55 protein-coding genes, 4 tRNA genes and 1 other RNA gene (2 of these 60 only partly in view) are annotated in these 54804 nt (G+C 62.8%); 29 read left to right on the top strand and 31 right to left on the bottom strand.

Features of this window, described 5'->3' with window-relative positions; translation table 11 throughout:
- The 3 genes from hisC to KSAC_RS10940 form a co-directional block, all read right to left on the bottom strand.
- A protein-coding gene (hisC, locus tag KSAC_RS10930; RefSeq protein WP_132305401.1) for a histidinol-phosphate transaminase crosses the window boundary here: on the bottom strand, positions 1 to 1063 show its 5' portion. 8 nt of this gene lie to the left of the window's left edge; only the first 1063 of its 1071 coding nucleotides appear in the window; its start codon is at positions 1061 to 1063; the stop codon falls past the left edge of the window.
- Between the two features lie 88 nt (positions 1064 to 1151).
- Positions 1152 to 1706, bottom strand: a complete 555-nt coding sequence (locus KSAC_RS10935) for an ankyrin repeat domain-containing protein (protein WP_132305403.1) — start codon at positions 1704 to 1706, stop codon at positions 1152 to 1154.
- A 97-nt stretch (positions 1707 to 1803) separates the two neighbouring features.
- A complete protein-coding gene (locus tag KSAC_RS10940) occupies positions 1804 to 2829 on the bottom strand; it encodes an MBL fold metallo-hydrolase (RefSeq protein WP_132305405.1) in 1026 nt (341 codons plus the stop codon).
- A 376-nt stretch (positions 2830 to 3205) separates the two neighbouring features.
- Here KSAC_RS10940 and tkt point away from each other — a divergent pair, with 376 nt between their 5' ends.
- The 11 genes from tkt (at position 3206) to KSAC_RS10995 (ending at position 16192) form a co-directional block, all read left to right on the top strand.
- Positions 3206 to 5317 carry a transketolase gene (gene tkt / locus KSAC_RS10945; protein ID WP_102325174.1) on the top strand — a complete coding sequence of 704 codons (2112 nt, stop codon included), beginning with the start codon at positions 3206 to 3208 and terminating at the stop codon, positions 5315 to 5317.
- Between the two features lie 111 nt (positions 5318 to 5428).
- Positions 5429 to 8287: a bifunctional transaldolase/phosoglucose isomerase gene (locus KSAC_RS10950; protein ID WP_132305407.1), complete on the top strand. Its 2859-nt coding sequence runs from the start codon at positions 5429 to 5431 to the stop codon at positions 8285 to 8287.
- Between the two features lie 119 nt (positions 8288 to 8406).
- Positions 8407 to 9408 (top strand): phosphogluconate dehydrogenase (NAD(+)-dependent, decarboxylating), encoded by a 1002-nt coding sequence (gene gnd, locus KSAC_RS10955; protein WP_102325176.1) that lies wholly within the window; start codon positions 8407 to 8409, stop codon positions 9406 to 9408.
- 155 nt (positions 9409 to 9563) lie between these two features.
- Positions 9564 to 11093 (top strand): glucose-6-phosphate dehydrogenase, encoded by a 1530-nt coding sequence (zwf, locus tag KSAC_RS10960; protein ID WP_132305409.1) that lies wholly within the window; start codon positions 9564 to 9566, stop codon positions 11091 to 11093.
- A 4-nt stretch (positions 11094 to 11097) separates the two neighbouring features.
- Positions 11098 to 11925, top strand: coding sequence for a Cof-type HAD-IIB family hydrolase (locus KSAC_RS10965; RefSeq protein ID WP_110547503.1), 828 nt, complete (start codon positions 11098 to 11100; stop codon positions 11923 to 11925).
- A gap of 27 nt (positions 11926 to 11952) precedes the next feature.
- Positions 11953 to 12783, top strand: coding sequence for a Cof-type HAD-IIB family hydrolase (locus KSAC_RS10970; protein ID WP_102325179.1), 831 nt, complete (start codon positions 11953 to 11955; stop codon positions 12781 to 12783).
- A complete protein-coding gene (pgl, locus tag KSAC_RS10975) occupies positions 12776 to 13525 on the top strand; it encodes a 6-phosphogluconolactonase (RefSeq protein ID WP_102325180.1) in 750 nt (249 codons plus the stop codon). The genes KSAC_RS10970 and pgl overlap by 8 nt, the downstream gene beginning before the upstream one ends.
- Before the next feature lie 98 nt (positions 13526 to 13623).
- Complete coding sequence (gene rpiA, locus KSAC_RS10980; RefSeq protein WP_102325181.1) at positions 13624 to 14328, top strand: ribose-5-phosphate isomerase RpiA; 705 nt, start codon at positions 13624 to 13626, stop codon at positions 14326 to 14328.
- Positions 14325 to 14894, top strand: coding sequence for a gluconokinase (locus KSAC_RS10985; RefSeq protein WP_165927316.1), 570 nt, complete (start codon positions 14325 to 14327; stop codon positions 14892 to 14894). Before rpiA ends, KSAC_RS10985 begins: the two co-directional genes overlap by 4 nt.
- Positions 14895 to 15368 carry a low molecular weight protein-tyrosine-phosphatase gene (locus tag KSAC_RS10990; protein WP_110547500.1) on the top strand — a complete coding sequence of 158 codons (474 nt, stop codon included), beginning with the start codon at positions 14895 to 14897 and terminating at the stop codon, positions 15366 to 15368.
- Positions 15365 to 16192: a fructosamine kinase family protein gene (locus KSAC_RS10995; RefSeq protein ID WP_132305411.1), complete on the top strand. Its 828-nt coding sequence runs from the start codon at positions 15365 to 15367 to the stop codon at positions 16190 to 16192. The genes KSAC_RS10990 and KSAC_RS10995 overlap by 4 nt, the downstream gene beginning before the upstream one ends.
- 24 nt (positions 16193 to 16216) lie before the next feature.
- On the opposite strand, the gene KSAC_RS11000 is transcribed toward KSAC_RS10995, so the two are convergent.
- Together KSAC_RS11000 and KSAC_RS11005 are read right to left on the bottom strand one after the other, a co-directional pair.
- On the bottom strand, positions 16217 to 17314 hold the full coding sequence (locus KSAC_RS11000) for an NADH:flavin oxidoreductase/NADH oxidase (RefSeq protein ID WP_132305413.1): 1098 nt from the start codon (positions 17312 to 17314) through the stop codon (positions 16217 to 16219).
- A gap of 144 nt (positions 17315 to 17458) precedes the next feature.
- Positions 17459 to 17535, bottom strand: a tRNA-Asp gene (locus KSAC_RS11005).
- Positions 17536 to 17799: 264 nt separating this feature from the next.
- Between KSAC_RS11005 and KSAC_RS11010 the strand changes: the two genes are divergently transcribed.
- The 3 genes from KSAC_RS11010 to KSAC_RS11020 all read left to right on the top strand — a co-directional run bounded on the left by KSAC_RS11010 (position 17800) and on the right by KSAC_RS11020 (position 19660).
- A complete protein-coding gene (locus KSAC_RS11010) occupies positions 17800 to 18735 on the top strand; it encodes a hydrogen peroxide-inducible genes activator (protein WP_102325186.1) in 936 nt (311 codons plus the stop codon).
- 98 nt (positions 18736 to 18833) lie between these two features.
- A complete protein-coding gene (gene ykgO, locus KSAC_RS11015) occupies positions 18834 to 18959 on the top strand; it encodes a type B 50S ribosomal protein L36 (RefSeq protein WP_003617324.1) in 126 nt (41 codons plus the stop codon).
- 56 nt (positions 18960 to 19015) lie between these two features.
- Entirely contained in the window at positions 19016 to 19660 is a 645-nt protein-coding gene (locus tag KSAC_RS11020) for a tetratricopeptide repeat protein (protein ID WP_243705206.1), read from the top strand.
- Between the two features lie 243 nt (positions 19661 to 19903).
- Here the strand turns inward: KSAC_RS11020 and KSAC_RS11025 are convergent, their stop codons facing one another.
- From KSAC_RS11025 to KSAC_RS11050, 6 genes are all read right to left on the bottom strand, one after another.
- Complete coding sequence (locus KSAC_RS11025) at positions 19904 to 20866, bottom strand: peptidoglycan -binding protein (RefSeq protein WP_132305415.1); 963 nt, start codon at positions 20864 to 20866, stop codon at positions 19904 to 19906.
- 21 nt (positions 20867 to 20887) lie between these two features.
- On the bottom strand, positions 20888 to 21934 hold the full coding sequence (locus KSAC_RS11030) for a flagellar motor protein MotA (RefSeq protein ID WP_102325188.1): 1047 nt from the start codon (positions 21932 to 21934) through the stop codon (positions 20888 to 20890).
- Positions 21935 to 21946: 12 nt separating this feature from the next.
- The gene (locus KSAC_RS11035; RefSeq protein ID WP_110547497.1) at positions 21947 to 22708 is read right to left on the bottom strand and encodes an OmpA family protein; all 762 of its coding nucleotides are present in this window, start codon (positions 22706 to 22708) and stop codon (positions 21947 to 21949) included.
- Between the two features lie 69 nt (positions 22709 to 22777).
- Complete coding sequence (locus tag KSAC_RS11040; RefSeq protein ID WP_162900519.1) at positions 22778 to 23599, bottom strand: inositol monophosphatase family protein; 822 nt, start codon at positions 23597 to 23599, stop codon at positions 22778 to 22780.
- Positions 23600 to 23698: 99 nt separating this feature from the next.
- The gene (efp, locus tag KSAC_RS11045; RefSeq protein WP_102325191.1) at positions 23699 to 24265 is read right to left on the bottom strand and encodes an elongation factor P; all 567 of its coding nucleotides are present in this window, start codon (positions 24263 to 24265) and stop codon (positions 23699 to 23701) included.
- An 86-nt stretch (positions 24266 to 24351) separates the two neighbouring features.
- The gene (locus KSAC_RS11050; protein WP_132305417.1) at positions 24352 to 25431 is read right to left on the bottom strand and encodes a lysine-2,3-aminomutase-like protein; all 1080 of its coding nucleotides are present in this window, start codon (positions 25429 to 25431) and stop codon (positions 24352 to 24354) included.
- Between the two features lie 51 nt (positions 25432 to 25482).
- Between KSAC_RS11050 and epmA the strand changes: the two genes are divergently transcribed.
- Complete coding sequence (epmA, locus tag KSAC_RS11055; protein ID WP_132305419.1) at positions 25483 to 26505, top strand: EF-P lysine aminoacylase EpmA; 1023 nt, start codon at positions 25483 to 25485, stop codon at positions 26503 to 26505.
- A gap of 50 nt (positions 26506 to 26555) precedes the next feature.
- On the opposite strand, the gene thiE is transcribed toward epmA, so the two are convergent.
- A complete protein-coding gene (gene thiE, locus KSAC_RS11060; RefSeq protein ID WP_110547494.1) occupies positions 26556 to 27182 on the bottom strand; it encodes a thiamine phosphate synthase in 627 nt (208 codons plus the stop codon).
- A 58-nt stretch (positions 27183 to 27240) separates the two neighbouring features.
- Positions 27241 to 27660 carry a hypothetical protein gene (locus tag KSAC_RS11065; protein ID WP_243705207.1) on the bottom strand — a complete coding sequence of 140 codons (420 nt, stop codon included), beginning with the start codon at positions 27658 to 27660 and terminating at the stop codon, positions 27241 to 27243.
- Positions 27661 to 27716: 56 nt separating this feature from the next.
- Here KSAC_RS11065 and KSAC_RS11070 point away from each other — a divergent pair, with 56 nt between their 5' ends.
- The 5 genes from KSAC_RS11070 to KSAC_RS11090 all read left to right on the top strand — a co-directional run bounded on the left by KSAC_RS11070 (position 27717) and on the right by KSAC_RS11090 (position 29990).
- Positions 27717 to 28031, top strand: a complete 315-nt coding sequence (locus KSAC_RS11070) for a hypothetical protein (protein WP_118962554.1) — start codon at positions 27717 to 27719, stop codon at positions 28029 to 28031.
- Between the two features lie 3 nt (positions 28032 to 28034).
- Positions 28035 to 28376, top strand: coding sequence for a cell division protein ZapA (locus KSAC_RS11075; RefSeq protein WP_102325196.1), 342 nt, complete (start codon positions 28035 to 28037; stop codon positions 28374 to 28376).
- A 9-nt stretch (positions 28377 to 28385) separates the two neighbouring features.
- A non-coding RNA gene (ssrS, locus tag KSAC_RS11080) (6S RNA) lies at positions 28386 to 28544 on the top strand.
- A 10-nt stretch (positions 28545 to 28554) separates the two neighbouring features.
- Entirely contained in the window at positions 28555 to 29160 is a 606-nt protein-coding gene (locus KSAC_RS11085; RefSeq protein WP_110547491.1) for a 5-formyltetrahydrofolate cyclo-ligase, read from the top strand.
- Positions 29161 to 29174: 14 nt separating this feature from the next.
- Positions 29175 to 29990 carry a TIGR00282 family metallophosphoesterase gene (locus KSAC_RS11090; RefSeq protein ID WP_110547490.1) on the top strand — a complete coding sequence of 272 codons (816 nt, stop codon included), beginning with the start codon at positions 29175 to 29177 and terminating at the stop codon, positions 29988 to 29990.
- Positions 29991 to 30062: 72 nt separating this feature from the next.
- Here the strand turns inward: KSAC_RS11090 and KSAC_RS11095 are convergent, their stop codons facing one another.
- The 6 genes from KSAC_RS11095 to KSAC_RS11120 all read right to left on the bottom strand — a co-directional run bounded on the left by KSAC_RS11095 (position 30063) and on the right by KSAC_RS11120 (position 36828).
- Complete coding sequence (locus KSAC_RS11095) at positions 30063 to 31517, bottom strand: AMP nucleosidase (protein WP_132305421.1); 1455 nt, start codon at positions 31515 to 31517, stop codon at positions 30063 to 30065.
- Between the two features lie 30 nt (positions 31518 to 31547).
- Positions 31548 to 32705 (bottom strand): energy transducer TonB, encoded by a 1158-nt coding sequence (locus KSAC_RS11100; protein WP_102325200.1) that lies wholly within the window; start codon positions 32703 to 32705, stop codon positions 31548 to 31550.
- 138 nt (positions 32706 to 32843) lie between these two features.
- On the bottom strand, positions 32844 to 33635 hold the full coding sequence (locus tag KSAC_RS11105) for an alpha/beta fold hydrolase (RefSeq protein ID WP_132305423.1): 792 nt from the start codon (positions 33633 to 33635) through the stop codon (positions 32844 to 32846).
- 14 nt (positions 33636 to 33649) lie between these two features.
- Positions 33650 to 34690 carry an NAD(P)H-quinone oxidoreductase gene (locus KSAC_RS11110; protein WP_207918684.1) on the bottom strand — a complete coding sequence of 347 codons (1041 nt, stop codon included), beginning with the start codon at positions 34688 to 34690 and terminating at the stop codon, positions 33650 to 33652.
- 217 nt (positions 34691 to 34907) lie between these two features.
- On the bottom strand, positions 34908 to 36368 hold the full coding sequence (glnA, locus tag KSAC_RS11115; RefSeq protein ID WP_102325201.1) for a type I glutamate--ammonia ligase: 1461 nt from the start codon (positions 36366 to 36368) through the stop codon (positions 34908 to 34910).
- 121 nt (positions 36369 to 36489) lie between these two features.
- Entirely contained in the window at positions 36490 to 36828 is a 339-nt protein-coding gene (locus KSAC_RS11120; RefSeq protein WP_102325202.1) for a P-II family nitrogen regulator, read from the bottom strand.
- Positions 36829 to 36979: 151 nt separating this feature from the next.
- Here KSAC_RS11120 and KSAC_RS11125 point away from each other — a divergent pair, with 151 nt between their 5' ends.
- Together KSAC_RS11125 and KSAC_RS11130 are read left to right on the top strand one after the other, a co-directional pair.
- Positions 36980 to 38185 (top strand): aminotransferase, encoded by a 1206-nt coding sequence (locus KSAC_RS11125; RefSeq protein ID WP_102325312.1) that lies wholly within the window; start codon positions 36980 to 36982, stop codon positions 38183 to 38185.
- A gap of 43 nt (positions 38186 to 38228) precedes the next feature.
- A tRNA-His gene (locus tag KSAC_RS11130) sits at positions 38229 to 38304 on the top strand.
- A 19-nt stretch (positions 38305 to 38323) separates the two neighbouring features.
- On the opposite strand, the gene KSAC_RS11135 is transcribed toward KSAC_RS11130, so the two are convergent.
- Entirely contained in the window at positions 38324 to 39193 is an 870-nt protein-coding gene (locus KSAC_RS11135; RefSeq protein WP_132305425.1) for an NAD(P)H-binding protein, read from the bottom strand.
- Positions 39193 to 40539 carry a hypothetical protein gene (locus KSAC_RS11140; protein WP_132306247.1) on the bottom strand — a complete coding sequence of 449 codons (1347 nt, stop codon included), beginning with the start codon at positions 40537 to 40539 and terminating at the stop codon, positions 39193 to 39195. Before KSAC_RS11140 ends, KSAC_RS11135 begins: the two co-directional genes overlap by 1 nt.
- 229 nt (positions 40540 to 40768) lie before the next feature.
- On the opposite strand from KSAC_RS11140, the gene rplM reads away from it, so the two are divergent.
- Both rplM and rpsI read left to right on the top strand, forming a co-directional pair.
- Positions 40769 to 41251 (top strand): 50S ribosomal protein L13, encoded by a 483-nt coding sequence (gene rplM, locus KSAC_RS11145; protein WP_110547487.1) that lies wholly within the window; start codon positions 40769 to 40771, stop codon positions 41249 to 41251.
- A 4-nt stretch (positions 41252 to 41255) separates the two neighbouring features.
- Positions 41256 to 41759, top strand: coding sequence for a 30S ribosomal protein S9 (gene rpsI / locus KSAC_RS11150; RefSeq protein ID WP_102325205.1), 504 nt, complete (start codon positions 41256 to 41258; stop codon positions 41757 to 41759).
- Positions 41760 to 41971: 212 nt separating this feature from the next.
- Here rpsI and KSAC_RS11155 read toward each other — a convergent pair whose 3' ends face one another.
- Both KSAC_RS11155 and KSAC_RS11160 read right to left on the bottom strand, forming a co-directional pair.
- Positions 41972 to 42253: a hypothetical protein gene (locus KSAC_RS11155; protein ID WP_110547486.1), complete on the bottom strand. Its 282-nt coding sequence runs from the start codon at positions 42251 to 42253 to the stop codon at positions 41972 to 41974.
- A gap of 17 nt (positions 42254 to 42270) precedes the next feature.
- The gene (locus tag KSAC_RS11160) at positions 42271 to 43080 is read right to left on the bottom strand and encodes a DNA/RNA non-specific endonuclease (protein WP_132306249.1); all 810 of its coding nucleotides are present in this window, start codon (positions 43078 to 43080) and stop codon (positions 42271 to 42273) included.
- Between the two features lie 95 nt (positions 43081 to 43175).
- Here KSAC_RS11160 and KSAC_RS11165 point away from each other — a divergent pair, with 95 nt between their 5' ends.
- Entirely contained in the window at positions 43176 to 43358 is a 183-nt protein-coding gene (locus tag KSAC_RS11165; RefSeq protein ID WP_132305427.1) for a hypothetical protein, read from the top strand.
- A 15-nt stretch (positions 43359 to 43373) separates the two neighbouring features.
- Here KSAC_RS11165 and KSAC_RS11170 read toward each other — a convergent pair whose 3' ends face one another.
- Complete coding sequence (locus KSAC_RS11170) at positions 43374 to 44012, bottom strand: hypothetical protein (protein ID WP_243705209.1); 639 nt, start codon at positions 44010 to 44012, stop codon at positions 43374 to 43376.
- 681 nt (positions 44013 to 44693) lie between these two features.
- Here KSAC_RS11170 and KSAC_RS11175 point away from each other — a divergent pair.
- Positions 44694 to 44939: a hypothetical protein gene (locus KSAC_RS11175; RefSeq protein WP_102325316.1), complete on the top strand. Its 246-nt coding sequence runs from the start codon at positions 44694 to 44696 to the stop codon at positions 44937 to 44939.
- An 80-nt stretch (positions 44940 to 45019) separates the two neighbouring features.
- On the opposite strand, the gene ilvD is transcribed toward KSAC_RS11175, so the two are convergent.
- The gene (ilvD, locus tag KSAC_RS11180; protein ID WP_132305429.1) at positions 45020 to 46882 is read right to left on the bottom strand and encodes a dihydroxy-acid dehydratase; all 1863 of its coding nucleotides are present in this window, start codon (positions 46880 to 46882) and stop codon (positions 45020 to 45022) included.
- A gap of 199 nt (positions 46883 to 47081) precedes the next feature.
- Here ilvD and KSAC_RS11185 point away from each other — a divergent pair, with 199 nt between their 5' ends.
- On the top strand, positions 47082 to 49223 hold the full coding sequence (locus KSAC_RS11185; RefSeq protein WP_132305431.1) for an AsmA family protein: 2142 nt from the start codon (positions 47082 to 47084) through the stop codon (positions 49221 to 49223).
- Positions 49224 to 49319: 96 nt separating this feature from the next.
- A tRNA-Thr gene (locus KSAC_RS11190) sits at positions 49320 to 49394 on the top strand.
- Between the two features lie 93 nt (positions 49395 to 49487).
- Here the strand turns inward: KSAC_RS11190 and KSAC_RS17310 are convergent.
- Together KSAC_RS17310 and KSAC_RS11195 are read right to left on the bottom strand one after the other, a co-directional pair.
- Positions 49488 to 49664, bottom strand: a complete 177-nt coding sequence (locus tag KSAC_RS17310) for a hypothetical protein (RefSeq protein WP_165927317.1) — start codon at positions 49662 to 49664, stop codon at positions 49488 to 49490.
- Between the two features lie 44 nt (positions 49665 to 49708).
- Entirely contained in the window at positions 49709 to 50272 is a 564-nt protein-coding gene (locus KSAC_RS11195; RefSeq protein WP_132305433.1) for a DsbA family protein, read from the bottom strand.
- Positions 50273 to 50450: 178 nt separating this feature from the next.
- Here KSAC_RS11195 and KSAC_RS11200 point away from each other — a divergent pair, with 178 nt between their 5' ends.
- Entirely contained in the window at positions 50451 to 51818 is a 1368-nt protein-coding gene (locus KSAC_RS11200) for an 8-oxoguanine deaminase (protein WP_132305435.1), read from the top strand.
- 46 nt (positions 51819 to 51864) lie between these two features.
- Here KSAC_RS11200 and KSAC_RS11205 read toward each other — a convergent pair whose 3' ends face one another.
- The 4 genes from KSAC_RS11205 to lepA form a co-directional block, all read right to left on the bottom strand.
- Positions 51865 to 52689 (bottom strand): SDR family NAD(P)-dependent oxidoreductase, encoded by an 825-nt coding sequence (locus tag KSAC_RS11205; RefSeq protein WP_102325212.1) that lies wholly within the window; start codon positions 52687 to 52689, stop codon positions 51865 to 51867.
- 282 nt (positions 52690 to 52971) lie between these two features.
- Positions 52972 to 53115, bottom strand: a complete 144-nt coding sequence (locus KSAC_RS17315) for a hypothetical protein (protein ID WP_165927318.1) — start codon at positions 53113 to 53115, stop codon at positions 52972 to 52974.
- A 297-nt stretch (positions 53116 to 53412) separates the two neighbouring features.
- Positions 53413 to 53503 (bottom strand) — tRNA-Ser (locus KSAC_RS11210).
- Positions 53504 to 53635: 132 nt separating this feature from the next.
- Positions 53636 to 54804: the 3' portion of a translation elongation factor 4 gene (gene lepA / locus KSAC_RS11215; RefSeq protein ID WP_102325214.1), read on the bottom strand. It continues 637 nt past the right edge of the window; only the last 1169 of its 1806 coding nucleotides appear in the window; its start codon lies beyond the right edge, outside the window; it ends in the stop codon at positions 53636 to 53638.

Below are 54804 nucleotides of genomic sequence, written 5' to 3' on the forward strand. Positions count from 1 at the left end.
CGTTCTGCGCAAACACGTCGGCCAGTCCTGTTACCAGGGCATCGCATTCGGCGTCGGTGCCGATGCTGATGCGCAGCCATTGTGCGATACGCGGGGTCCGGAAATGACGCACGATGATCGCCCGTTCCCTCAGGGCAGACGCCAGATATGCCGCATCACGGTCCGGGTGCCGGGCAAATATGAAATTTGCCTGCGACGGCAGAACCTCAAACCCCATCTTTCCCAGGCTGTCGGTCAGCCTGTTGCGTGAGCTTATGATCTTCCCGGTGGTCTTTGCAAGCCATTCCCTGTCCTCGATCGCGGCAATGGCGCCCACCTGCGCCAGACGGTCCAGCGGATAGGAATTGAAGCTGTCCTTTATGCGGGTCAGGGCGGCAACCAGATCAGGCTGGCCAATGGCATAACCCACGCGCAGCCCGGCGAGTGCGCTGGATTTGGACAGCGTGCGCACCACCAGCAGGTTGGGATACTGCGTAACCAGCGAAATCGCCGTCTGCGCGCCAAAATCGACATAGGCTTCATCAACCACCACCACCGCATCGGGGTGTTCATCTAGCAGGACGCGGATACGGGACAGGTCAAGCGCTATGCCGGTGGGGGCGTTGGGGTTGGGAATGATGATGCCGCCGCACGGCCTGCGGTAATCGGTGATGTCAATGCGCATCGCCTCATCCAGCGGCACCGTCTCGTGCCGGATGCCGTACAGGCCGCAATAGACGGGGTAGAAGCTGTACGTGATGTCGGGGAAAAGCAGCGGGTTTTCGTGGTTGAGCAGCCCCTGGAAGGCGTGGGCCAGCACTTCGTCCGAGCCATTGCCGACAAATACATGATCGGTTGGTACGCCATGGTCCTGCGCGATCGTGGCGCACAGCGCCTGCGCGGTCGGGTCGGGGTAAAGGCGCAGCGTGTCGTCCACCGCCGCCTTCAGCGCCGCGATGACCTTCGGCGACGGGCCGTACGGGCATTCATTGGTGTTCAGCTTGATCAGGTTGGCCAGTCTGGGCTGCTCCCCCGGTACATACGGGGTCAGGGTGTGGACGACAGGGCTCCAGAAACGGCTCATCAGGGAAAATTCCAGATCAACAGGGGCAAAAAAATATGCGCCACCATAACGCGATATGGCGGCGCATAAAGGGGGAAAGGCGTAGGGATCAGGCCTGCGTGGCGGCAGCATCCGGGGTGCGGTTCATCGCCGCCAGCAGGGCCGTCTTGCCCTGCCGTGTTGCGAAGATGCGCGCGCTGATTCCCTCCCCGTCCCGCAGGTCGGGATTGGCGCCGTGTTCAAGCAGGAAGGGGACCATGGAATCGCGGTTGAACATCACCGCGAAGATCAGCGGCGTACGCCCCACAAAATTGGGTATGTCGATGCCCGCGCCATATTCCACGAGTACCCGGGCGCAGGGCAGGTCGCCCTTGAAGGCGACACCAGCCAGCGCGGTCGCCCCCTTGTCATCCTGCAGGTCGGGGGCAGCGCCACCGGCCAGCAGGGCGCGCACGGTTTCGGCATGGCCGTTATAGGCGGCCAGGATCAGGGCCGTGTAGCCTTTGTCGTTGCGTGTATCGGGGTTTATGCCCGCGGAAAGGAATTCGTTTACAAGATCCGTCTGCCCGTCGCGCGCGGCGGACAGGAACAGGGCCTCGATTTCCGCGGTGCTGAAGGATTCGGGTGCGGCGGCAGGGGTGTCGCTGGCGGTTGTATTGCTCATATGCCTGTCTCGCTGGTCGGTTTGCGGAAAACGGGGGGCCGTTCCGCCTGGAGCCGGTGCATCATAGGATGGTTCGGCTGAAAAGAACATCGGGCAATCATGCCCGCTCGGGTGGGGACCATGTCATGTTGCGGCATTCCCCATGCTGTAGCACGCCCATGGTATCGGGCGGCAGGCCCCTGTCACGCAGGGCCTGCGCCAGACGGTGGACCGGCTCATCCATCGGTTCGTCGGTCAGGCGGAAAGTGCCGAAATGCATGCCGATTCCCCGTCCGGCTTCCAGTTCGCGCAGGCCGGATACGGCTTCCTCGGGCGTGGCATGCACGCTGGCCATGAGCGCGCGCGGGGCATAGGCCCCGATGGGCAGCAGCGCGATATCGGGCGCGCCCAGCCGTTCCCGGATCAGCGCCCAGTGGCGGCCATGCGCCGTATCCCCGGCGAAGAAGAGCTGGTGGCCAGTTTCGTCACGCAGCATGAACCCGCCCCACAGACTTTTGTTGTGATCAAAAGGCGTGCGGGCCGCGCCATGCACGGCAGGCGTGCAGGTGATCTGCGCGCCCGCACTGCTGACAGCCTGCCACCAGTCCAGTTCCATGATACGGCGCAGGCCGGTCTTACGCAGGAAACGGGCGTTCTGTAGCGGTGTGATGACCAGCGGGTCGTCGCCCCGGCGTGCCAGCGCGCGCAGGCTGGGCAGGTCCATGTGGTCGTAATGGGCGTGTGAGACCAGCACGATGTCCACCTTCGGCAGATCCGCAAGCTGGCGTCCCGGCGCGCGCACGCGTCGTGGCCCCAGAAAGGACAGCGGGGAACAACGTTGTGAGAAGATCGGGTCCGTCAGGATGGTCGTTATCGTCCCGTCGGGACGGGGCATCCGGATCAGGAAGGTGCTGTGCCCGATAAATGTTAGTTGTACGCCGCCGTGTGGCACACCGGCATGCGGGTTGCCCATGGGGTGGGGATTTTCGATCCATGAAGGCCAGTCCGATTTCGGCCGGTTCCACTGCCATTTCAGGATGGAAAGTGGCCGGATACGGCTGCTTCCGGCGGTTTCGCGGCGAAGGTAAGGCGGGTTGAAAAAGCGTGTTCCGTCCGTGTGATCGCTGTGGGGCAGCGGCTTCATGCGCGATCTCCATGGTGCCTGCGCGTTCTGGATGGACAGGAGAAAGGGGCCGCGCCGTCGTGTCAAATCCGGCCCCTCTGGCGGCTCCGTGCAACCCGATAACCGACCATACGCTGGTACTACCGGGAAGCAGGGCAGGGGATACCGGGACGAATGGCGCTGGTAACGGCTTGATGAGATGGCTTGTTCCGGCCCCAAGGTCGTGAGAAGGTGCGTGCCGTCAAGAGCCTTTTGGCCCCGTGTCCCCCATTCTGTGGCCTGCGGGCGACAGGCTGCGGGTGGTTGCGGAAAGAAGAGCAAGAAAGGTTGTCCGGCCCCCTGTGTCCTGCCCGGCCTGACCCGGATATCAACCATGGCTGTAAGGAGGCCGGTTTTTATGCGTTCCGTGTTTACATCTCCCCCGATGGCACCAGAAGGAGGCGGCAGCATGCCTGCCAATATCGATACGCTGTGCATCAATACGATTCGCACGCTGTCCATGGACGCGGTGCAGAAGGCGAATTCCGGCCATCCCGGCACAGCCATGGCGCTTGCCCCCGTTGGTTATACGCTGTGGCGCGACGTGCTGAACTATGATCCCGCCGAACCGCTATGGCCCAACCGCGACCGTTTCGTGCTGTCGATCGGGCACGCGTCGATGCTGCTGTATTCGCTGATCTACCTTGCCGGTATCCGCGATGTGCGTCCGGGGAAGGCGCCGGGCAACGGCCCGGCCCTGACGCTGGAAGACCTTGAGCAGTTCCGCCAGCTCGACTCGCTCACCCCCGGTCATCCGGAATATCACCATACCGCCGGTGTCGAAACCACGACCGGCCCGCTGGGTCAGGGCTGCGGCAACTCCGTCGGCATGGCGATTGCGGAAAAATGGCTGGCCGAACGCTATAACCGCCCCGGCTTTAAGCTGTTTGACCATCACATCTACACATTGTGCGGTGATGGCGACAATATGGAAGGCGTAGCCAGCGAGGCCGCATCCATTGCGGGCCATCTGAAGCTTGGCAACCTGACATGGATCTATGACAGCAACCGCATTTCCATCGAAGGCTCGACCGACCTCGCCTTCACCGAAAGCGTGCACAAGCGCTACGAAGCCTATGGCTGGCACGTCCTTGAACTGAAGGACGCCAACGATACGGGTGACTTCCGCCGGCTGCTGGCGGAAGCCAAGGCCGAAACGTCGCGCCCCACGCTGATCATCGTCCATTCCATCATCGGCTGGGGTGCGCCGCACCTTGCCGGCACGGCGGAAGCCCACGGCGCGCCGCTGGGCGTGGAAGAAATCCGCGAGACCAAGAAATTCTACGGCTGGCCGGAAGACAGGAACTTCTATGTGCCCGACGGGGTCGAAGCGCATTTCCAGCAGGGGATCGCAACGCGCGGCGCCGCCGCAAGCAAGGCATGGAACGAACTGTTCGCGGCCTATCGCGCCCGGTATCCCGATGAAGCCGCACAGCTTGACCACATCTTCGCGGGCACCCTGCCCGAAGGGTGGGACAGGGACATCCCGGTATTCGACACGGATGCGAAGGGTGTGGCTTCGCGCGCAAGCTCGGGCAAGGTGCTCAATGCGGTTGCGAAGAACTATCCGTGGCTGATCGGTGGTTCGGCGGATCTGTCGCCTTCCACCAAGACGCACCTGACCTTTGACGGCGCGGGCGATTTCCAGCCGCCGCAATGGGGCGGGTCCTATGGCGGGCGCAACCTGCATTTCGGCGTGCGTGAACATGCCATGGGGTCGATCAGCAATGGTATCGCCCTGTATGGCATCCATGCCTACTGCTCGGGCTTCCTGATCTTTTCCGATTACATGAAGCCGCCCATCCGCCTGTCGTCGCTGATGAAGCTGCCGGTCACCTATATCTTCACGCATGATTCGATCGGCGTGGGGGAAGATGGCCCGACCCACCAGCCCATCGAGCAGCTTGCCCAGCTTCGCGCCACACCGGGCGTGACCGTGCTGCGCCCCGGCGATGCGAACGAAGTGGCGGAGGCGTGGCGCACGCTGATCCAGATCCGCGACCGGCCCAGCGTGCTGGCGCTGAGCCGCCAGAACCTGCCAACCATCTGCCGCAAGACCTATGCGCCGGCAACAGGTCTGGCAAAAGGCGCCTATATCCTTGCGGATAGCGAGGGGCGTCCCGATGTGATCCTTATGGCCACGGGCAGCGAAGTCGGACTGATCATCAAGGCGGCGGAAAAACTGAAGGCGGACGGGATCAAGGTACGCCTTGTCTCCATGCCGTCATGGGACCTGTTCGAGGCCCAGCCCAAATCCTATCGCGACAGTGTGCTGCCGCCGGATGTCACCGCGCGCGTGGCGGTGGAAATGGCGGCACAGCTTGGATGGGACCGTTACACCGGCCTTGCGGGTGAGACGATCGTCATGCACGGCTTCGGGGCATCCGCCCCGGCGGAAAAGCTGGAAGTCAAGTTCGGCTTCACGGTGGAGGCCGTCGTGGCCGCCGCCCGCAGGCAGGCCGGAAAATAGAGGATACGACGAAAGCAGGCAGGACCCTTGGTCCTGCCTGCACTGTTTCTGAGGAACTGGTAAGGCGACAGGAAATCTTTCGCGTCGCTGGAAGATAAAGGAAGCACAGCCATGACTGCGCGTGAATCTGGTGGGGAAAATCCGCTAAAGGAACTGGCCCGGTATAATCAGTCCCCCTGGCTGGATTTCATCCAGCGTTCCTATACTGAGAATGGCAGCCTGAAAAAACTGGTGGAAGAAGACGGGCTGAAGGGCGTGACCTCCAACCCGGCCATTTTCCAGAAGGCGATGGGTCAGGGCACGGATTACGATGCGCAGATCCGCTCGGTGCTGGAACACCGGATTGTCGATGCGGGCACGCTGTATGAACTGCTGGCCATTGATGACATCCGCGCGGCGGCGAAGGTGCTCTATCCCGTCTATGAACAGACGAAGGGCGTGGACGGTTATGTCAGCCTTGAGGTCTCGCCCTATCTGGCGCGCGATACCGAAGGCACGCTGCATGAGGCCCTGCGTCTGTGGAAAGCGGTTGATGCCCGCAACCTCATGATCAAGATTCCCGGCACTGACGAAGGCGTTCCCGCCGTAAAGGCCGCCATCGCGCAGGGTCTGAGCATCAACGTCACCCTGCTGTTCTCGATCGATGCCTACAAAAAAGTGCTGGAAGCCTATATCGCCGGGCTGGAAGAACGCCTCGCCCGTGGCGAGAGCGTGAAGGGCATCGCCAGCGTCGCCTCGTTCTTCGTCAGCCGTATCGATGTGAAGATCGACAAGGAAATCGATACCCGCGTCGCCGCTGGCGACAGGGAAGCGGCCAGCCTGAAGGCGCTGCGCGGCAAGGTCGCCATCGCCAACGCCAAGATGGCCTATGAATACTGGAAGGAAGTGACGGCAAGCCCGCGCTGGAAGAAGCTGGCCGATGCCGGTGCCCATCCGCAGCGCCTGCTGTGGGCCAGCACCGGTACGAAGGACAAGTCCTTCAGCGACGTGCTGTATGTCGATGGCCTGATCGGGCCGGAGACGGTCAACACCATCCCGCCTGCCACGTTCGATGCCTTCCGTGACCACGGCAAGGTGGCTGAAACCCTGACGCAGGATGTGGCTGGCGCACGTAAGGTGCTGGCGGAAGCTGAACGTCTGGGCCTTGACCTCGATGGCGTGACCACGACGCTGGTTGATGAAGGTGTCGCCTCCTTCGCGGATGCGTTTGACGACCTGCTGGGGTCGGTCGCGGCCAAGCAGGCGGCATTCCTTGGCAAGAAGGTTACGTCCACGGCACTGAAGCTGCCTGCCGATCTGCACAAGGCCGTTGATGCGGAACTGGAGGAATGGCGCAAGGCGGGCAAGGTGCGTCGCCTGTGGAACCGGGACGCAACATTGTGGACCGGTCAGGATGAGGCAAGCTGGCTGAAATGGCTGGACATCACCGATGACCAGATTGCAGCCCTGTCGAAGTTCGAGGAATTCCAGGCGGAAGTGAAAGCACGCGGTTTCCGCGATGCGCTGCTGTTGGGCATGGGTGGTTCCAGCCTTGGCCCGGAAGTGCTGGCCCAGACATTCGGCAAGCATGAAGGCTTCCCGCACCTGTATGTCCTCGACAGCACGGACCCGCAGCAGATCCGTGATTTCGAAAAAAAGATCGATATTTCCAAGACCCTGTTCATCGTTTCGTCCAAGTCGGGCGGCACGCTGGAGCCGAACATCCTCAAGGCCTATTTCTTCGATGAAGCGAAGAAGGTTCTGGGGGACAGGGCCGGATCTCACTTCGTTGCCGTGACCGATCCCGGATCGCACATGGAAGACGTGGCGAAGAAGGACGGTTTCTGGAAAATCTTCTATGGCGAAAAGCAGATCGGGGGCCGGTATTCCGTGCTGTCCGATTTCGGGCTGGTGCCCGCCGCCATCGCTGGCCTGCCGCTCAGGCTGCTGCTGGAATCCGCCCTGTATGGCGAAAAGTCATGCGCCGCTTCCGTCCCGCCCGCGCGTAATGCCGGTGTGGTGCTGGGCAGCGTGCTGGGTGTGGCCGCGCGCGATTTCGGGCGCGACAAGGTGACCATCATCGCATCCCCCGGCATTTACGACATGGGGGCATGGCTGGAGCAGTTGCTGGCGGAATCGACGGGCAAGGAAGGCCGCGGCCTGATCCCCATCGATGACGAGACCATCGGCAGGCCCGACGTGTATGGCAAGGACCGGGTCTTCATTTACCTGCGTCTGGCTGAAGATCCCTGCCCGAAGCAGGATGCGGCCTTCGCGGCGCTGGCCGAAGCGGGTGAGCCGGTCGTGACCATCGAACTGCACGAACGCCGTCAGGTGCTGGAAGAGTTCTTCCGCTGGGAATTCGCGACCGCTGTTGCGGGTTCGATCATCGGGATCAACGCCTTCAACCAGCCCGATGTCGAGGCGTCGAAGATCGAAACCAAGAAGATCACCACCGCCTATAACGAAACCGGCAAGCTGCCGCCGTACGAGCCGTTTGCGAAGGATGGCCCGTTTGCCTTCTATGCCGATCCGAAAAACGCGGCGGCGCTGAAGGGCGGTACGTCGGCGGATGCGATCCTGAAGGCCCATTTCGCCCGTGCGAAGGCGGGTGATTACGTGGCCCTGCTGGCCTATATCGACCGTGATACCGCAACGCGGGAATGGATACAGACGGTCCGCCTTGGCCTGCGCGATGCGCTGAAGGTGGCGACGGCGGCGGAATTCGGCCCCCGTTTCCAGCATTCGACCGGACAGGCCTACAAGGGCGGCCCCGACACCGGCGTATTCCTGCAGATCACATGCGATGACGCCGTAAACCTGCCCGTGCCGGGTGAGAAATACACTTTCGGCATCGTGAAGGAGGCGCAGGCCCGTGGTGACATGGAAGTACTGGCCGAACGGGGGCGTCGCGTGCTGCGCGTCCATATCCATGGCGATCTGAAATCAGGGCTTGAGAAACTGGCCCAGGATATCGCCCGCGCGGTGTAATCCACATTTACGGACCCGTCCCTCCCCCGGAGGGGCGGGTTTTTGATAACGGTCATTGGGAAATGGTCACGAAGGCGGTAGGCATACAGCCTTAACCCCATCTTCAGGAGTGTTTGATTATGCAAATCGGTATTGTTGGTCTTGGCAAGATGGGCGGCAATATTTCCATCCGCCTGACACGCCACGGTCATGATGTGGTGGCCTATGATCGCGATTCCGCCGTTACCGCGAAAGTGTGCGAACAGGCCGAAGCCGGTCGCGCCACCCCGGCCACCGGCCTCAAGGACATGGTTGGCAAGCTGTCAGGCCGCAAGGTGATCTGGCTCATGCTGCCCGCAGGCGAGGTGACGGAACAGGCGGTACAGGAACTCGGTACGCTGATGGGACCGGGTGACATCGTGATCGACGGTGGCAACTCCTTCTACAAGGACGATATCCGCCGCGCCGCTGAACTGGTGAAGAAAGGCATCGATTACATCGATGTCGGCACATCCGGTGGCGTGTGGGGGCTGGAGCGTGGCTACTGCATGATGTACGGCGGCACCAAGGCCGCGACCGATTACATCGATCCCATCCTGTCCGCCCTGGCACCGGGCATTGGCGACATTGCGCGCACGCCGGGCCGCGACGGCAAGGATGGCTTTGATCCCCGTGCGGAGCAGGGCTACCTGCACTGTGGTCCCGCCGGTTCGGGCCACTTCGTGAAGATGGTCCATAACGGCATCGAATACGGCATCATGCAGGCCTTCGCGGAAGGGTTTGACGTGATGAAGTCCAAGAACTCCACCGACCTGCCCGAAGAACAGCGCTTTGATCTGAACATGGCGGACATTGCCGAAGTCTGGCGTCGCGGCAGCGTGGTGTCGTCGTGGCTGCTCGACCTTTCGGCCAGCGCGCTGGCGGGCAACCCGGACCTGTCCAACTACAAGGGTGACGTTGCCGATTCGGGCGAGGGCCGCTGGACCATCGAAGCCGCGATCGAGGAAGCCGTGCCGGTTCCCGTCATCACGGCCTCGCTGTTCACGCGTTTCCGTTCGCGTACGGGCAACAACTTTGCCGAAAAGATGCTGTCGGCCATGCGCTTCGGCTTTGGCGGTCACATCGAAGGCACCAATAACTGACCCTGTTCCCGGTCGGTAACTGACCGGGTCCGCCCGGATACATCCGTATCCGGGCCCCCCGGCTGTTTCAGAACACAAGACAGCAATCAAATGACTGCGCCCGGAACAGCCGGAGGAGGAACACAGGCGGAAAACAGTTCAGGAACAGTATTGCAATGGAAAATATCATCGCATCTGCGGTCTCGCAGGTAGACGACGCCGGACGGGAAAATGCCCCCCGACGCAGTCCGCCGGGGTCGTTTGTCATTTTTGGTGGCGGCGGCGACCTGACGCACCGCCTCCTGCTGCCCGCCATTTACAATCTTGCCTGCGCCGACCTGCTGGATGACGGTTTCAGTGTCATCGCGGTTGACCGCGCGGATCTGACCGATGCGCAGCTACGCCAGAACATGCACGCCGCACTGGAAGATTTCGTCGCCCGTCGCGGGGCGGAAGCCGTGGCCCTGCGTAATGACGTATGGACCTGGCTGGAGCCGCGCATAAGCTACGTACGGGGCGATTTTGAAACCGAACAGACCTATCAGGATATTGCCGCCGCCATAGGTGGGCGGAACTGCATTTTCTACCTTGCCGTTGCCGCGCGTTTCTTTGGACCCATCGTGGACCGGCTGGGTGAAGCCGGGCTGGTGACCGAAGGCCGCAACACATTCCGCCGCGTGGTGGTGGAAAAGCCGTTCGGCCATGACCTGCCATCGGCGATTGCGCTCAATACACGACTGCTCAACACCCTTGACGAGCAGCAGATCTATCGTATCGACCATTATCTGGGCAAGGAAACGGTCCAGAACATCCTTGCGCTGCGTTTTTCCAACGGGTTTTTCGAACCCTTATGGAACCGCCAGAACATCGATCACGTACAGATCACCGCCGCCGAAACGGTGGGCGTGGAACAGCGTGCGAAATTCTATGAAGGTACGGGTGCCGTGCGCGACATGGTGCCCAACCACGTCATGCAGCTTCTGGCCATGACGGCGATGGAAGCCCCGATTTCATTCGACGCCGATGCGGTGCGCAACGAGAAGACCAAGGTACTCGACGCCATCCACACCCTGGCGCCGGGGGACGTGGTGCGCGGGCAGTACGCGGCTGGTGTCGTGGGCGGCAAGGATGTGCCCGGTTACCGGCAGGAACCGGGGGTCGATCCCCATTCCCTGACCGAGACATACGCGGCCATGAAGTTCCAGATCGATAACTGGCGTTGGGCCGGGGTGCCGTTTTACGTGCGCACGGGCAAACGGCTGGCGGCACGCAAGACGGAAATCGCAATCCACTTCAAATCCGCGCCCTATGCCCTGTTCCGCGATACGCCGGTGGAAAGCCTGACCCCCAACATCATGGTCATCCATATCCAGCCGACCGAAGGGGTAACGCTGCAGTTTTCAGCCAAGATCCCCGGTCCTGCCGTCAGGCTGGGCGGTGTGCGCATGAAGTTCGACTATGCCGAATGGTTCAGCGAAGGGCCAAGCACCGGATATGAAACCCTGATCTATGACTGCATGATCGGGGATGCGACCCTGTTCCAGCGCGCGGACAATATCGAAGCCGGATGGCGGGCCGTGCAGCCGATACTGGACTGGGGGCAGGACGGGCGGACACTGGCCCCCTATGCCGCGGGCAGCGAAGGGCCCGCCGCAGCCGACGCCCTGCTGGCCCGCGACAACCGCCACTGGCTGAAGATCGGATAATCCCATGTCCATACCCGTTACCCCGGCGGATGGTGTCCGTCTGGTCGTATCCGATATCGATGGCACCCTGATTACCCCTGAACGCCAGATCACAGCCGCCGCCCATAGTGCCGCGCGCGATCTGGAACGCGCGGGAATCCGGCTCAGCCTTGTCAGCAGCCGTGCCCCGCGCGGGATGATGCAGTTCGTGAAGGAACTGAAGATCAGCACGCCCATAGCCGGGCTGAATGGCGGGCTGATCTGTGATCCCGATGGCACGATCCGCGAACGCCTGTCGCTGGAGGCGGATGTTGCCCGCCGGGCCGTGGAATTCCTGCTGGCCAACGGGGTCGAGCCGTGGCTGTTCATCGGCCATGACTGGCTGGTGCGACGCGCCGATACGCCACAGGTTCACCATGAATGCGCGGTGGTCCGCACCACCCCGGTGCAGGTGGACGATTTTGCCGGGCATTACAGTGATGTCGGCAAGATCATGGGCGTTTCGGCGGACCCCGCCCGCCTGCCGGGCGTGGAGCGTGAACTGGCGGCCATGCTGGGCGGGGGGGCGAGCGTACACCAGTCTTCCCCCATCTACCTTGATATTACGCATCCACGCGCGAACAAGGGCTATGCGGCAAAAGAACTGGCGCATCTGCTGGATACTGATATCCGCAATACGGCATGCATCGGGGATATGAACAACGACATACCCATGCTGAAGGAAGCCGGGGTCAGCATCGCCATGGGCAACGCCCCGGATAATGTGAAGGCCCATGCCCGTTTCGTGACAAGGCCCAACACGCAGGACGGATGGGCGTTTGCCATGGAAAGTTTCGTACTATCCCGCGCATGAACGCGCGGCACATGACAGGGAGAGAACATGCCACAGGATGCAGTTAAACCATCGGCCGATCAGATCAGGCTGGTGCTGGCGGATGTGGATGGCACGCTGGTCACGAAAGACAAGATCCTGACGCCGCGTGCCATCCGTGCGGTCGAACGCCTGCGCGAACGTGGCATCCTGTTCACCATCACCAGCGGGCGTCCGCCCAAGGGGATGAAGATGGTGATCGATCCGCTGAAGATTTCCGAACCTATCGCAGGCTTCAATGGCGGCATGATGGTCCGGCCCGATTTTACCGTGATCGAGGCCCGCACGCTGCCTGCTGATACCGCGCGCAAGGTCATTGGCATCATCCGCGATCACAAGGCCGATCCGTGGGTCTATAACGGCAATGACTGGATCGTTTCCAATGCCGATGCCGCGCATGTGGCGCGTGAGCAGTGGACGGTCAAATTCCCGCCGGTGGTCGGCAATGTGGAAGAAAAGCTGGATCAGGTGGTCAAGATCACCGGTGTCAGCGATGACCTCGATCTCATGAAACGGCTTGAACACGACCTGCAGCAGGCGCTGGGCGATACGGCTTCGGCAGCCCTGTCGCAGCCGTACTATGTGGACGTGACCAACAGGGATGCGAACAAGGGCGGCGTGGTCATGACGCTGGAACGCCTGCTGGGCATTCCTGCGGCGCAGATGGTGACACTGGGCGACCAGCCCAATGACGTGCTGATGTTCCGCAAGAGCGGCATGTCGATCGCCATGGGACAGGCCAGCCCCGAAGTGCAGAAGCAGGCGACATACGTTTCCACCTCGTGCGAGGAGGAAGGGTTCGCCAACGGGATCGAGAAATACGTGCTGGGAGATGCGTGACATGACCGGTGGACATGACGTGAAAACGGGCGCGATGGTTGTCCTCCCCGATGGGGAGGCCATTGCCCAACATATGGCGAAGTGGCTGACGGAACAGGCGCTGGCGAAGAAGGACGGCCCGTTCGTGCTGTCCCTGTCGGGCGGGTCCACGCCGAAGCGGCTGTACCAGATCCTTGCATCCGACGCCTACCGCGACCGCTTCCCGTGGGCGAACACGCAGTTCTTCTTCGGGGACGAGCGTTTCGTGCCCGACAGCGATCCGGCCAGCAACTACCACATGGTCGAGACCGAAATGCTGGCCCACGTTCCCGTGCCGCCCGCCAACGTGCATCCCATGCCGACATCGGGCGATCCGGTGCAGGCGGCGGCGGCGTATCAGGCGGAACTGGAAAAGGTCTATGGCGGCAGCACGCTTGAACCGGGTCGCCCGCTATTTGATGTGGTGATGCTGGGGCTGGGGGATAACGGGCATACCGCATCGCTTTTCCCCCGCCAGCCGGTGCTGAAGGAAACGAAGCTGTGGGTTTCGACCTGCGTGCCCGATGACGCGCCGCATACGCGCCTGACCCTGACCTATCCCGCCATCCATTCCAGCCGCCATGTGGTGTTCATGCTGGCGGGCGCGGGCAAGCAGGAAGCCTTTGCGAAAGTGCGCGCGGGTGATCCGGCGGAACCGGCCAGCCACATCACAACCGAAGGCGAACTCATCTGGCTTATGGACAAGGCGGCAGCGGGGCAATAAGTGCGGAGAAGCGTATCTGGCCGCCTGGATACGCGTTACGCAAATAAGAATGACGGGGCACCCGGGAAAGGGATGCCCCGCAGCAGAGGAAACAGCGCATGTCCACCCACACTACGGACCCGAGGGCAGAACTGAAGCGACAGGCCGCGATCGAAGCGGCCGACATGGTCACGGAAGGTATGGTTGTCGGCCTGGGTTCCGGCAGCACGTCCGCCTTCATGATCGAGGAACTGGGCCGCCGCTGGGCCGAAGGGCTGCGGTTCTGCGCCATTCCCACGTCCGAACGCTCAGCCGAGCAGGCGCGTTCGCACGGGATCAGGCTGGTGACGTTCGCAACCCATCCCCAGATCGACATAGACATCGACGGTGCGGATGAGGTGGAACGCGGTTCCCTCAACCTCATCAAGGGGCTGGGGGGTGCGCTGTTCCGTGAAAAGATCGTGGCGGCGGCTTCACGCAAATTCGTCGTGGTGGTGGATGACAGCAAGCTGGTCGACCGGCTGGGCGCGCGCGTGCCGGTGCCGGTGGAAGTCGCCTCCTTCGGGTGGACCAGCACGGCCCGCCAGCTTGAAGGTCTGGGCGCGCGCGTGACCCAGCGCCTGGACCGCAGCGGCAATGTGTTCGTAACAGACGGGGGCAACATGATCCTCGACTGCCATTTCGGTGAAATTGCCGATTCGGTCGAACTGCAGCGGCGACTGGACGGGATTGTCGGCGTGATCGAGACCGGGCTGTTCATCGGCCGCACGTCGGAAGTGATCGTTGCCACGGTGGATGGCCTGCAGCGGCTGCGCGTGGCATGACCGGGCCGGGGTTGCAGGATCAGGGCATCCGGCCGCTGGTGCTGGTCGTCATGGGGGTTTCGGGCTGCGGCAAGACCACCCTTGCCGAAGGGCTGCACAACCTTCTGGGCTGGCCGTATCAGGAAGGGGACCTGCTGCATCCCCGCGCCAATGTGCAGAAGATGGCCGCAGGCATTCCCCTGACCGATGCCGACCGCACGCCATGGCTGGAAGCCTGCCACACATGGCTGCTGGATCGTGTGAAGTCGGGTCAGGGGGGTATCCTGACCTGCTCCGCGCTCAAGCGGTCCTATCGTGACCTGCTGCGGGCCGACGGGGCTGCGGATATCGTGTTCGTCTATCTGGAAATACCGGAATCGACCCTGTACGATCGCCTGCGTCGGCGGCGGGGACATTACATGCCCGCCAGCCTGCTGCCCAGCCAGCTTGCCACGCTGGAGCCGCCGACGGCGGATGAGCATCCCGTTGTCGTGCATCTGGAGGCGACACCGGCCGAACTCATCGCCGAGACCCTTGGCCTGCTGAAACAGAAATTTCCTGAACGCAATGCCGCCGGACGGGAATAAATGACCGAGTCGCCTGCTGTCCTGTTCGTCTGTACCGGCAATATCTGCCGCTCCCCGCTGGCGGAAGGCGCCTTCCGCCATGCCGCCCGGCAGGCGGGGCTGGCGGTCACGGTCGATTCGGCGGGCACGGGCAACTGGCATGCAGGTGCTCCACCCGACCGGCGTGCCTGCGCCGTGGCCCGCAGGCACGGGATCGATATCAGTGGCTATCGTGCGCGGGTGGTCAAGGTGGCCGATTTCGACCGTTTCACCCATATCATCGCCCTGGACGCCAGCCATCTGGAATATCTGCTGTCCATCCGTCCTGCTGGTTACCGGGCGGAAGTCTCGCTGCTGATGGATCACGTGCCCGGCATGGAAGGGCGCGATGTGGTGGACCCCTATTACGGCAGCGCCAGCGGCTTTGACACGACCTGGCAGGATGTCATGGCGGGGGTCGAAGCCCTAGTCAGGAAGCTGCAGCGCCGGTCATGACCCGTCTGGCCCGCCACGGCGCTGCCCTGCTGGGGGCGCAGATATGGAACTGGCATCCGCTGCAGGGCGGGGACACGGCGCAGACGCTGCTCCTCTATCTCAATGACGGGCGCAAGGTTGTCGTCAAGAACGGTCCCGATCCGGTGGAGGAGGCCGCGATGCTCCGCAGCCTTGGCCGGACCGGTGCGCCCGTGCCGCAGGTTCTGGCGGTGGATGAGGACGCAGTTGTGCTGCAGTACCTGCCGCCCGATGGCAGGCTGTCGGGATGCTGGGACGATCTGGGGCGGGTGCTGGCGCAGGTCCATACCGGCAGGCCCGAGGGGGATACAATCCGTTATGGCTGGCATGCCGACCATGCCTTCGGGGACGTGGCGGTATGCAATGAATGGACGGAAAACTGGGCCGAATTCTGGGCACGTCACCGCATTGGCGTGCATCTGGATCATGTCGGGCCGGACCTTGCCCGCCAGCTTGAAAATCTGATGCGTCGCCTGCCTGACCTGTTGCCGCACAAACCGGTTCCATCCCTGCTGCATGGTGATCTGTGGGGCGGGAACGTGCTGGTATCGGGCAGTCGGGTATCAGGGCTGATCGACCCCTGCTGTCATTACGGCCATGCGGAGGTCGATCTGGCGACAGCAGGGGTATTTGATCGCCCCAGCGCCGCTTTCTACACGGCCCATGGCGGTGTTGAGGCGGGGTATGAAGTGCGTTTCGCCATCTACCGGCTGTGGATCGCGCTTGTGCATCTGCGCCGCTTTGGCGCGACCTATATGCCGCTGGTGGCGCATTATCTCGATGTGGCGGGTGCGGGACGCGCCTGAAGGCGCAATCCCGCCTGATCTGGCCTAAAGGGAGCGGTAGCGCGACAGCCAGTGGGCATAGGGCGCGGGCAGGACCCATGGGGCGTCCTCACGGCCCAGCGCGCGGGCAGCGGCGTAAGGCCAGTGCGGGTTTTCCAGCAGGGGGCGGCCAATCATGGCCAGATCGATCTGTTCCGTGCGGATCAGCCCGTCAATGGTCTGCGCATTGCCCAGATACCAGCTTGTGGCGACCGGCAGGCCGCTTTCCTGACGGACACGGCGCGCAACCGGGGCCATGAAGGACGGTCCCCACGGAATTTTCGCCGTCGGTGTTGAAAAGCCGATGCTGACATCCAGAAAATCCAGTCCGGATTCGCGAAATATCCTGGCAACCGTGATGGCGTCCTGAAGTGTCTGTTCGTCCTGTCCATCAAACTCGATCATGCCAAGCCGTGCGCTGAGCGGGCGGTCCTCCGGCCAGATGGCGCGTACTTCCAGCAGGGTTTCCACCAGAAACCGCGCACGGTTTTCAAGGCTGCCGCCGTAACTGTCATCACGCTGGTTGGAATGGGGGGAAAGGAAGCTCTGCCCCAGATAGCCATGGGCGAAATGCAGCATGAGCCAGCCAAAGCCCACATCGCGCGCCCGCTTCGCCGCCGCCACGAAATCCTGCCGCACGCGGGCAATATCCGCCACCGTCATGGCGCGCGGCACCTTGGGCAGTCCCGCGCCAAAGGCCAGGGCCGAAGGGGCGATGGTTTCCCAGCCACGCGGGTCATCGGCTGCGATCGAATCGTCTCCTTCCCACGGGCGGTTGGCGCTGGCCTTGCGGCCCGCATGGGCAATCTGGATGCCCGGCACCGCCCCCGCGTCACGCATGGCGCGCATCAGCGGGCGAAAGGCTTCGGCCTGTGCATCGTTCCACAACCCGAGGCATCCGGGGGTGATCCGTCCTTCTGGTGAAACGGCGGTCGCCTCCACCACCACAAGTCCGCTGCCGCCCCGCGCCAGCGCCGCGTAATGCGCATGATGCCAGTCGTTCACGACACCATCGACCGCCATGTACTGGCACATGGGCGAGACCACGATGCGATTGCGCAGGGTCGTGCCCCTGAGTGTGTAGGGGGTAAAGAGATCAGTCATTTTTCTGCATCCATCAGCACGGAATGGCGGACAGACTGATCCTGTCTGGCAGATGACGCAATGCGTCAGGCATGCGTGGCATACAGGGGCCGTGCAAGGCTGCAGCAGGGCAGATAGATATTATGTGGGGAGGGCACCGTAAAATGGCGCGAGTGACGGGGCTCGAACCCGCGACCTCCGGCGTGACAGGCCGGCGCTCTAACCAACTGAGCTACACCCGCATCCGCTGCCGCCCCGTGGGGCTGCAACCGTTCGGTGAAAGGGCAAATAACAGGCCGGTCCCGTCATGGCAACAGGGCAGACGAAAAAAAACGTCCTGAACATCATGCTGAGGGCGTTTTGCTGGCAGCAGGGCGGCCGCAGGCCCTTTCCGTGTGGAAGCAGGCTGCCTGGGTGGCAGCGTTACGACTGGCAGCCTGTATCCGTGCCGACGGTAATGCTATCGTGATGGGGAATAATCCACATATGCCTGATCGGAATTACCGATGCTGCCGATGCCTTCCGCCCAGCAGTTGCGTTATCTTGTCACTCTGGCCGAACTGCGTCATTTCGGCCGGGCGGCACGGGCCTGCGCCGTGACCCAGTCCACGCTCTCAGCCGGGATACTGGCCCTTGAGCGCCAGATGGATGCAAGGCTGCTTGACCGCGATGTCGGCAAGAAGGTCGTGTTCACCCCGCTGGGGGACAAGGTGCTGGCCCGCGCCCGTATTGCCCTTGATGCCCTTCAGGGCGTGCTGGACGTAGCCGTGGCGGCGCGCGAACCGATGAGCGGACTGCTGCGCATCGGCGTCATTCCCACCATCGGGCCGTTTGTCCTGCCCTCGCTGGTCCGTCGGCTGCCGCATGCCTATCCGCAGCTCCGGCTTTCGCTCAATGAGGACATGACCCACAACATGATGGAAAAGCTGGCGCTGGGCAGGCTGGACCTGGTGCTGCTGGCCATGCCCTGCGACTGTGATGATAGCGAGACGCTGCCCCTGTGGCGCGACCCGTTCATGCTGGTCATGCCGCGTGACCATCCGCTGGCGAAACTGCCATCGGTGCCGGTGGACAGCATCGTGCATGAAAACATGATCATGCTGGAGGACGGGCACTGCCTGCGCGACCAGACGCTGGCCATGTGCCGTCAGGTGCGTGGCTGGAGCCAGAACGGGGAGGATGCCACCTGTGCGGTGACGTCCCTTTACACAATGCTGGAAATGGTGGCCGCGGGCATGGGGCTGGCGCTGGTGCCGCAGCTTGCGGTCGATTCTCCCCTGCTGGACGGGCAGCTTCTGGCGGTCAGGCCCGTAACGGGGGCGCAGGCGTGGCGCACCATCGGGCTTGCATGGCGGCCGCGTTCGCCACGTGCGACGGATTTTCATACCATCGCCCCGTTTTTCGTGCCCGATTCCATCCCGGAGGCGAATTCGCTGCTATAAAAACCACCAGAATCCGGCCATGGAGTTGACTCTTGGCGCAGGCAGGGGTATTCGGGCGCCTCTTTGGCGGTATTCCGCCGCTAGTCGAGGGTCGGATCATGAAAATCAGAAACAGCCTGAAATCGGCAAAGGTTCGCGACAAGGACTGCCGCGTGGTCCGTCGCCGTGGCAAGGTCTATGTCATCAACAAGAAGAACCCGCGCATGAAGGCCCGTCAGGGCTGATTGTGCCGGACGGCGTTTTGTCCGTCAGCATTTTCTTCAGACAGCCGCAAAGCTGCGTGGACAGGTTTTTAAAAGCCTGTTTACGTGGCTTTTCGTGCGTACCCCTGCTTGTTGCCGCCGGTCTGTTACCCGCGCAGGCCGCCGATGTGACCCCGCCCCATGATCTGGGCCAGCATGCAGGGCCACCGGCCCGCGGTTATGCCAGTAGCCGGCAGCAGGCCGGTACGGGAATTGACGGGCTGGAAACGGAACTGGCGCATGCGGCCAGCGTGCAGGCCGCACGTGATCTGCTGGGGCGGATCGAGCAGTTGCGCATAAAGGATCTGGCCCCCACCACCACCCTGCTGCTGCGTCGCGCGCAGGATGACCTGAACGCCCAGCGCCCGCTGGATGCGACGCAGGACATGGATGATGCCCTGCTGCTTCAGCCCGATGTGGAAGTGCTGTGGCGCAACCGTGCGCAGGCGCGTCTGGCGGCGGCCAATCCTGATGGCGCCGTGGCGGATCTGGGCGTGGCGCTGCATCATGACGGGCGCGATATCATGGCGTGGAAGATTCTTGTGAATGCCGAGCAGCAGCGCGGCGACTGGCTGGCGGCGTGGAAGGCATGGCAGCATGTGGTGGAACTTGATCCCACAACGCCCGATGCCGCCCATGAAACTGAACGCCTGCGCCTGAAGGCCTTTGGTCAGCCGACCTGAGTAAAAGCGGCCCTCAAACAATCCGTCGATAAAAAATAGAAGAAGTTTTTGGACGGGTCTTTTTCAAAAAGGCGGTGTTGCCTGAAGCTTTTTGAAAAAAGATTCACCAATGGGTGCCGCGGATCACATCCATTGGAAGAGCGCAGGACCCGAACCGTGCATCCGGTCCGGCATCTACCCCACGCCCCAAAAGAAACCGACTGGCGATCAGTTCTGGACCGAAAGACGGCTGTATGATCGCCCCTAGCGATCCGTCAGGCGGAATTCGATGCGCCGGTTATGGGCAAAGGCTTCCTGTGTCGTGCCGTGGTCCAGCGGCTGGTAATCCGAAAAGCCGGTTGCGGCCAGATGGTGCGGATCGATCCCTTCCGCAATCAGCAGCTTGACCACCGTGATGGCGCGGGCGGATGACAGTTCCCAGTTGCTGGGGAAGGCGGTGTGGATCGGCTGACGGTCGGCATGGCCGTCCACGCGCAGTATCCATGGTACGTCAGACGGAATCTGCTGCGCGATCTGCCGCAGGGTCTGCGCCAGAATCCTGATCTCCTTCACCCCTTCGGGTGACAGCTCGGCCCCGCCGGGGGGGAACAGCACCTCGCTCTGGAATACGAAGCGGTCGCCTACGATCTGCACGCCCTTGTGGCCCTGCAACACGTCGCGCAGCCGCCCGAAGAATTCGGAACGGTAATGCTGTAGCTGTTCCACCTTTTCCGCCAGCGCGACATTGAGCTGCATGCCAAGCGCGTCAATCTTCCTGTCGCGCTCGCGCACGTCGTTTTCCGTCACATCCAGCGCGGTGGAAAGCGCGCTGAGCTGCTGGCGTAGCTGGGCGACGTGCTCATCCAGCGCGGTGGCGCGGGCCTGCGCGTTGTCGCGCTCGCTGGTCTGCTGGTTAAGCTGCGCGGTCAGGGATGTTGCGGTCGCGGCGTCCGCCTCATGGGTTTTCTGCAGACCTGCGACCTCATGCTGGAGCGCGCTGGTATGACTGCGCTCGAGCGAGAGCATCTGCCCCAGTTTGGCAACTTCATGTTCAAGCTGGGTCAGCGCCTGCTGGCGCTTGTTCAGTGCTACCGACAGGAAAGCCTGCCCCAGCACGAAAACAAGCAGCACGAAGATGATGACCATCAGCAGCGTTGACAGCGCATCGACATAGCCGGGCCAGGCGTTGAGTTCGGAACGGATCGAGCGACGGGAGCGGCGCGCCATGGGATGAACCTTAATATGCGGTCAGGAGGCGGAAGGGTTCTTTCCGGGGGCGCTGGCAGCAATGGTGCGCGCGAGCAGGCGCAGGTCATTGCGGATGTCTGTCACCATCTGCTCCCGTCCCGCCGCCGATTCCTGTACCAGCCGCGCCAGAAGGGATTCGATGCCCTGCAGGTGGTCTTCACCACTCCTGTCGGTCATCTGCACCAGCCGGTCGTTCAGCGCGGTCAGCAGGCGGTGTTCCTGCGCGCGTGTCTCCTCGCTGCGTGAAAGCAGGACCTGAAGCTTGTCCATGTTCTCGGCCGTGTGCTCAAGCAGTGCCTGCACATAGGCGGGAACCGTCGCGTCACTGCCGCCAACCTGCAGCCCGCCGGCAGACAGGCGCGTGATGCTGGCCAGCCATTCTTCCAGTTCGTTGAAAAACCGGGTCTGCGCCTGTCCTGCCGTCAGGTCCAGAAAGCCCAGAACCAGCGCGCCCGCCAGCCCGAACATGGACCCCGAAAACGCCGTGCCCATGCCATGCAGCGGTCCGGCCAGACCGGATTTGAGCTGGTCGAACATGACGTTCATGTCGCCGCTGCCCACGCTCATGTTGCCGATCACATCCGCAATGGACCCCACGGTCAGCAGCAGGCCGTAGAACGTGCCCAGCAGGCCAAGGAATATCAGCAGCCCCGTCAGGTAACGCGACAGTTCGCGTCCTTCGTCCAGGCGGGCGGACAGGCTGTCCAGCAGGGACTGCATGACCGGGGCGGACAGGGTCAGCCTGCGGCCCTTCTCGTGCGTTGCCAGCATGGATGCCATCGGGGCCAGCAGGCGCGGTGGCGGCGGTGTCGTCAGTCCGTCACGTGGATGACGCAGGATGTTGACCCATCGGACCTCGGGCACCAGGCGCAGGATCATGGTGATGTTCCACCCGATCCCCAGCAGGAGGATGCCGACGATCAGCCCGTCGAGATAGGGATTGTTGCAGAATGCCTGATAAAGTGTGGAGGAAAGCAGGGCTGTGACACCCCCGACCGCCAGAAGAAACAGCAGAACCCGTACAAGATAGGTCGTCGGACGTGTCACGCAGTGATTTCCTTAATGCGCAGATGAACCTGTAGTGTCCGAGGCCACCACACCGGAACGGGTGACGTCAATACAATCCGCGCCCGCACCATGTGCGTTTTCATCGGGCAGGCCGATGGCGCGGACATAGATGCGCGTGGGGGCCACGCCCGCATGGATCAGCACCGAACGCGCCGCCAGCCCGCGCGACAGCGCAACACGGCGGGGCGTGGACGGATCATCCTGCCGTCCCTCGCCATACGCGGCCACGATCACATGCTGGTCGGGCAGTTTCGCCATGACTGTGGCAAATGTTTGCAGGGCCGTAATCATGCGGGAATTCATGTCCGCCGACTGACTGGTGAAGTGCAGGCGCGTGCCGCCGGGAATCCGCTCCGCGCGTCCACGGGCATCAGGATTGGCCTTGACCTCCGGCGGGGGCGGGAAGGGATGCTGCGGGACATGCAGTTCCGGCGGCCGGAGCACGGGATTGTCAGGCGGCTTCGTGGCGATTGGTGGCAGCGATGCAAGGGCGGCAGGGGAGGCTATGGCGCTTGCGGGGGCATGGCTGCCCGGTACATCCCCGCCCGGACCCGTTGCGGTCGCGGTTGTGCCACCCTCATGCGGGGTGGCTGCGGGATGCTGGGGCGCGCCAAGGGCATCAAGCGCGCTCCTGCTGGTCGTAACCTGCGCATGCGTGGGCGTAGCCAGACCGCACAGCCCGCATGTGGCGACACCAAGCAGGGCCAGCCCATGCAGGGAACGTCGGAAGAAGGGAAGGGATAGATGCTGCATTGCCCCGGCAGGCTACCGGGGGACGGGGGATGCTGCAATCGGCAAAACAGGCCGGTTGCAGCATTGGCCTCAGTCGATGCTGCTGGCGACCAGTTCGCGCAACTGGGCGTGCAGGTGCGGGTTGCCCACCACCGCGTCGATCGACGCGGGCAGGTCGTTCAGGTCTTCGCCCGCGGGATTGGTGGCGTAACCACCGGCCTCACGCACCAGCAGGATACCGGCGGCGCAGTCCCACGGCTTGATGCCCAGTTCCCAGTAACCGTCATACCGGCCTGCCGCGACCCATGCGAGGTCGAGGGCCGCTGCGCCGAATCGGCGGATGCCGGCCACCTGTGGCATGAGCGCGCCCAGCGTGCGGGCAAAGGACAGGCGGTTGCGGGCTGAAACCTTCGCAAACGGGATGCCGGTGGCGAACAGCGATTCCTGCATCGAACGACGGGCGGAGACGCGCAGGCGACGATCGTTGAGGAAGGCGCCCACGCCCTTTTCGGCCCAGAACATTTCGTTGGCGGCGGGGTTGTAGACCAGACCGGCCACGATCTCGATCGTGCCATCGGGCAGGCGGCGCTGCAGGCCGATGGAAATGGCCCAGTGCGGCAGCCCGTGCAGGAAGTTGGTCGTGCCGTCCAGCGGATCGACAACCCAGCGCCACGTCCAGCCTTCGCTTCCCGACGCACCGCTTTCTTCCATCAGGAAGGCATAGCCGGGGCGCGCGCGGGCCAGTTCCTCGTGAATGGTGGTTTCGGCCCGCAGGTCGGCCTGCGACACGAAATCGCCAGGGCCCTTGATGCTGACCTGAAGCTGCTCGACTTCGTTGAAGTCACGCAGAAGACGGCGTGCAGCCTTCTGGGCAGCGTTCTGCATCACCGTCATATGGGGAGAGAGTCGCATTGCCACGGTGATCGGTCCTGTCTGGTTCGTGCGGTGGGATGAAGGTAGGGGTCTGGAAAAGTGGCTGGCGCGGGACGACCCGCACCGGCCGGTGGGTGGTCAGGACTTGGCGCGCTCGACGTAGGTGCTGTCCTCGGTGCGGACCACGATGCGCTCACCCGCTTCGATGAAGGGGGGCACCATGGTCTTGACGCCATTGGACAGGCGCGCGGGCTTGTAGGACGAGCTTGCCGTCTGGCCCTTGACCACGGGATCGGCCTCGACCACCTCAAGCGTGACCTGCGCGGGCAGGACAACACCGACCGGGTCGCCTTCGACAAGGTTCAGGACCAGCGTCATGTTGTCCTGCAGGAACGGAGCCTGATCGCCCAGCAGTTCCAGCGGCAGCAGAAGCTGTTCGAACGTCTCGGGGTCCATCAGCACGATGTTGTCGCCGTCCATGTAGGAGTAGGTGTATTCCTTCTCCTCGGTCATCAGGCGTTCAACGGTGTCGGCGGTGCGCCAGCGTTCGTTGGTCTTGTTACCGGTCTTGAGGTCGCGCATTTCCACCTGGATGAACGCGCCGCCCTTGCCCGGGGTGATGATCTGCTGCTTCAGGACCGTCCAGCGACGGCCGTCGTGCTCAATAACCTGTCCGGCGCGGATCAGGTTTGCCTGCTGCTTCATGGTGGTCCCTGTAATGGTTGTGGGAAGTATGGCGGTTCGGCTTCTAGCGTCCCCGGCGCGGAAGGGCAAGGTTGCGCGCTGTCTTTTCAGCCCCGTTCCCGTGCAAGCCGGTGGATTGCGCCATCGGGTGCCGTGACCCGCAGGTAGCCGTCCGCCCCGGTATGCAGGTAGTCGGGCGCTATGGGTACCTTGCCGTACCCACCCGGAATATCGATCACATAGGTTGGCCATGCAATACCCGTGACCCGCCCGCGCAGGGAAGCCAGCAGGCGCTGCCCCTCGCGGATGGGTACATGGAAACGCGCGGTGCCCGGTGCGGGGTCAAGCTGGTGCAGGTAATACGGGCGGATGCGGGCCGAGACCTGCGCGCGCAGCAGGGCTTCCAGCGCATCGGGCGTGTCATTGACCCCGCGCAGCAGGACCGACTGGCCCAGAACGGGAATGGCGCGGGCCTGCACCCGGCGGATGGCCGCACGCGCCTGTGGTGTCAGTTCCCGGGCGTGATTGATATGCGCCACCACCCACATGGAGCGCGTGGTGTCCAGCGCATCGGCCATGGCGTCGTCCAGACGCGCGGGGTCCGCCACCGGCACGCGGGTATGGATGCGGATGGTGTGGATATGATCCATCGTTTCCAGGGCCGCGATGATGGCGCGCATGCGGCGTGGCGAGAGCATGAGGGGATCACCCCCCGTCATCACGACTTCATGAATGTCCGTATGCGTGCGCAGCCAGTCCAGCGCGCGGGCCAGCGCCGCATCGTCCAGCACCCCGCCGCCGGGGCCGACATGTTCGCGGCGGAAGCAGAAGCGGCAGTATAGCGGGCAGACCAGCAGCGGCTTGAGCAGCGCGCGGTCGGCATAGCGATGCACGATGCCCGGTACGGGGGAAAGGGCGTCATCACCGATCGGGTCCGGGTCTTCCACCGCTTCGGTATGGCATTCGGCGGCATCGGGGATGACCTGCCGCCCGATCGGGTCGTCGGGCGTCTCGATCAGGGCGGCAAAAGCGGGGGGAATGGCGGTGGCATACTGCCGGGCCACCTGTTTCAGTTCCGGTGCCTGTTCTGGCGTGACCAGACCCGCATCAAGCAGGTCCGCCACGCTGCGCAGCGTGCGGCGGGCGTCCGTGCGCCGGGGTGTGGAAGGGTTGACCGTGGATGTCATGCCGGGGCTGTACTGCGCCGCCGTATTCGCTGCAACCGGAGATCCCGTCCCATGCCCGATTCTGTCCGTTCCCGTCCCGATCCGGCCCGCATTGCCGACCGGCTGCCCTTCCTTGTGCGGCGCAACCTTGTGCTGCGTGGCGTGCGGGCGTTTTTCGATGCCCGTGGCTACATGGAAGTGGAAACGCCCTACGCGGTTCCGACTCCGGGGGAGGAAGTGCATCTGAAGGTGTTCCGCACGGAACGCGAGCGGGTGGACGGCACGGTTGAGCCCCTCTGGCTCCATACCAGCCCCGAATTCGCCATGAAGCGCATCGTGGCGGCAACGGGCCTGCCCGTGTACCAGCTTGCGCGCGTGTGGCGGAACGCGGAAGGCAGCAGGCTGCATGCGCATGAATTCACCATGCTGGAATGGTACCGGCCCGGCGCGACGCTTGCGACGCTGATGGACGAGACGGAAACCCTGCTGCGTGCGGTCCTGCCCCCCAGTGTCGGGGTAGGGACGGATACCATCGCTATCGCAGCCCCGTTTGAACGGCTGAGCGTGGCGGAAGCATTCCTGCGTCATGCGGGCGTGGATATTCTGGCAACCGAAGGGGATGCCGCTGCTCTGGCCGCAGCCGCGGGCTGCGCATTACGTAAGGACGAGACGTGGGAGGACCTGTTCTTCCGCCTGATGATGGCCCGCATCGAACCGCATATCGGTCGTACGCGGCCCACATTCCTGACGCACTGGCCCGCAAGTCAGGCCGCCCTTGCCCGCCGGGACCCGGCAGACCCGCGCGTGGCGCTGCGTTTCGAGCTTTATGCAGGCGGAATCGAGCTAGCCAATGCGTTCGAGGAACTGACCGACAGCACCGAACAGCGCCAGCGTTTTGCACAAGACCGCGCACGGCGGGCCGGGCTGTATCCCGACGTTGCGGGACTGGACTGGAAGCTGGACGAAGCCTTCCTTGCGGCGCTGGACAGCCTGCCGCCGTGCGCAGGCATCGCGCTGGGCTTTGACCGGCTGGTGATGCTGGCTGCCGGCACGCCCCGTATTGCCGATGTGCAGTGGATGGGCGACGGGGCATAGCCATGCCGCCGCACTGCGGGTGATGGCGGCCTTTGGGGTGCGGTCGCGGTTCAGGCGGCGTCGATGGCGGCGTTCATCGCCCGCACACCAGCGCCGGGTCCATCGGGATGGGACCAGACGGCGCTGATGACGCACAGGAAATCCGCCCCCGCCTGCACCAGTGGCGCGCAGTTGGCTGGCGTTATGCCGCCAATGGCCACGACCGGCAGTTCGATCATGCTGCTCCACCACGTCAGCAGGGCCGGATCGGCACGGACTTCCGTTTCCTTGGAGGGTGAAGGGAAGAACGCGCCAAAGGCTATGTAGTCAGCCCCTTCCTCACCCGCGCGCAGGGCCATGTCACGGCTGTCATAGCATGACACGCCCAGTTGCAGGTCATCGCCCAGCACACGGCGGGCTTCGGCCACGTCCATGTCTTCCATACCCACATGCGCGCCGTCACAGCCGCAGGCAACGGCCAGATCAGGCCGGTCATTGAGGATGAAGGCGACATTGCGCGCATGCGCCACGGGCTGGAGCACCGCCACGGCATGGCGGATGGCGTCGTCCGTCACGTTTTTCAGGCGAAGCTGGACGGCGGCAACAGGGCCGGCATCCAGCGCTTCGGCCAGAAGGGGGGCGAACGCCACGGGATCGAGCGATTCGGGCGTGATGAGGTAAAGCTGGCAATCGGTCATGTCGGGTCGATCCTATGCCACCGCGCGGGCGGCGAACACCCCCCGCATGGGCGTCGTGTCACGTCAGGTTACGGGCGCACAGGTATCGTTCCAGCGTGTCGCATGCGTTACGCGCCGGAAGGTCCAGCGCCACGGGGCGGCGGGACAGCACATGCCCGCCCGTGGCCTGCGCCAGCGATGCAAGCGCATGTTGCTGCGCGGGCGTTGCGCTGACAATCACATGCTTCATGCCCGCACGCAGGGCCGCTGCGGCATGGCCCGCGGCCTGTCCGCAGTCCAGCATGGAAGGCAGGGGGCAGCCAGCCGTAAGGGCGGCCCACCATGGCACCCCCATGAAACACCCCGCCCCCGGTGGCGAAACCACTGCGCAGTCCACACGTAATGAGGCCACCACCGCCATGACCTGCGCCAGATCCCGCGCGCAGCTAATGACCACATGCGGAAGGTCGGGCACACAATGGTCTTGTTTGTCGATCATGCTTGACGTTGAAACGCCATCGCGCGATCAGTTCAAGGGGAGGAATGCGGGAAAGGATGAACGTGTCTGACATTATCATGCCACCGGAGCACGACATGGCGCACACGCCTTCGGATGCCGGGCCTGCTGATACAGGCCCTGCGGAAAACGGCCAGAACCGGCATCATGACCAGAACCCGGCCGACCGCCTTGAACTGGCGCTGAACCGCATTGCCTTTGCCCTTGACCGTCGTGCCGAACTGGCATCCGTGGCCCGTCCGTCCGCCCCGGATACGGACCTGCAGGCGCTTGCCGCCAATATCGACGCCCTGATCGCCCGCGTGCGCGATGTGCTGGGCGATGAAGGCCGACTGATCGGTGGGGAGGGCTAGCGCATGGCGCAGGTGACAGTACGCATCAACGGCTTTTCCTATCCCGTGGGATGCAAGGAAGGGCAGGAGAAGCATCTTCAGGCCATGGCGCAGGAAGTCGAACGCCGGATCGAGCGTATCCATGCGCTGGGTGGTCATAGCGGGGAAGGGCGGCTTCTGGCCCTTGCGGCCCTGCTCATGGCCGATGAGATCCATGATCTGAAGGCGGAAAAGATGTCTTCCGATACCGCCCACCAGCTTGCACAGGGCAGGCAGGCGCGAATCGAGAACGAGCGGCGGACCGAGCAGCTTGCCCATCTGGTCGAGCGTGCGGAAAGCATTGCAGCCGCCATGGAAGAGGACTAGAATGAAAGGGCGGGGCTACCGGGTGCGTCAGGCATGATTCAACCCCTGGGCCGATAAGCACTTCCTAGGGAGCTGGCACTGTCGTGATCGTGGTCACGTTACCTGGCGCCCACCTGCGTCAGCAGGTCCGGGAGGGCTGATCCGACCAACGGCCACGGTGGCTCCGTATTATGGTTTCATGACTTCTCCTGAATCCTGGCCTGTCACGCACGCCAAGCAGGCCCTGCGTGGCGTCATGTCCGCGCGCAGGCGCACATTCTTTTCCAGCCCCGACCGGGAAGCGGCTGAATACAGCCTGCACCGGCGCATGGTGCGTACCCTGCGTGGCATGGCCGGGGCGGGGGACTGCATCGCCCTGGTCTGGCCGCTGCCCGGTGAAAGCGACCTGCGCCCCGTGATGCAGGCCCTTCATGCCGATGGCCTGTGCATCGCCCTGCCAGAAGTTACCGCGAAACGTCGTCCGCTTACCTTCCGCCTGTGGCAGCCGGACTGCGTCATGCAGCCGGGCCATCATGGCACCTGCCACCCCGAAGGGCCGCCGGTGCAGCCCGATGTGGTGTGCGTGCCGCTGCTGGCGTTTGACAGGCGGGGCATGCGGCTGGGATATGGCGGTGGGTATTACGATCGTACGCTGGCCGCGCTGCCGCGTGCGCGCGCCATGGGGTTCGGACTGTCCTTTCAGGAAGTGACATGCATTCCCACGGGGCTGTATGACGTGGCTTTGCCCGCGATCGTGACCGAACGTGAACTGATCCGGTGTCGTGGTGACAGGCGGGCGCGGTAAAAAAGGCTGTTTTCTTGAGAATTCTGTTTCTGGGTGACATCGTGGGCCGTGTCGGGCGCGAGGCTGTTCTTTCCCGTCTTCCGACCCTGCGGCGTGACCTTGCCCTCGACCTTGTGGTGGTGAATGGCGAAAATGCAAGCCATGGCTTCGGCCTTTCCCCCGCCATTGGCCGGGATCTGCTGGAAGGGGGAGCGGATGTCATCACCCTGGGCAACCATAGCTGGGACCGCCGTGACCTGATCGGCCATATCGGCAGCGAACCGCGCATTATCCGACCCGCCAATTACCCCCCCGGCACGCCGGGGCAGGGGAGCGTGGTTGTGGAACTGGTGGACGGGCGCAAGGCGCTGGTCGCCAGTGTCATGGGCCGTCAGTTCATGGATGCAATGGATGATCCCTTCCGGGCGGTCACGGATATCCTGTCACGCCACCGGCTGGGCGTGACCGTACAGGCCGCCGTGGTGGACGTGCATGCCGAAGCCACGAGCGAGAAATGGGCCATGGGCCATTTTCTCGACGGTCGGGTCTCGCTTGTGATCGGAACCCATACCCACACGCCTACGGCGGATCACCGCATCCTCAACGGTGGTACGGCGTTCCAGACCGATGCGGGTATGTGCGGCGATTATGACAGTGTGATCGGCATGGGCAAGGATGCGGCCATTGCGCGTTTCGTGCGCAAGATGCCCGGTGAGCGCCTGCAACCTGCCGAAGGGGAAGCCAGCATCGCGGGCATGATGGTTGAAACCGATGATGCGACCGGCCTGGCCCGTCGCATGGCCCCGGTGCGTCAGGGTGGGCATCTGGCCCCGACATTGCCTGATTTCTGAAAAACCCGCCCTGGATCGGGGCATGGGGCAGAAAGCCGCCTTGCCTTCGGTCCTCCGGCTTCCCCTTTCCTTCTAGCGGAAAGCCGGTTCGTCAAACCCGCGCAGCTTGCGTGAATGGAGTCGGTCCACGCCCTGCGCGCGAAGCTGCTGCATGGTTTCGATTCCCACCACCAGATGCTGGCGCACGCGTTCGCGGTAGAACGCGTTGGCCATGCCGCGCAGCTTCAGTTCCCCATGCAGCGGTTTGTCCGATACGCATAACAGCGTGCCGTAGGGCACGCGGAAGCGGAAGCCATTGGCGGCGATCGTGGCCGATTCCATGTCCACCGCAATGGCGCGGGACGTGTTGATGCGGGTGAACAGGGCGTTAAGCCGCAGTTCCCAGTTACGGTTATCCGTCGTCATGACCGTGCCGGTACGCAGGCGGGTCTTGACTTCCGCATCGTGCAGGCCGGTGACGCGCGCGGTCACGTCCTGCAGGGCGACCTGCACTTCGGCAATGGGGGGTACGGGCACCCATGGCGGCAGGTCGTCATCCAGCACATGGTCATCGCGCAGGTAACCGTGCGCCAGCACGTAATCACCCAGCTTCTGGCTCCGGCGCAGGCCCGCGCAGTGCCCGACCATAAGCCAGCAATGCGGGCGCAGTACGGCCAGATGGTCGGTAATCGTTTTGGCGTTGGCAGGTCCTACACCGATGTTGATGAGGGTGATGCCATCCCCATCCGGGCGGCACAGGTGGTAGGCGGGCATCTGCGGCAGGCTCTGGCCCGCATGCGTCGCCATATGGGGTGTGTCGCGGGTGTGGATGATCTCGCCGGGTTCCACGAAGGCGTTGTATTCCGTCCCGCCATCGACCTGCGCATGGCCATATTCACGAAAGGCATCGACATAACGCTGATAGTTGGTCAGCAGGATGAAACGCTGGAAATGACGTGGGGCGGTGCCGGTATAGTGGTGCAGGCGCGCCAGTGAGTAGTCCGTGCGCGCCGCCGTGAACAGCGCCAGCGGGCGCGGCACGCCGGGACGGGGGATGTAGTCGCAGTTGGCGATCGAATCATCGGTTACGTGCAGGTCCGGCAGCGCGAAGTGCGACTGGATCCATGTCAGGTCCGATTCCGTCAGGGACGTGACCGCTTCTTCCATCACATAGGACAGGGGAATGGGCTGGCGGGAGCGCCCCACCATTACCGGGGCCTGATAATGGTGCAGCAGCCCTGCGATCTGTTCGCGCCAGTAATCGGCGAACAGGGCGGGGCGCGTCAGGGTGGTGCCGTAGAAGCCCGGTTCCAGTACCACGTCAAAGGGCGGGCGCGGCCCGTCGGGTGGCAGCGGGGCCTGTGGTGCGAAGGCAAGGTAGGGATAGACCGCATCCGCCAGACCCGTCGTATCGCGTGTGGAGAAAGCATGCCGGATCAGGCTGGCGGCGTGGTTGTACAGGGCGGTGATATGGGCGACGGCGGCATCGGCGCTGTCGAAGGTACGGAAGTCACGCCCTGCCTTCTGCAGGAATCCGGCTGTGTCCATGCTGCGAAATCTCCCTGCTGTATGCTGCGCCTAGCGACGGATGAGAATGTAATTGATGGTCAGGTCAATGGGGAAGGTATCGCCCTTCATGTCTGGTGGCACGGGCGGTAGCTGGGCGTTGCGGAACATGCCCACCGTCGCCGCATCCAGATAATAGGAACCGGACTGCCCGGTCAGCCGCACCTTGGTTACATGCCCGTCGCGGTCCAGTTCCACATGCACCGACGATGGCCCTTCCTCGCCCGCGCGGGCGGCTTCTTCGGGGTAGTACATGTGGCTGCGGATCCAGCGGTCCAGTTCGTTGCCATAATCGTCGCTGACCCCCTTGATCTGGGTGCTGGAGGAATAGGGGGCATTGATCTTGCCGTTGCTGACCACAGGGCCAAGCGACAGGTCAATCGGCCCGCCCGTCCCGCCCGCGCGCCCATGCTGGCTGCGTCGCGGCAGGGGGGATGCCGAAAGCGACCAGTTCATCGGGTGATGGAGCGGGGCATAGGCGTTGGGGGACTGGTTATGCGCCTGCTGTGCCGCGCGCTGGCCATGGCCGGAGGTCTGCATGGAGGGATTGAACTGGTCGTGCTGTTCCGACTGCGGCACGGACAGGTCGGATGGCGCCTCGCTTAGCGGTGGGCTGGATGGGGTCTGCTCCGTGGGCGTGTTGGCGGAGGGGGACGAATCCTCCGGGTTCTGCGGGGTGTCGGGTGTTTTCTGCTGCGATGTGGGCTGCTGCTGGTCCTGCTGCGGATGCTGCGCGTTCTGTCCCCCCGCCATGTCGGGCGACGACTGGCCCTGCAATCCGCTGGAGGTGGGCGGGGAGAAGACCATCTCCACCTGCGGTTCGGACTGCGTGGCGTCAGGCGAGCCGTGCTGGCTGTGATGGGCGGATTCGATCAGGATGGCCGCCAGCAGTGCCGCGTGCAGCAGGCCTGATGCAGCGATGGTCCGTCCCGGCCCGGGCGTTTCCACCGTGTCGGGACGGATCAGGCCCGACAGCATGGGACGCAGTTTGCGGTAGCCGGGTGGCTGCGCCACAACCCCGCCGGGCAGCAGGCGTTCGCGTTCGGGCGGGGAAGACATGTCCTGTCCACCCGCGGGCGGCTGGCTGTCGTTCCCGCGCGGGCCATGTGGGATCAGTACGGGCTCCACGGCATTGCGCCACCGGGAGGAGGGACTGAGTGTCGCCGTCATGAAAGGCTACGGGTCTCCGCCATGTTGGTCTGTTGTGGGGGCCGCGTGCCTGCCTGCCCTGTTATAGCATTTATGTCATCAGCATAACTGACGCAGGGAGCCGGTCTGTCAAGGACCGGATGTGTAACGGAAGGGGCTTCAATACTTTTCAGTAAAATTTTCCAGTAATTGCGCAAATCGCTGTGGATTTTCGACATGCAGCCAGTGTCCCGCCCGTTCGATCAGTTCCAGCCGGTAGCACGGAAACAGCCTGCGCATGATGGCATAATGCTCGGGCCGGATATAGGGCGAATTCCCCCCCGCCAGGAACAGCGTCGGGCCGGGATAGGTATAGCCTTCAGGGATATAGGGCCAGCTTTCCACATTGGGCATCGAGTCCACGATTTCGCGCAGGCCGATGCTCCAGTGCGGGTTTTCGCCAAGCTGTATGTTCTGCAGCATCAGCGCGCGCACATCGGCATTGGCGATGTAATGCTGCAGCAGGCTGTCCGCCCCCGCGCGGTTGAGGAAGGGGGGGAAATGCACGCGCAGCATCTGTTCGCCCAGCCCGAACTGGCCATGGCCGGTGCGGGCGGGCGGAATATCGGCCACCAGCAGGCTGTGCACCATGCCCGGACGCGTCAGCGCCAGCGTCATCGCAACTTTCCCGCCCATGGAATGACCAACCAGCGTCGCGGGCAGGGCATTATGGTGGCCCAGCGTTTCCAGCAGGTCGCTGGCCATGGTGTTGTAGTCCATCAGGCCATGCGGGCTGTCCCCGTGGTTGCGCAGGTCAACGGCCAGCGTGCGGCGGGTTATGGCCAGCCGACGCTGGAAAAAGCCCAGATTGCGTGCCCGCCCGAACAGCCCGTGCAGCAGGACAATGGGCGGCCGTGCCGCGTTGTCATGCCCTGCTTCCTCGGGGCCGCGTTCGATAACGTTCAGTAGCACCAACTCTGTTCCTATTATCCTGCCGTGACGGTGGATGGCTGCTGGAGATCCAGCATGATCTTGCCCATGTGCGACCCGTTTTCCATGAGTTTATGGGCATCGGCAACCCGCGCAAAGGGGAAGGTGGCATGGATGAGCGGACGCACCGCCCTGCGCGCCAGCAGGGGCCATACATGTTCTTCAAGCTGGCGGGCGATTTCAGCCTTGTAGGCGGCATCGCGCGGGCGCAGCGTGCTGCCGGTCACGACCAGCCTGCGGGTCATGATGCGGGCAAGGTTGACGCCGTCCGCCTTGATGCCGCCCTGAAGTGCAATGATGACCAGCCGCCCGTCTATTGCCAGAGAACGCAGGTTACCCTCCAGATAGGATGCGCCAATCATGTCCAGTATGACATCTACGCCGCGCCCGTCCGTCAGTTCCTTGATGCGCGCGGCAAAATCCCCGGTCCGGTAATTGATGGCCGCTTTTGCCCCCAGTGCGGTGCATAGCGTGCATTTGTCATCCGTACCGGCGGTGGCGTAGATCGTGCCGCCCATTGCCCGCACAAGCTGGATGGCCGCCGTGCCGATCCCGCTGGTGCCACCATGGACCAGCACGCTGTCCCCCGCCTTGACCCCGGCCAGCATGAACAGGTTGGACCAGACGGTAAAAAAGGTTTCGGGTATGGCGGCGGCGTGGATGGCGTCAAAGCCCGCGGGCCACGGCAGGCACTGCCCCACGGGCACGGTGCAGTACTGCGCATAGCCGCCACCATTGACCAGCGCGCAGATGCGCGCGCCCATGGCGGGAAAGACGCCGGGCGGCACGTCCGGGCCGATGGCCACGACTTCCCCGGCAATTTCCAGCCCCATGAGCGGACTGGCCCCCGGCGGGGGCGGATACAGCCCCTGACGCTGCATGATGTCAGGGCGGTTGATGCCTGCGGCCATGACCCGCACCAGCACTTCCCCCGCCTGGGGACGGGGAACCGGCAGGATGGAGAGGCGCAGGGAATCCGGGCCGCCGGGTTCGCTGCATGTAATGGCCTGCATGGTGTCGGGAACGTGCTGGGTCATGTCTGTCCTCCTGTGGGTATAGCATGCCGCATGTGAACGCTCAGGTGTAGGCGATATGGGCGGCAGCTACAGCAGGCAGGTGCGGGAATCGAGCAAACGTGTGTTTGCCGGACCCGGCCATGTCCGGCGCATGGTAGCGGCCGGATATGAAAAGGGCGCCGGGACCTGAATGGTCCCGACGCCCCTGTCCGAAGGCTTTCCGTAAAGGGAAGCGGTATCAGACGGAGTAGTACATCTCGAATTCGGCCGGATGCGGGGTGTGCTCGAACTTGAAGACGTCCTGCCACTTCACTTCACAGTAGCTTTCGATCTGGTCCTTGGTGAACACGCCGCCTGCCAGCAGGAACTCGTGATCGGCTTCCAGCGCCGTCAGGGCTTCGCGCAGGGAACCCGCAACGGTCGGGATCTGCTTCAGCTCTTCGGGGGGCAGGTCATACAGATCCTTGTCCATGGCGTCGCCGGGGTGGATCTTGTTCTTGATGCCGTCCAGGCCAGCCATCAGCATGGCTGCGAACGCAAGGTAGGGGTTCGCCGTCGGATCGGGGAAGCGGACTTCGACGCGCTTCGCCTTCGGGCTGGTGGCGTAGGGGATACGGCACGAAGCCGAACGGTTACGCGCGGAATAGGCCAGCAGCACAGGCGCTTCGAACCCGGGGATCAGGCGCTTGTAGGAGTTGGTGGACGGGTTGGTGAAGGCGTTCAGCGCCTTGGCGTGCTTGATGATGCCGCCGATGTAGTACAGCGCCTCATCCGACAGGTCGGCATAGCCGTTGCCGCCGAATGTGGGCTTGCCGTCGCGCCAGATGGACTGGTGCACATGCATGCCCGAACCGTTGTCGCCATAGATCGGCTTAGGCATGAAGGTTGCCGTCTTGCCGTAGGAATGGGCGACGTTGTGCACGCAGTACTTGTAGATCTGCATGAAGTCGGCCGACTTCACCAGCGTCGCGAACTTCGTGCCCAGCTCGTGCTGCGACTGCGCGACTTCGTGGTGATGCTTTTCGATGGGTAGGCCCATCTCGCCCATCGTGGTCAGCATTTCGGCGCGCAGGTCGCCTTCGCTGTCCACCGGGGCCACGGGGAAGTAGCCGCCCTTGACGCCGGGACGGTGGCCCATGTTGCCTTCGGGATAGTCCTTGAGCGACGCGCCGGGGCCTTCGATGCTGTCCAGCTCATAGGTGCCGAAGTTCGGGCCGGTGCCGAAGCGCACGCTGTCGAAGATGAAGAATTCGGCTTCGGGGCCAAAGAAGGCGGTATCGCCCAGACCGGTCGACTGCAGGTACTGCTCGGCCAGCTTGGCGGTCGCGCGCGGATCGCGGTTGTAGAACTGCCCCGTGGACGGCTCGACAATGTCACAGATCAGGATGAGCTGCGGCTTGGCGGAGAACGGGTCCATCACGGCCGTTGTCGGGTCAGGCAGCAGGATCATGTCGCTTTCGTTGATGGCTTTCCATCCGGCGATGGACGAACCGTCAAACATGAAGCCTTCGCGGAAGGTGTCTTCCTCGATCGTGGTGACATACTGGGTGGTGTGGTGCCACTTGCCACGCGGATCGGTGAAACGCAGGTCAACCATTTCGACCGCGTTTTCCTTGATGATTTCAAAGACCTTCGCGACGGCGTCGGCGGAATGCGACGGCGCGGAGGCCGAGGCAGATGCCTGTGCTTTTTTTGCCATGTTAAATTACCTGTCCTGACTTTAGTGTGCCGTTCCATGCGGCGCGGCAGCTATGGTTACGGAAACGTAAGGCCGCTGTCGATAGGCTACAGACATGGTATCCATGTCTGGATGCATCGTCTCAGACCGCGTCGGCCCCCCGTTCACCCGTACGGATGCGGATCACGTCGGACACGGGGGTTACAAATATCTTGCCATCCCCGATACGCCCCGTGCGGGCCGCGGTCATGATTGCTTCTATGGCGCGTTCGGTCATGTCGTCGGGGCATACGATTTCCAGCTTCACCTTGGGCAGGAAGTCGATGATGTATTCGGCGCCCCGGTACAGTTCCGTATGGCCCTTCTGCCGCCCGAAGCCCTTGGCTTCGATAACGGTAATGCCCATCAGTCCGATTTCATGCAGGGCATCTTTCACCTCGTCGAGCTTGAAGGGCTTGATGATGGCTTCGATCTTGTTCATGCCGCTGTATGGTCTTTCGTCTCGGGGCGGTGTCTGTACGCCGTAATTTGGCGGCGACAGGGTTGCACGGCTTTGGATTTCAGGCAATCGGATGATATGGCAAAAACAGCGCGTCAGCGCAGCCACACGCCCGCACGATCAGGATGCCACGATGAAACCGACGAACTCCATGCTTTCGGGGCTGCCGACAACCATTTTCTCCGTCATGTCGGCTCTGGCCGTGGAACATGACGCCATCAATCTGGGGCAGGGTTTCCCGGATACGGAAGGCCCCATGGACCTGATCGAGGCCGCCGCCGCGGCCCTGCGTGACGGGCGCAACCAGTATCCGCCACTGGCGGGGATACCCGAACTGCAGCATGCGGTGGCGCGGTCCAATGCGCGATTTTATGGAATCGCGGTCGATCCCCTGCGCGAAGTCGTGGTGACGTGTGGCGCGACGGAAGCCATTACCGCCTCGCTCATGGCGCTGGTCAATCGCGGGGATGAGGTGGTGGTGTTCGAACCGTTATATGACACCTACCTGCCCGTGCTGGAAATGCTGGGGGCGGTGGTGCGCACGGTGCGCCTTGCCCCGCCGCACTGGGACCTGCCGCGCGCGGAACTGGCCGCAGCCTTCACGCCCCGCACCAAGGTCGTGCTGCTCAATACCCCGATGAACCCCACGGGCAAGGTCTTTACCCGTGAGGAACTTGAGTTCATCGCCGGGCTTGTCGCCCGTTACGATGCCTATGCAGTGTGCGACGAGGTGTATGAACACCTGACATTCGCCCCCGTCCGGCATCAGCCGCTCATGGCGCTGCCGGGCATGCGTGACCGCACGATCCGCATCGGCAGCGCGGGCAAGAGCTTTTCCATGACCGGGTGGAAGGTCGGCTACGTCACGGCGCCCGCGCCGCTGGCGGCCCTGGTGGCCAAGGCGCACCAGTTGCTGACCTTCACGGTCGCCCCCAACCTGCAACGCGCCGTGGCCATCGGGCTGGACAAGGACAGCGCCTATTTCGAGCGGCTGTCCGAAGGCATGCGTTCCGCCCGCGACTGGCTGGCTGAAGGGCTGGGCCGCGCCGGGTTCGATGTCCTGCCGTGTGATGGCAGCTATTTCCTTATCGCCGATATCACGCCGCTGGGCTTTACCGGCGGTGATGTCGCCTTCTGCCGCCAGATGGTGCGTGATGTAGGGGTCGCGGCCATTCCGGTCTCGGCTTTCTATGACGCGCGTGGCACGGACATACCCGATCGTTTCGTCCGCTTTGCCTTTTGCAAGAAGACAGGCGTGATCGCATCCGCCGTGCAGCGCCTGCGGCTGGTACGCGAAAAACTGTGTGCAGGAAATGTTGCAGAAATTCAAAAAGGGTAATTGACGCGCCTGCGCGGTTTTACTAAATGACTGCGCAGTTGTGGCGGACGTAGCTCAGTTGGTAGAGCGCCGGTTTGTGGTACCGGTTGTCGCGGGTTCGATCCCCGTCGTTCGCCCCAACCTGTATTTTCCCTGAAATTATGAATCTGCTCTCTGCTGGCCGAATGTCCGGGCCAGTCCGGCTGCGAGTGTGACGGGCTGTAGCCCGAGCTGCGCACGCATGGGTTCGATATCGAAAATCTTGTCTTCCAGCAGGCGCCGGATTTCAGCGGGCGTGATGCGCGGCAGTCCGGGCAGGCGTAACCGCGCCAGCGCCATGAGGACGGCACCCGGCACGGGAATGACCCCACGCGGGCGCAGTCCCGCCGCGCGCGCGACCTGACGTGTAAAATCGCGGTAGGCAACCTGATCCGCTCCCGCAATCACCAGTTCATGCGGCCCATTCCATTGCCGGTCCAGTGCCGCGATGAGGGCGCGTGTCACATCCCCCTGCCAGATGGGCTGGATCAGCGCACGGCCCCCACGGGGCAGCGGCAGGACGGGAAGGCGGCGCATCAGGGCGGCCAGACGCTGCACGTTATCTTCCCCCTGCGCGCCATAGATCATGGTGGGGTGCAGCAGCACGCCATGACGACCCGAGCGGGCGAAGGCCCGCGCCCCTTCCATCACGCCGTGCGCATGGGCGTCCGGCCAGCGGGTAAAAATGCGCGTGCTGCCCAGCGCGACAATCCGGGCACTGGTGGGAGTCGCGGCCAGAACGGCGGGCAGGTGGCTGGCATGGGCCGTCAGGACGATGGACGTGGCGTCGGCCAGTGCGGCGCGCAGGGCTGCCGGATTTTGCTCCAGACGGGCGATGCGGGCACTGGCTGCCAGTCCGGTTGCCTGCCAGCGGGGCAGGCTGCGTACGACCGGTACGATGGAACGTCCCTGCGCGGTCAGGGCATGACAGAGCGCCAGACCGGAACGGCCGGTGGCCCCGATAATATGGATCGGGGCTGTGCCGGGCATCAGGGTGTGGAGATGGTCAGGCCCAGCGGGGCTGCGACTGACGGGTCGCCCGCCATGGACAGGGCGACGCCCAGCATCATGAGGTTGACCGGCTTCATCGGGCGCAGTGCGATCTGGAGCGGGTGGTCCAGCGGAGATTGCAGGAAACGGCCCATGGCGCGCATCGACGCATCATCGGACGTGTTCAGCACGGTCAGCAGGTTCTGGCGGTAGCTGTCCACATCCACGCCCCGGCTTTTGGCCAGACCGGCCACCACATGGCCTGCCAGCGACCTGTCATCCCATGTCAGCGCGGCGGAGACGACGCGGGCGGTTTCGGGGATGATGGCCATGTCGTCAAAGGGGATCTGGTCCAGTTCGGCCACCATGCTCAGCTTGCCCATATCCGGCGCATCGATGGTCAGCGGTTCCAGATGCAGGCGGCCCGCGCTGCGGTCGCTGGTGCTGCTGGCATGGATGTTGCCGGTGAAATGGTCATAGCCGAAGGCGTTGAGGATGGAAGGATTGTCCGTGCCGGTGGACCAGACGGTCAGGTTGCCCAGCGTCGTGTCCATCTTGTCCTCCGTCTCGGTGGAGAAGCGCGATGTGGTGACATGATCGATCTGGAGCATGGGGTGGGTGCTGTCGATTTCCACCTTCTTCAGGTCCATCGTCTGCGGATGGCTTTCATGGATCAGGTGGCCCGACTGGATCAGGCTTGCGACCTCACCGGCGAAATCGGGACCGTCAAGTTTGATGTGGTCGATCGAGATGCGGCGCGTCGGCGTCAGGTTGATCTGGGTCGCCAGCCGGTCCAGATCGAGGCTGGACGACCGGCCAAGCCCGTACTGTCCCACCACCATGCGGCCAACCGTGATGTCGGTCTGGCTGCCGGGCACAGCCAGGTGCAGGTTGGTGAAGGTGCCCCGGTCCAGAACAAGGGAATCGAAACCCAGCGGGCGGGCCACGTTGGCGGTGGCGCGCACGGTATTGGGCAGGACAAGGCTGTCCAGCGCCACCTGATCCAGCGAGATCGTGCTGTCTGCCGTCATGACCTTGACATCGCGCAGCACCAGGCTGCCGATCTTCTCGCCCTGCACGTTATTGCCGGTCAGCCCGCCCAGACGCACATCGGCTGCCGTCAGCGTCAGGGTCGGGTTATGATAGGTGACGGCCGTGAAATGCGCGCCGCGCGCCAGCGTGCGCGGCCGGGCGGTGGCATAGCTGAACGTGGCGTCAGGCCCGAGGGAGGCGCGGAAGTCGGCAATGCCGGCTTCAAGCCTGTGCTGGGCGAAATGGTGCACCCCCCAGCCGCCGACAAGCAGCACCAGTACAAGCAGGGGAATGGCGGGATAGAGTTTCTTCACGAGCCTGACATCCGTAATGACCTTGGGGAGTGCTATCGCATTCCGGCCCCGTTCGGCAATCGCCTGAGGGGAAGGTTGGGTGGGAAAGCTTGCGGTATCATGATACCACATGCCGTTTTTTACCGGAAAAATGCCGCCTGAGGGGATTATGTCCTTGACGTTTGCGTTGCGTACGGATGATAACGCGCCACCCGTTACCGCTACATTATCTGGACGGAACACTGAATCCATGAAGACCACACTCTCGCTGAAACCCGCAGAGGTGACGCGTGGCTGGACCCTGATCGACGCCGAAGGCCTCGTTCTCGGTCGCCTCGCCGCCATCATCGCCCAGCGCCTGCGCGGCAAGCACAAGCCCCAGTTCACCCCGCATGTTGATTGCGGCGACAACATCGTCGTCATCAACGCCGAGAAGATTCATCTGACCGGCAACAAGGTGGACCAGAAGCTGTTCCATTATCACACCGGCTATCCCGGCGGGATCAAGGAACGCACGATCACCCAGCGCCTGACCGGCAAGAACCCCGGTCATGTCGTGCGCAAGGCGGTCGAGCGGATGATCACCCGTGGTCCGCTGCAGCGTGCGCAGATGAAGCACCTGTACGTCTATGCCGGTAGCGAACACCCGCATGACGGGCAGCAGCCGCAGGTTCTCGATGTTGCATCGCTGAACCGCAAGAACGCCGTCAACACCCAGAAGTTCGGGGCCTGAACATATGTCTGAAACTCAAGAGCGTACAGGCACGCTGGCCGATCTGAAGGATGCGGTTGCGTCCGGTCAGGTTGTTTCCTCCCAGGAAGCCGCACCCGTCTACGAAGCAAAGCGCGATGCCCAGGGCCGTTCCTATGCCACGGGTCGCCGTAAGGACGCGGTAGCCCGCGTGTGGATCAAGCCGGGCAAGGGCGACATCATCGTCAATGGCCGTCCGGTCGGCACCTACTTCGCCCGTCCGGTCCTGCGCATGCTGATCACGCAGCCTTTCCTGGTTGCCGACCGCTACAACCAGTTCGACGTGTACTGCACCGTCGTCGGTGGTGGTCTGTCCGGTCAGGCCGGTGCGGTCCGTCATGGCATCAGCCGCGCGCTGACGCATTACGAGCCCGCGCTGCGCAGCATCCTGAAGGCTGCAGGCTTCCTGACGCGCGATTCGCGTGTTGTTGAACGTAAGAAGTACGGTCGCGCCAAGGCACGTCGTTCCTTCCAGTTCAGCAAGCGCTGATCCTGCTTTTTCCGCCCCTGCGGGTGGATACAGGTTTTGCAGAAGGGTCGGTCCAGTCATGGACCGGCCCTTTTGTGCATCAGGCCCCTGTGGTTACAGGGGGCCAGATCCGGAACCGGCGGCCTCCGGTCCCGATCCGGTCGGATGCGCAGGCTTCAGGTGCCCGGTCGGGCTGCACGTGGGCGCGAAAGGTCTGCCCGTCCTGTTCGCGTTCAGGCAAATGGATTCGGTATCCTGCCCGGTTTACGGGGCGGCAGGCTGTCAGGCAGGTCTTTCTGGGCGGAAAGCGTGTCCACCACCTGCTGGAAAAACGCCAGCAATGCCTGCGCGCGTTCCAGTCCGGCCCTGTCACGGTCCAGATCGGTCTGGCCGTAGAACGCGATGCTGTCAGTGCCATTTTCAACGGTCATGCCCCCAATGGTGCGGCTGGCGCCGTTATCGGCAAAGGGAACAAGGGGTGCCGGTGTATCGGCGGTGGGGCGATGGGTGGTCATGGACCTCTCCTTTTTCCTTACCAGACGGGACGGGCATGGCGGCTGTGCCGCTTGCGGCCCGTATGGCCGAAGGGAAGCGTCATGCATGTCTGTTTCATACCTGCGGGCAGGGCAGGAAAAGGATCAACCCCCGTAATACGGGTCAGTCGCGCCACGCTGACGTAACTGCAGCGCGGATTGCGCGGCACGTTATGGCACACATACACCCCTGTCTGTTGTCTGCGCGGGTCGTAGACCGCTTTCCATGTCGATGTTGGAACCATGACCTGATCCGGCCCGATGGTCGCAATGGTGCGGGCATGGAAGGCTGGCCCTGTCACGACGTACAGTCCCCCTTCACGCAGGGCCAGCCTGCGTACCGCCGATTCGATTTCCGCCCACCGGCCCCGGTTCAGTTCCGCGCGCTGGGGCACGATGTTGGACAGGGCGAAGGATTCCGCCTGCGTCTGCCTGTCCGGCATGTCACCTGATGGCGCCATGTGGCCACGGTCAAAGCCTGAGCGGACATAGTCGGCCAGTTCCGCGCGTGAACCGGGCGGCAGGCGGGTATCGGGATGGAAATCGCCTTCGCGCGGGGTTGCCATTGCAGCGCGTACCGTGGCGACATCAAGATGCTCCGCCGCCCATAGCGGTTCGCGCGCCAGCCCGGAATACAGCACCGCGAATCCGCTGCTGCACAGGATCTGCGTCTGTCGGGCAAGTTGGACCCGGTCCAGAATGGGCAACTGATGCCCGGCCCCAAAATCAGGGCAGTCCTGAGCCCGCGCGGCAGGGCTGCCGATAACTGCCAGCAGGCAGACAGGCAGGAAAAGGAAGCGGCGTATCATACGCATGATGCGGAAGTATCGGGCACAGGGGTGGTGTTATCCATCTTGTCTGGCAAAACAGATGCCTATCACTGGATTATGGATGGAGCAGGGCAATGAGCAGGCGATCTGATGTCCCTACAGACCCGCAGCGGGGTGCTTTTGTCCTGCATCGTCGCGAACAGCCCCCTACACCCGTGCAGCGCAGGGCGCGTATGGCCCTGCGTGTGGTTACGGTGCTGCTGCTGGCCGTGATGCTGATCGATCTGGCGGCAAGACTGCTGCGGCACGGACCATGACGGTCAGCCCCGCGATCAGGGCTGGTCAGTGCGGGATGCCGCGTCGGATGGTGGCGGCAGGTCTGCCGATGAATCGTGATTTTTGGCGAGGGTGATGGTGACATCCAGGGTTTCCTGATTGACCACCGTATCAAACTCCCGGTCTACCCACGGGTTCTGGGCTGCTGCCGCCATCTCGCCAAAACGCGGGCGGTTCCAGTCGATCCGGTCATGGGCCTGCCGTGTCATGTCAAAAGCCAGCATCGGGTGGCGCGTGCCATCCGGGGCGATATAGGACCACGCAAACCGGCAGCGGGTGGGCGCGCCGCTCTGGGTGAACAGCGTATGGACAAAGCCGGGCGTTGTATCGGTCTGGAACGTGTTCATCAGGTAATGCGGTGCCTGCTGCTGCAGTGCAGGCGTGACCTGACTGTTGAAGATTCCCTGATGGATCATCTCCGGCATATGGGCCAGAAAAACTGTCTGGTTCAGGGTGATGTCCACCTGACACGGCGTGCTCTGGGTAAAGCGGGTTTCGACTCCCCACGCATGGGCAGTCGTCTCCTTACCAACGATTGGCGCGGGATAGGCGGGAGCAGCCTGCGTGCTGGTCGTCTGGCTGGCGAAGGCAAGGCAGACCGCCAGTGCAGCGCCCCACGTTGCGCGACGAGACATGGAGCGTGATGACGGGAAGGAATGATGTGTCAGGCAAGGCAAAGCGGCACCTGTCCGTTGGTTACATGATGGAAGGAAAATGCTTCCCGCCCTTTCTGTCATGAAGGGGCAGAAGATGACAGTCCTGCCCGGTAGGGGCAGCCATCATCGCCCGTCGGTCCCCGGCCTTTCTCAAGTTTCCTGCCAGCCTGGGTAGGAAACTGTTTCCGCCCATCCGGCTTCATGCCCGGTATCTGCTCGATCATCCGCCGGGGATGTGTCAGTCAGGACTTCTTTTTCGCATCCTGGCCTTTCGATGCCAGAGCGTCTTCGTCTGTACCGTAAAGATATATTTTACGTTAATAATAATTTCTTTTCCGGCATGATGTGGATGTATTGTTTCAGTGTCGATCCGTATGGCCCGTGTCCAGCCATGGAAATGCCATAATAACGGGTTTGATAGCGCCTGTTCAGAAATGGATGGCAGGTGCACAATGTCGATCCGGTTAAAGATATACAGTTTTTTGCAGTATATTTCTTTTGGAAAATCATGCGCCTGTGGAACTTCTTCCCTTTTTGCTGCGTTAGCGCGGTCACAATAACCCAAACAGCAGAATATGCCGCAAACGGCATGTTGGCAGCTTATCTGGAACGGAGATGCGCGGGCCTGTCAGGACCGTCGGCATCTCAGGGCAGGAAATGATGTTCGATTCAAAGATTATAGAAGTAGATGGCGTGTTTGTGGGGGCGGCAATCATTACCGGCATTGCCACATCGCTGCGCTTTTATGCGACCCATGAAAGCGTACGCTCGCTTCACAACGCCATCCTGCCGGATCTGGCGGCCCTGCGGCATCGTGTCACGGCAACATTCCGCCGCATCGGCACACAGGGCGGTGTGCGTGGGGATGTAAGGCAGATTGCGGGGCCCCGTCCGGCGCAGTCCTGACATGGGACGATGGAACGCGGAACGCCCCGGCGGAAATCCTGTCCCGCCGGGGCGTTCTGCGTTTCAGGGCAGTGGATGGTTCAGCGGCTGGTGCGGCGGCCAAGCTGGCTGACATCACGCACCGCGCCACGGGCGGCGCTGGTGGTCAGGGCGCTGTAGGCCTGCAAGGCGACGGAAACCGTACGCTTGCGGTCGGGCTGCCATGCGCGGTCGCCGCGTTCTTCCATCCGGTCGCGCCGCGCGGCCAGTTCGGCATCCGTGACCGTGGTGCGCAGGATACGGTTGGGGATGTCGATTTCGATGGTATCGCCTTCCTCAAGCAGCCCGATAATGCCGCCTTCCGCCGCTTCTGGCGAAATATGACCGATCGACAGGCCCGAACTACCGCCCGAAAAACGGCCATCGGTAATCAGCGCGCATTTTTCAGCCAGTCCCTTGGATTTCAGGTAGCTGGTCGGATACAGCATTTCCTGCATGCCCGGTCCACCCTTGGGGCCTTCGTAGCGGATCACCACCACGTCGCCAGCCACGATTTCGTTGCCGAGGATGGCGGATACGGCGGCATCCTGACTTTCAAAAATGCGCGCAGGCCCCGTAAAGGTCAGCAGGTTGGCCGCCACCCCTGCGGTTTTGACGATGGCGCCATCTTCCGCAAGGTTGCCGAACAGGACAGCAAGCCCGCCATCCTGACTGTAGGCATGGGCCGCATCGCGGATCGCGCCATTGGCCCGGTCGGTATCCAGCGCCTTGTAACGGCTGGACTGGGAGAAGGCCTGCGTGGTGCGCACGCCGCCGGGGGCCGCGCGGAAGAACGTGCGCGCATCCTCGTCCGCCGTAGTGACGTTGATGTCCCATTTGGCAAGTGCGGTGCTGACGCTGGGGGCGTGGACGCTGGGTACATCCATGTGCAGCAGTCCCATGCGGGCCAGTTCACCCATGATGGCGGGAATGCCACCGGCGCGATGCACGTCCTCCATATGGATGTCCATGCGCGAGGGCGAAACCTTGCACAGGTTCGGCACCCGGTGGGACAGGCGGTCGATGTCCGCCATGGTGAAATGGACCTGCCCCTCATGGGCGGCGGCCAGCAGGTGCAGCACGGTATTGGTTGACCCGCCCATGGCGATATCGACCGACATGGCGTTTTCAAATGCGGGCTTTGTGGCGATGCCGCGCGGCAGGACGGTCGCGTCGTCTTTTTCATACCAGCGGCGGGCAAGGGCCACGATCTCGCGCCCCGCGCGCAGGAACAGTTCGCGCCGGTCGGCATGGGTGGCCACAAGGCTGCCGTTGCCCGGCAGCGCCAGACCCAGTGCTTCGGTCAGGCAGTTCATGGAATTGGCGGTGAACATGCCCGAGCACGATCCGCAGGTGGGGCAGGCGGACCGTTCGATCTGGGCCGACTGTTCATCGCTCACATCCGAGTTGGCCGCCGCCACCATGGAGGAAATGAGGTCAACACGCTGTTCCGTGCCGTTGTTCAGCACCTTGCCTGCTTCCATCGGCCCACCGGATATGAAGATGGTGGGGATGTTCAGCCGCATGGCCGCCATCAGCATGCCCGGGGTGATCTTGTCGCAGTTGCTTATGCACACCAGCGCATCGGCGCAGTGGGCGTTGACCATGTATTCCACCGCATCGGCGATCAGTTCGCGCGAGGGCAGGCTGTACAGCATGCCGCCATGGCCCATGGCGATGCCGTCATCCACGGCGATGGTATTGAACTCACGCGCGACGCCGCCCGCTTCGGCCACGGCGCCTGCAACAAGCTGGCCCAGATCCTTCAGGTGGACATGGCCGGGCACGAACTGGGTGAAGGAATTGGCGACCGCGATGATCGGCTTGCCGAAATCACCGTCCTGCATGCCGGTTGCACGCCACAGGCTGCGCGCACCGGCCATATTGCGGCCATGTGTCGTAGTGCGGGAACGGTAGGCAGGCATGACAGTGACCTCTCGCGACAAACAGATTACCATACGGGACAAGGATGCCTGACCGCATACAGGACACGCGTGCCACATGCCAGCCCAAACGTGCCACAGGCGGCGTGGGGGCGGGATGATGGCGCGTGGGCCGCAACTCCGGTTGTGGCTGCCCGTTTATCTGATACCTTTTTTCCGTTTCGCAAGGAGTCCGCAACGCATGCCCGAACTGGACCGTCATGACAGCAGGCCGCACGGTCAGGGAAGCGGCGTGCTGGAACAGATATATTTTCCGGTTACGGGCGCGCTGGCGGCGGCATTGCTGGCACTGGTCATCTTCTGGTCGTGGGACTGGTTCGTACCCTTCGTGGATCGCAAGGCGGGGGAGGCGCTGGGGCGCAAGGTCTCCATCGCGCATCTGCATGTCCGGCTGGGACGCGTGACGCGCATCACCGCCGATGACGTGCGCATTGATGAACCGGAAGGCTTTGACAGCCTGCCCCCCTTCGCCACGGCGGACCATCTGACGGTAGGGGTCAATGTGTGGCACCTGCTGGGCGGGAAGGTGGACCTGCCGGTCATAGCGCTGGACAGGCCGGTGGTTGAACTTGCCGCCCGCAAGGATGGCAGGGCCAATTACCAGTTCCCCGGCAAGGGGGACGGATCGTCAGCTTCCCCCATGCCGCAGATTGGTGAACTCAATATTGCGGACGGGCAGCTACATCTGGTGCATGCGGGCCTGCGCAGCGACATGCGTGCAAAAATCCATACGACCCCGGCGCAGGGCAATACGGATGCGCGGATCGTGGCGGATGTACGGGGTACCTATACCGGGCAGATGCTGACCGGCCATTTTTCCGGCGGGGCGCTGGTTTCCCTTGCGGACAGGGCGCGGCCTTACCCGGTGGACCTGACGGTCCATCATGGCCCCACGCAGCTTACACTGGTGGGTTCGGTGGATGATCCGCTGTCCTTCGGGGGGGCGCGGCTACGCCTGACGCTGGCGGGGCCGGACATGTCGCTGCTCTATCCGCTGACCGGCGTGGTGATCCCGCAGACACCCGCCTATAATGTGGCAGGCAGCCTTGATTACCTGGACCGACGCATCCGCTTCCATGATTTCGAGGGCAAGGTGGGGTCCAGCGACCTTGGCGGCACGCTGAGCATCGATCCGCATCAGGCGGTGACATTCGTGGATACGGACCTGCATTCGCGTCATGTTGACCTGGCCGATCTGGGCGGGTTCTTCGGGGCCACGCCGGGGGATCATCCATCGACCGCGCAGCAGGCGGTGGAAGAAAAGGCGCATGAGGCCAGCGGCGCGGTCCTGCCGAATACGCCGATCAATATGCCCAAGCTCAGGGCCACCAATGTCCATCTGGCCTATCACGGCGATCACATCGAAAACCGGCATACGCCGCTGGACAATATCGATGTGCTGCTGGACGTGCGTGATGGCACGATTGACGTCCATCACCTGAATTTTGGCGTGGGCAGCGGCAGGCTGGCCAGCAGTGGCACCTTTATCCCGGCAGGCAATGGCGTGGATGCGCGCATCCGCGTTGACATGGAGGAGATCGACCTGTCGCGTCTCATGCAGGCGCTGGGCAACTACCATGGGCAGGGCACGATTGGCGGCCACATCATGGTGCATGGTCGTGGTCGCTCGCTGGCTGAAATTGTCGGCAGCGGCAATGGCGGCGTGACCATGGCGCTGGATGAAGGGGGTGATATTTCCGCCATCCTGCCCGACCTGCTGGGGCTGGAACTGGGCAAGGCGCTGCTATCCGCCCTCGGCCTGCCCGGTCGCACTGATCTGAAATGCCTGATTGTGGATATGCCCCTGCAGGAAGGGGTGTTCCATACCCATACCATGCTGATGGAAACGGGGGACACCAGCACGGTTGGCAAGGGGGATGTCAATTTCAACAACAATACCATCAAATATGCCCTGCTGACGCGGTCGCGCCATTTTGCCGTCGCATCCTTTCCCGGTCCGCTTTACATCACCGGTGCGCTGAAAAGCCCCAGTGTCCGCCCGGGGGCGGAGGTAATCGGCCGGGCTGTCGCATCCGTGCTGACGGGCTTCGTTTTCTCTCCTGTCGGTCTGCTGCCCACGATCGAGGCCGGGGTGGGCAAGAAGTCCGCCTGTGCCGACGCCATACGGGAGGTCAATACCAACCCGGCAGCAGGCATCGCGCCCCATGCCAGCCGCCCTGCGCGCCGTGCGGATGGGGCGGCACGGAAAACCCCGGCCACCCCGCATGGGCATGGCGCGGCGAGCAAGGGTTCGGACGGGTTGAGCCCGGCTGAACGTGATTACATCCAGTCCGTATGGGCAGGACGGATGAGCAGGCATTAAAGGGTGGAATCCCTGCTTGACCATGCAGGGCATTTCGGCAAAAAGGGGGAACAGATGCACTGGATGATCCGTTAAAGGGGTCTGATCCATTGCTGGGCCGGGTTAGCACAGTGGTAGTGCAGCGGTTTTGTAAACCGAAGGCCGGGGGTTCAAATCCCTCACCCGGCACCATATCCCCATACAAAACAGTGACCTGAAAAAGCGCACGGGGCGCATGTCTCGCATACGGCCCCGTCAAAAAGACGGCATGGGCTTTACGTCAAATCATTCGGCTCTGGCGTTGCGGTCTTTGGCCATGATTTCCTTTCCGGCGGTGGCTTCGGTCGCCTCTGGCTTGCTGTCTGCCGCTGCTGTTTCGGTTCCCGCTTCCTGCACCGTCTCGATGCTTGGTCGAGACGGTTGTGGATGCTGCTGGATCGGCGGCGCTCGGTTCCGCATCATCGGCTGCCCTGGCCCGATTGGCAGTCAGGACGGCCGGCAGGCCATCACGCGAAGATGCGTTCCATCCATGATTCCACGCTGTCGCCACTGCTGATTGCGGGGTCGATCAGCCCGTCGACCATGAAGGTGGGTGAGACGTGGATGCCGTTCTGGCGGGAATATCTGCAATGCCATTTTATGACTTTCTGCAGTTCGGGCCGGGCAAATGCCTGCGCCAGTGCAACGCCACTGTATTTCTCGATGCGACGGATGATGTCGTTGGGGGTGGCATCCATATTGGGACCGGCGCAGTGATCGGTGAATTCGAATTCTTCCCGGTGCGCGCCAACTGCCGCCATGACCGCGCGCGCCGTTTCCCGGCCACCTTCCAGTGTCGATGCCGCCAGAATGCAGCGCACGATCACGCCTGAAAACATATGCCACGGCTGGGACTGAAGCCGGATCCTGATGGTGATGCGTTCGGCTGTCGCGCTGGTCAGCAGCTCGTCGAGCTTGTTGAAGGCGCGGACCGAAAACGGGCAGGTTGGTTCCAGAAAAACTTCAAAAACCCTGGGGCCATGTCCCCATTCCAGCGGATCGGCATGAAGTGGGGTAGGGGAGAGTGACATGATCATGGTTTCCTTTTGTCATTCGGGATGAAGACGCACGGGATATTTTACCCGTAAATGCTATTGGACGGCCTGTAAAAAGGTAGATGGATACCGGTTCGTTTCGGTCCCATATAGGCAGCCCACCGAAAAACCTGCATAAGCGGCATGTTTCTATGTTTGTGTACGGTGGTAATGCATGGCCCGCACTCTTTTGCTCAGGAATACGCTGCGTCTGGTGACAATGGACGCGGACAGGCGCGAGATCGAAGGGGGCTGGGTGCTGGTGCGCGACCGGCAGATTGCTGCAATCGGCACTCCGGCGGACCCGCTGCCCCCCGCTGATGAGGTCATGGACATGACCGGCCATGTGGTGATGCCGGGCATGGTCAATACCCACCACCACATGTACCAGACCCTTACGCGCGTCATTCCGGCGGCGCAGGATGCCTCCCTGTTCGGGTGGCTGCAGGCGCTCTATCCCATCTGGGCGGGGCTGACGCCGGAAATGATCCGGGTTTCGGCCTGTACGGCCATGACGGAACTGTTGTGGTCAGGCTGCACGACCAGCAGCGATCACCTTTACCTGTTCCCCAATGGCGCGCGTCTTGATGATGAAATCGAAGCCGCGCAACTGATGGGCATGCGCTTTCACGCCGCCCGTGGGGCGATGAGCGTGGGTGAAAGTCAGGGCGGCCTTCCTCCCGATCGTGTGGTGGAGGATGAGGACGCGATTCTGGCCGATACCCAGCGTGTGATTGAAACCTATCATGACCCCGCGCCGCTTGCGATGCAGCGGATCGCGGTGGCGCCCTGTTCCCCGTTTTCGGTCAGCCGTGACCTTATGCGCAACGCGGCGTCCCTGGCGCGCGCCACCGGCACGATGTTGCATACCCATCTGGCTGAAAACGCCAGCGACATTGCCTATAGCCGTGAAAAATTCAACATGACCCCCGCTGAATATGCCGAGGATACGGGATGGATCGGCGCGGATGTATGGCACGCCCACTGCGTGCAACTGGACAGCGCGGGTATTGCCCGCTTTGGCGCGACGCATACGGGCATGGCCCATTGCCCGTGTTCCAACATGCGGCTTGGGTCGGGTATTGCCCCGGTGCGGAAGATGGTTGCGGCGGGCATGCGGGTCGGTCTGGGGGTGGATGGCTCCGCCTCCAATGATGGCAGTCATATGCTGGGTGAGGCCCGTCAGGCCATGCTGCTGGGCCGCCTGCTGGAAACCCCCGACAATCAGCCGATGATGCGTGCGCGTGAAGTGCTGGAACTGGCTACGCGCGGTGGGGCCGCCGTGCTGGGGCGGGATGATATCGGGTATCTGGCCCCCGGCATGGCGGCCGATATCGTGGCATTCGACCTGCGCGGGATCGACCATGCGGGCGCGCAGTCGGACCCGGTGGCGGCACTGGTTTTCTGCACGCCACGGCGCGTTGCATGCAGCATTGTCAACGGGCGCGTACTGATCCGTGACGGACAGTTTACGGGGCATGATCCGGTCGCGCTGGCCCGGCGGCATAACGAACTGGCCCGTGAACTGCTGGAAAAAGTCTGAAGTATTGTTTCACGGGGAACGTTCCTGAATGTTCCGCCGTGAAGAATCAGGAACGTGAGGAATCCCGGCGCTGGTGGGCGCGGTAGCCCCGGCGGGCGAGCATTTTCATGATCGGCAGGCTGAGGTTAAGCAGCGGCATGGATAGCAGGCAGGCATGGGTGAACAGTTTGTCGAATACGGAACTGAAGGTTTCGCGGCTGGCGGACTCACAGCATTTCAGTATCCGCCGGGCGATGACCTCGGGCTCAAGCGGCGGGTCGATAAAGTTGTACATCGACCCGCCTGTCTCCATTTCCCGTTTGAGCATGGGTGTATTGACGCTGGCGGGATAGATTGACGAGACGCGGATGCGCCGTGGCCGCAGTTCCTGCTCCAGCGCCCGGGCAAAGCCACGCAGGCCGAATTTGGCGGCGGTATAGACGCTGCTGCCAGCCAGTGGAAAGACAGCCGCCATCGAATTGACGAACACGATATGCCCCCCGGCCCCCATGGCGGGAAGCAGGGCATTGGTCAGTTCGATCGGAGCGCTCAGGTCAACCGCAATCTGGCTGGCCACCGTCACGCTGTCCAACTGGCCTACGGGCTGTGGCGTAATGATACCGGCGCAATGAACAAGGATATCTATCTGCGGTGCCTGCCCGAGAATGTCGGCGGCAGCCTGACGGACGCTGTCCATATCGGTCAGGTCGCATCGCACCGTCGAAACGCCGGGCATCTGTGGCAGAGACTGCCGCGACAGGATGATGACCGTGTAACCGCGTTGGGTCATGTCGCGTACAAGGGCCTGCCCGATCCCCCCGGTTGCTCCTGTTACAACGGCGATTCTGCGGGAAGATGCCCCTCTTTTTTCGTTTAAATCACTATTTTCCAACGATTTTTATACTTCCCTGCCGGTCTGGCCCTGCCATGGTGCCTGATAGGCTTCTCAACCGATGATCCGCAAGCCATTTTCCCTGCGATAGGATGAAAGATCATCTGTTTCCCGATTATGTCCATGTTATCGGGAATGGAATAATCCGTCGACCACCACACACCGTTATGGCGTCATTCACTGTTATTCATCAGTGTTGTCGACCGGGTTATTATGGCTTTGGCCACAGGCCGCTTCTTGTGCCTGTATCTGCACCCGTGAGGACCTGCTGTGACAGCGGGATCAGGTGCCTGCTGCATTCTGGCTGACTGACCGAGTCGCTCTTTGTCCGCTTTCCGTAAGGGTATACCGTTGAAAATTGATTAATTCAGCCTTGCCTGAAAATTTCATTCCGTTGGCCTTTAATACATGCAGCCAGTCGGTCATTCTGATTTTCATGTCCTGATAAGGATGAATGGAAGTAATCCACGCACATGACCGGCAGGATTACTTCTGCCACGGTGTTCCGGGCTGTGATGGGCGCAAACCGGTTGATGCGCCATCCCGAACAATGAAGCGGATAATTCGCGCAGTATGTGCGGAATCCCGGGCCTGTCTGGAGAAACCGGACCTACAGATCAGCATGAACGTGGCCCGGGCACGACATCAGTGGATGATGCCATGCAGCCACACCCAAACGGGGCACGCGATGCGATATGCCGTGATTTTATGGGGACATCTGTATGGCGGAGAGAGTGGGATTCGAACCCACGGTACGCTATTAACGTACACACGCTTTCCAAGCGTGCGCCTTAAGCCGCTCGGCCATCTCTCCAGCCGTTATCGGGATCGGACCATCCTGTCGGGTGGTCCTGTCCGATGCGTGCGGAACATATCACCAATTTTCCTGCGCGCAAGAGGAAAACGGCATGCTCATGCTCCGCCATGCGCGTTACGGGGTGGCTGGTTACTGATCCATCTTCAGGGCAGCGAGGAAGGCGCTCTGCGGGATTTCGACCTTGCCGAACTGGCGCATGCGCTTCTTGCCTTCCTTCTGCTTTTCCAGCAGCTTGCGCTTACGTGAAATATCGCCACCATAACATTTGGCGGTCACATCCTTCGACATGGCGCCAATCGTCTCACGCGCGATGATGCGGCTGCCGATCGCGGCCTGCACCGCAATCTTGAACAACTGGCGGGGGATCAGTTCCTTGAGTTTGGCGCAGATGGAACGCCCGCGTGTTTCCGCAGCCGAGCGGTGGGCGATGAACGACAGTGCATCCACCGGTTCCTGATTGACGAGGATGGAGATACGCACAAGGTCGCTCTCCTCATATCCGTCCATCTGGTAATCGAAGCTGGCGTAACCGCGCGTAACCGATTTCAGGCGGTCATAGAAGTCGAACACGACCTCGTTCAGCGGCAGGCGGTAGACCGCCATGGCGCGGTTGCCGACATAGGTCAGGTCTTCCTGCATGCCACGGCGTTCGCTGCACAGGGTCAGTACGGCGCCCAGATATTCATCCGGCACCATGATGGTAGCCCTGATCCAGGGTTCCTCTATCTTCTCGATCAGGGACTGATCGGGCATGTCGGCGGGGTTGTGCAGTTCTTCCGTCGTGCCGTTGGTCAGCAGCATGCGGTAGACAACCGATGGGGCCGTTGCGATCAGGTCGAGATCGAATTCCCGGCTCAGGCGCTCCTGAATGATTTCAAGATGCAGCAGGCCAAGGAAGCCGCAGCGGAAGCCGAAGCCAAGGGCCGCGGATGTCTCGGCCTCATAGTGGAACGAGGCGTCATTGAGCCGGAGCTTGGCCAGACTGTCGCGCAGCTTTTCAAAATCATCGGCCACCACGGGATACAGGCCGCACCAGACCACGGGGATGGAAGGCTTGAACCCCGCCAGCGGTTCACTGGCCGGACGGCGGTCGTCGGTAAGGGTGTCGCCCACGTTGGTGTCGGCCACGGTCTTGATCGCGGCGTTGATGTAGCCGATTTCGCCGGGGCCGAGTTCGTCCACATTGGTCATGCGCGGGGCGAACACACCCACCTGATCAACCAGATGGACCACGCCGGTGGACATCATGCGGATGCGCATGCCGCGCTTGAGGCGTCCTTCCTTCACGCGTACCAGCG

Origin of the sequence: Komagataeibacter saccharivorans (assembly GCF_004348195.1) — a bacterium.
GTDB lineage: Bacteria > Pseudomonadota > Alphaproteobacteria > Acetobacterales > Acetobacteraceae > Komagataeibacter > Komagataeibacter saccharivorans.

What these genes read in the sequence shown, in the direction of transcription:
- KSAC_RS10935 (WP_132305403.1), bottom strand. Translation starts at nt 1,706, where the DNA reads ATGAGCAATACAACCGCCAGCGACACCCCTGCCGCCGCACCCGAATCC.
- KSAC_RS10940 (WP_132305405.1), bottom strand. Translation starts at nt 2,829, where the DNA reads ATGAAGCCGCTGCCCCACAGCGATCACACGGACGGAACACGCTTTTTC.
- tkt (WP_102325174.1), top strand. Translation starts at nt 3,206, where the DNA reads ATGCGTTCCGTGTTTACATCTCCCCCGATGGCACCAGAAGGAGGCGGC.
- KSAC_RS10950 (WP_132305407.1), top strand. Translation starts at nt 5,429, where the DNA reads ATGACTGCGCGTGAATCTGGTGGGGAAAATCCGCTAAAGGAACTGGCC.
- gnd (WP_102325176.1), top strand. Translation starts at nt 8,407, where the DNA reads ATGCAAATCGGTATTGTTGGTCTTGGCAAGATGGGCGGCAATATTTCC.
- zwf (WP_132305409.1), top strand. Translation starts at nt 9,564, where the DNA reads ATGGAAAATATCATCGCATCTGCGGTCTCGCAGGTAGACGACGCCGGA.
- KSAC_RS10965 (WP_110547503.1), top strand. Translation starts at nt 11,098, where the DNA reads ATGTCCATACCCGTTACCCCGGCGGATGGTGTCCGTCTGGTCGTATCC.
- KSAC_RS10970 (WP_102325179.1), top strand. Translation starts at nt 11,953, where the DNA reads ATGCCACAGGATGCAGTTAAACCATCGGCCGATCAGATCAGGCTGGTG.
- pgl (WP_102325180.1), top strand. Translation starts at nt 12,776, where the DNA reads ATGCGTGACATGACCGGTGGACATGACGTGAAAACGGGCGCGATGGTT.
- rpiA (WP_102325181.1), top strand. Translation starts at nt 13,624, where the DNA reads ATGTCCACCCACACTACGGACCCGAGGGCAGAACTGAAGCGACAGGCC.
- KSAC_RS10985 (WP_165927316.1), top strand. Translation starts at nt 14,325, where the DNA reads ATGACCGGGCCGGGGTTGCAGGATCAGGGCATCCGGCCGCTGGTGCTG.
- KSAC_RS10990 (WP_110547500.1), top strand. Translation starts at nt 14,895, where the DNA reads ATGACCGAGTCGCCTGCTGTCCTGTTCGTCTGTACCGGCAATATCTGC.
- KSAC_RS10995 (WP_132305411.1), top strand. Translation starts at nt 15,365, where the DNA reads ATGACCCGTCTGGCCCGCCACGGCGCTGCCCTGCTGGGGGCGCAGATA.
- KSAC_RS11000 (WP_132305413.1), bottom strand. Translation starts at nt 17,314, where the DNA reads ATGACTGATCTCTTTACCCCCTACACACTCAGGGGCACGACCCTGCGC.
- KSAC_RS11010 (WP_102325186.1), top strand. Translation starts at nt 17,800, where the DNA reads ATGCTGCCGATGCCTTCCGCCCAGCAGTTGCGTTATCTTGTCACTCTG.
- ykgO (WP_003617324.1), top strand. Translation starts at nt 18,834, where the DNA reads ATGAAAATCAGAAACAGCCTGAAATCGGCAAAGGTTCGCGACAAGGAC.
- KSAC_RS11025 (WP_132305415.1), bottom strand. Translation starts at nt 20,866, where the DNA reads ATGGCGCGCCGCTCCCGTCGCTCGATCCGTTCCGAACTCAACGCCTGG.
- KSAC_RS11035 (WP_110547497.1), bottom strand. Translation starts at nt 22,708, where the DNA reads ATGCAGCATCTATCCCTTCCCTTCTTCCGACGTTCCCTGCATGGGCTG.
- KSAC_RS11040 (WP_162900519.1), bottom strand. Translation starts at nt 23,599, where the DNA reads ATGCGACTCTCTCCCCATATGACGGTGATGCAGAACGCTGCCCAGAAG.
- efp (WP_102325191.1), bottom strand. Translation starts at nt 24,265, where the DNA reads ATGAAGCAGCAGGCAAACCTGATCCGCGCCGGACAGGTTATTGAGCAC.
- KSAC_RS11050 (WP_132305417.1), bottom strand. Translation starts at nt 25,431, where the DNA reads ATGACATCCACGGTCAACCCTTCCACACCCCGGCGCACGGACGCCCGC.
- epmA (WP_132305419.1), top strand. Translation starts at nt 25,483, where the DNA reads ATGCCCGATTCTGTCCGTTCCCGTCCCGATCCGGCCCGCATTGCCGAC.
- thiE (WP_110547494.1), bottom strand. Translation starts at nt 27,182, where the DNA reads ATGACCGATTGCCAGCTTTACCTCATCACGCCCGAATCGCTCGATCCC.
- KSAC_RS11065 (WP_243705207.1), bottom strand. Translation starts at nt 27,660, where the DNA reads ATGATCGACAAACAAGACCATTGTGTGCCCGACCTTCCGCATGTGGTC.
- KSAC_RS11070 (WP_118962554.1), top strand. Translation starts at nt 27,717, where the DNA reads ATGAACGTGTCTGACATTATCATGCCACCGGAGCACGACATGGCGCAC.
- KSAC_RS11075 (WP_102325196.1), top strand. Translation starts at nt 28,035, where the DNA reads ATGGCGCAGGTGACAGTACGCATCAACGGCTTTTCCTATCCCGTGGGA.
- KSAC_RS11085 (WP_110547491.1), top strand. Translation starts at nt 28,555, where the DNA reads ATGACTTCTCCTGAATCCTGGCCTGTCACGCACGCCAAGCAGGCCCTG.
- KSAC_RS11095 (WP_132305421.1), bottom strand. Translation starts at nt 31,517, where the DNA reads ATGGACACAGCCGGATTCCTGCAGAAGGCAGGGCGTGACTTCCGTACC.
- KSAC_RS11100 (WP_102325200.1), bottom strand. Translation starts at nt 32,705, where the DNA reads ATGACGGCGACACTCAGTCCCTCCTCCCGGTGGCGCAATGCCGTGGAG.
- KSAC_RS11110 (WP_207918684.1), bottom strand. Translation starts at nt 34,690, where the DNA reads ATGACCCAGCACGTTCCCGACACCATGCAGGCCATTACATGCAGCGAA.
- glnA (WP_102325201.1), bottom strand. Translation starts at nt 36,368, where the DNA reads ATGGCAAAAAAAGCACAGGCATCTGCCTCGGCCTCCGCGCCGTCGCAT.
- KSAC_RS11120 (WP_102325202.1), bottom strand. Translation starts at nt 36,828, where the DNA reads ATGAACAAGATCGAAGCCATCATCAAGCCCTTCAAGCTCGACGAGGTG.
- KSAC_RS11125 (WP_102325312.1), top strand. Translation starts at nt 36,980, where the DNA reads ATGAAACCGACGAACTCCATGCTTTCGGGGCTGCCGACAACCATTTTC.
- KSAC_RS11135 (WP_132305425.1), bottom strand. Translation starts at nt 39,193, where the DNA reads ATGCCCGGCACAGCCCCGATCCATATTATCGGGGCCACCGGCCGTTCC.
- rplM (WP_110547487.1), top strand. Translation starts at nt 40,769, where the DNA reads ATGAAGACCACACTCTCGCTGAAACCCGCAGAGGTGACGCGTGGCTGG.
- rpsI (WP_102325205.1), top strand. Translation starts at nt 41,256, where the DNA reads ATGTCTGAAACTCAAGAGCGTACAGGCACGCTGGCCGATCTGAAGGAT.
- KSAC_RS11155 (WP_110547486.1), bottom strand. Translation starts at nt 42,253, where the DNA reads ATGACCACCCATCGCCCCACCGCCGATACACCGGCACCCCTTGTTCCC.
- KSAC_RS11160 (WP_132306249.1), bottom strand. Translation starts at nt 43,080, where the DNA reads ATGATACGCCGCTTCCTTTTCCTGCCTGTCTGCCTGCTGGCAGTTATC.
- KSAC_RS11165 (WP_132305427.1), top strand. Translation starts at nt 43,176, where the DNA reads ATGAGCAGGCGATCTGATGTCCCTACAGACCCGCAGCGGGGTGCTTTT.
- KSAC_RS11170 (WP_243705209.1), bottom strand. Translation starts at nt 44,012, where the DNA reads ATGTCTCGTCGCGCAACGTGGGGCGCTGCACTGGCGGTCTGCCTTGCC.
- KSAC_RS11175 (WP_102325316.1), top strand. Translation starts at nt 44,694, where the DNA reads ATGTTCGATTCAAAGATTATAGAAGTAGATGGCGTGTTTGTGGGGGCG.
- ilvD (WP_132305429.1), bottom strand. Translation starts at nt 46,882, where the DNA reads ATGCCTGCCTACCGTTCCCGCACTACGACACATGGCCGCAATATGGCC.
- KSAC_RS11185 (WP_132305431.1), top strand. Translation starts at nt 47,082, where the DNA reads ATGCCCGAACTGGACCGTCATGACAGCAGGCCGCACGGTCAGGGAAGC.
- KSAC_RS17310 (WP_165927317.1), bottom strand. Translation starts at nt 49,664, where the DNA reads ATGATGCGGAACCGAGCGCCGCCGATCCAGCAGCATCCACAACCGTCT.
- KSAC_RS11195 (WP_132305433.1), bottom strand. Translation starts at nt 50,272, where the DNA reads ATGTCACTCTCCCCTACCCCACTTCATGCCGATCCGCTGGAATGGGGA.
- KSAC_RS11200 (WP_132305435.1), top strand. Translation starts at nt 50,451, where the DNA reads ATGGCCCGCACTCTTTTGCTCAGGAATACGCTGCGTCTGGTGACAATG.
- KSAC_RS17315 (WP_165927318.1), bottom strand. Translation starts at nt 53,115, where the DNA reads ATGACCGACTGGCTGCATGTATTAAAGGCCAACGGAATGAAATTTTCA.